The sequence below is a fragment of the Streptomyces sp. Ag109_O5-1 genome (assembly GCF_003814875.1).
Taxonomy (GTDB): domain Bacteria; phylum Actinomycetota; class Actinomycetes; order Streptomycetales; family Streptomycetaceae; genus Streptomyces; species Streptomyces sasae.
Window position 1 is genome coordinate 1,304,816 of the sequence record NZ_RKQF01000001.1, and the last position, 55,825, is coordinate 1,360,640.

The 55,825-nt window shown below is 72.2% G+C and carries 52 protein-coding genes, 3 tRNA genes and 1 pseudogene (2 of these 56 cut by a window edge); 32 read left to right on the forward strand and 24 right to left on the reverse strand.

What is annotated here, in order from left to right; all coding sequences use genetic code 11:
- Positions 1-710, forward strand: partial view of a trans-acting enoyl reductase family protein gene (locus EDD90_RS05955; protein WP_123972089.1) — the 3' portion only. The gene continues 466 nt to the left of window position 1, outside the view; the window shows 710 of its 1,176 coding nt (coding positions 467-1,176); the start codon falls outside the window, past its left edge; its stop codon occupies positions 708-710.
- Positions 711-714: 4 nt separating this feature from the next.
- Here the strand turns inward: EDD90_RS05955 and mmpA are convergent, their stop codons facing one another.
- From mmpA to EDD90_RS05970, 4 genes are read right to left on the reverse strand one after another with little or no spacing between them, the layout of a single operon-like run.
- On the reverse strand, positions 715-861 hold the full coding sequence (mmpA, locus tag EDD90_RS55140) for a morphogenic membrane protein MmpA (protein WP_185148954.1): 147 nt from the start codon (positions 859-861) through the stop codon (positions 715-717).
- Positions 862-921: 60 nt separating this feature from the next.
- Complete coding sequence (locus EDD90_RS05960; protein WP_123972090.1) at positions 922-1,611, reverse strand: endonuclease V; 690 nt, start codon at positions 1,609-1,611, stop codon at positions 922-924.
- A gap of 55 nt (positions 1,612-1,666) precedes the next feature.
- Positions 1,667-1,999, reverse strand: a complete 333-nt coding sequence (locus EDD90_RS05965) for a plasmid stabilization protein (RefSeq protein WP_123972091.1) — start codon at positions 1,997-1,999, stop codon at positions 1,667-1,669.
- Between the two features lie 46 nt (positions 2,000-2,045).
- A complete protein-coding gene (locus tag EDD90_RS05970) occupies positions 2,046-3,113 on the reverse strand; it encodes an oxidoreductase (protein WP_185148956.1) in 1,068 nt (355 codons plus the stop codon).
- 237 nt (positions 3,114-3,350) lie between these two features.
- On the opposite strand from EDD90_RS05970, the gene EDD90_RS05975 reads away from it, so the two are divergent.
- Positions 3,351-3,767, forward strand: coding sequence for an SsgA family sporulation/cell division regulator (locus tag EDD90_RS05975; protein WP_123972092.1), 417 nt, complete (start codon positions 3,351-3,353; stop codon positions 3,765-3,767).
- Between the two features lie 19 nt (positions 3,768-3,786).
- On the opposite strand, the gene EDD90_RS05980 is transcribed toward EDD90_RS05975, so the two are convergent.
- On the reverse strand, positions 3,787-4,629 hold the full coding sequence (locus tag EDD90_RS05980; protein ID WP_123972093.1) for an isocitrate lyase/phosphoenolpyruvate mutase family protein: 843 nt from the start codon (positions 4,627-4,629) through the stop codon (positions 3,787-3,789).
- A 333-nt stretch (positions 4,630-4,962) separates the two neighbouring features.
- Between EDD90_RS05980 and EDD90_RS05985 the strand changes: the two genes are divergently transcribed.
- The 4 genes from EDD90_RS05985 to EDD90_RS06000 all read left to right on the forward strand — a co-directional run bounded on the left by EDD90_RS05985 (position 4,963) and on the right by EDD90_RS06000 (position 9,713).
- Positions 4,963-6,600 carry an ABC-F family ATP-binding cassette domain-containing protein gene (locus EDD90_RS05985; protein WP_123972094.1) on the forward strand — a complete coding sequence of 546 codons (1,638 nt, stop codon included), beginning with the start codon at positions 4,963-4,965 and terminating at the stop codon, positions 6,598-6,600.
- 98 nt (positions 6,601-6,698) lie between these two features.
- Positions 6,699-7,475 carry a dimethylargininase gene (gene ddaH / locus EDD90_RS05990; protein ID WP_123972095.1) on the forward strand — a complete coding sequence of 259 codons (777 nt, stop codon included), beginning with the start codon at positions 6,699-6,701 and terminating at the stop codon, positions 7,473-7,475.
- A 227-nt stretch (positions 7,476-7,702) separates the two neighbouring features.
- A complete protein-coding gene (locus EDD90_RS05995) occupies positions 7,703-8,677 on the forward strand; it encodes an acyl-ACP desaturase (RefSeq protein ID WP_123972096.1) in 975 nt (324 codons plus the stop codon).
- Positions 8,678-8,867: 190 nt separating this feature from the next.
- On the forward strand, positions 8,868-9,713 hold the full coding sequence (locus EDD90_RS06000; RefSeq protein WP_123972097.1) for a hypothetical protein: 846 nt from the start codon (positions 8,868-8,870) through the stop codon (positions 9,711-9,713).
- Here the strand turns inward: EDD90_RS06000 and EDD90_RS06005 are convergent.
- Positions 9,710-10,333, reverse strand: coding sequence for a hypothetical protein (locus tag EDD90_RS06005; protein WP_123972098.1), 624 nt, complete (start codon positions 10,331-10,333; stop codon positions 9,710-9,712). The genes EDD90_RS06000 and EDD90_RS06005 overlap by 4 nt on opposite strands.
- Before the next feature lie 191 nt (positions 10,334-10,524).
- A tRNA-Trp gene (locus tag EDD90_RS06010) sits at positions 10,525-10,600 on the reverse strand.
- 90 nt (positions 10,601-10,690) lie between these two features.
- Between EDD90_RS06010 and EDD90_RS06015 the strand changes: the two genes are divergently transcribed.
- Positions 10,691-12,094, forward strand: coding sequence for a DUF2201 family putative metallopeptidase (locus EDD90_RS06015; protein ID WP_123972099.1), 1,404 nt, complete (start codon positions 10,691-10,693; stop codon positions 12,092-12,094).
- Positions 12,095-13,915, forward strand: coding sequence for an AAA family ATPase (locus tag EDD90_RS06020; protein WP_123972100.1), 1,821 nt, complete (start codon positions 12,095-12,097; stop codon positions 13,913-13,915).
- 3 nt (positions 13,916-13,918) lie between these two features.
- Here EDD90_RS06020 and EDD90_RS06025 read toward each other — a convergent pair whose 3' ends face one another.
- The 5 genes from EDD90_RS06025 to EDD90_RS06045 form a co-directional block, all read right to left on the reverse strand.
- Complete coding sequence (locus EDD90_RS06025; RefSeq protein ID WP_260327662.1) at positions 13,919-15,100, reverse strand: ribonuclease inhibitor; 1,182 nt, start codon at positions 15,098-15,100, stop codon at positions 13,919-13,921.
- Positions 15,097-16,425, reverse strand: a complete 1,329-nt coding sequence (locus EDD90_RS06030; protein WP_123972102.1) for an SDR family oxidoreductase — start codon at positions 16,423-16,425, stop codon at positions 15,097-15,099. The genes EDD90_RS06025 and EDD90_RS06030 overlap by 4 nt, the downstream gene beginning before the upstream one ends.
- A gap of 27 nt (positions 16,426-16,452) precedes the next feature.
- A tRNA-Asp gene (locus tag EDD90_RS06035) sits at positions 16,453-16,524 on the reverse strand.
- 11 nt (positions 16,525-16,535) lie between these two features.
- Positions 16,536-16,606 (reverse strand) — tRNA-Ala (locus tag EDD90_RS06040).
- 67 nt (positions 16,607-16,673) lie between these two features.
- Positions 16,674-16,967, reverse strand: coding sequence for a WhiB family transcriptional regulator (locus EDD90_RS06045; RefSeq protein ID WP_123972103.1), 294 nt, complete (start codon positions 16,965-16,967; stop codon positions 16,674-16,676).
- Between the two features lie 221 nt (positions 16,968-17,188).
- Between EDD90_RS06045 and EDD90_RS06050 the strand changes: the two genes are divergently transcribed.
- Positions 17,189-17,980: a VOC family protein gene (locus EDD90_RS06050; RefSeq protein WP_123972104.1), complete on the forward strand. Its 792-nt coding sequence runs from the start codon at positions 17,189-17,191 to the stop codon at positions 17,978-17,980.
- 12 nt (positions 17,981-17,992) lie between these two features.
- Here the strand turns inward: EDD90_RS06050 and EDD90_RS06055 are convergent, their stop codons facing one another.
- The 3 genes from EDD90_RS06055 to EDD90_RS06065 all read right to left on the reverse strand — a co-directional run bounded on the left by EDD90_RS06055 (position 17,993) and on the right by EDD90_RS06065 (position 20,794).
- A complete protein-coding gene (locus EDD90_RS06055; RefSeq protein WP_123972105.1) occupies positions 17,993-19,021 on the reverse strand; it encodes a LacI family DNA-binding transcriptional regulator in 1,029 nt (342 codons plus the stop codon).
- 135 nt (positions 19,022-19,156) lie between these two features.
- Positions 19,157-20,176 (reverse strand): non-homologous end-joining DNA ligase, encoded by a 1,020-nt coding sequence (gene ligD / locus EDD90_RS06060; RefSeq protein ID WP_123972106.1) that lies wholly within the window; start codon positions 20,174-20,176, stop codon positions 19,157-19,159.
- A 57-nt stretch (positions 20,177-20,233) separates the two neighbouring features.
- Positions 20,234-20,794 (reverse strand): hypothetical protein, encoded by a 561-nt coding sequence (locus EDD90_RS06065; RefSeq protein WP_123972107.1) that lies wholly within the window; start codon positions 20,792-20,794, stop codon positions 20,234-20,236.
- A 156-nt stretch (positions 20,795-20,950) separates the two neighbouring features.
- Here EDD90_RS06065 and EDD90_RS06070 point away from each other — a divergent pair, with 156 nt between their 5' ends.
- Together EDD90_RS06070 and EDD90_RS06075 are read left to right on the forward strand one after the other, a co-directional pair.
- Positions 20,951-22,015 (forward strand): ATP-dependent DNA ligase, encoded by a 1,065-nt coding sequence (locus EDD90_RS06070; protein ID WP_123972108.1) that lies wholly within the window; start codon positions 20,951-20,953, stop codon positions 22,013-22,015.
- Positions 22,016-22,089: 74 nt separating this feature from the next.
- Positions 22,090-23,064, forward strand: a complete 975-nt coding sequence (locus tag EDD90_RS06075; protein ID WP_260328687.1) for a DUF3048 domain-containing protein — start codon at positions 22,090-22,092, stop codon at positions 23,062-23,064.
- 8 nt (positions 23,065-23,072) lie between these two features.
- Here EDD90_RS06075 and EDD90_RS06080 read toward each other — a convergent pair whose 3' ends face one another.
- Positions 23,073-23,570, reverse strand: a complete 498-nt coding sequence (locus EDD90_RS06080) for a MarR family winged helix-turn-helix transcriptional regulator (protein WP_123972109.1) — start codon at positions 23,568-23,570, stop codon at positions 23,073-23,075.
- Between the two features lie 210 nt (positions 23,571-23,780).
- Here EDD90_RS06080 and EDD90_RS06085 point away from each other — a divergent pair, with 210 nt between their 5' ends.
- From EDD90_RS06085 to EDD90_RS06120, 8 genes are all read left to right on the forward strand, one after another.
- Positions 23,781-24,536 carry a CoA transferase subunit A gene (locus EDD90_RS06085; protein ID WP_123972110.1) on the forward strand — a complete coding sequence of 252 codons (756 nt, stop codon included), beginning with the start codon at positions 23,781-23,783 and terminating at the stop codon, positions 24,534-24,536.
- Positions 24,536-25,180 (forward strand): CoA transferase subunit B, encoded by a 645-nt coding sequence (locus tag EDD90_RS06090; protein ID WP_123972111.1) that lies wholly within the window; start codon positions 24,536-24,538, stop codon positions 25,178-25,180. The genes EDD90_RS06085 and EDD90_RS06090 overlap by 1 nt, the downstream gene beginning before the upstream one ends.
- Positions 25,177-26,379 carry a thiolase family protein gene (locus tag EDD90_RS06095; protein WP_123972112.1) on the forward strand — a complete coding sequence of 401 codons (1,203 nt, stop codon included), beginning with the start codon at positions 25,177-25,179 and terminating at the stop codon, positions 26,377-26,379. Before EDD90_RS06090 ends, EDD90_RS06095 begins: the two co-directional genes overlap by 4 nt.
- A gap of 115 nt (positions 26,380-26,494) precedes the next feature.
- The gene (pcaH, locus tag EDD90_RS06100; RefSeq protein ID WP_123972113.1) at positions 26,495-27,268 is read left to right on the forward strand and encodes a protocatechuate 3,4-dioxygenase subunit beta; all 774 of its coding nucleotides are present in this window, start codon (positions 26,495-26,497) and stop codon (positions 27,266-27,268) included.
- 6 nt (positions 27,269-27,274) lie between these two features.
- Complete coding sequence (pcaG, locus tag EDD90_RS06105) at positions 27,275-27,877, forward strand: protocatechuate 3,4-dioxygenase subunit alpha (RefSeq protein WP_123972114.1); 603 nt, start codon at positions 27,275-27,277, stop codon at positions 27,875-27,877.
- Between the two features lie 5 nt (positions 27,878-27,882).
- Positions 27,883-29,226, forward strand: a complete 1,344-nt coding sequence (pcaB, locus tag EDD90_RS06110; RefSeq protein WP_398928448.1) for a 3-carboxy-cis,cis-muconate cycloisomerase — start codon at positions 27,883-27,885, stop codon at positions 29,224-29,226.
- On the forward strand, positions 29,223-30,341 hold the full coding sequence (gene pcaD, locus EDD90_RS06115; protein WP_123972116.1) for a 3-oxoadipate enol-lactonase: 1,119 nt from the start codon (positions 29,223-29,225) through the stop codon (positions 30,339-30,341). The genes pcaB and pcaD overlap by 4 nt, the downstream gene beginning before the upstream one ends.
- 49 nt (positions 30,342-30,390) lie before the next feature.
- Positions 30,391-31,182, forward strand: a complete 792-nt coding sequence (locus EDD90_RS06120; protein ID WP_123972117.1) for an SDR family NAD(P)-dependent oxidoreductase — start codon at positions 30,391-30,393, stop codon at positions 31,180-31,182.
- A 51-nt stretch (positions 31,183-31,233) separates the two neighbouring features.
- Here EDD90_RS06120 and EDD90_RS06125 read toward each other — a convergent pair whose 3' ends face one another.
- Positions 31,234-33,915, reverse strand: coding sequence for an AAA family ATPase (locus EDD90_RS06125; protein ID WP_123972118.1), 2,682 nt, complete (start codon positions 33,913-33,915; stop codon positions 31,234-31,236).
- A 181-nt stretch (positions 33,916-34,096) separates the two neighbouring features.
- Between EDD90_RS06125 and EDD90_RS06130 the strand changes: the two genes are divergently transcribed.
- The 3 genes from EDD90_RS06130 to EDD90_RS06140 all read left to right on the forward strand — a co-directional run bounded on the left by EDD90_RS06130 (position 34,097) and on the right by EDD90_RS06140 (position 37,689).
- Positions 34,097-35,371 (forward strand): MFS transporter, encoded by a 1,275-nt coding sequence (locus EDD90_RS06130; protein WP_123972119.1) that lies wholly within the window; start codon positions 34,097-34,099, stop codon positions 35,369-35,371.
- 4 nt (positions 35,372-35,375) lie between these two features.
- Entirely contained in the window at positions 35,376-36,518 is a 1,143-nt protein-coding gene (locus tag EDD90_RS06135) for an anhydro-N-acetylmuramic acid kinase (protein WP_123972120.1), read from the forward strand.
- A gap of 100 nt (positions 36,519-36,618) precedes the next feature.
- Positions 36,619-37,689, forward strand: coding sequence for a DUF2510 domain-containing protein (locus EDD90_RS06140; RefSeq protein ID WP_123972121.1), 1,071 nt, complete (start codon positions 36,619-36,621; stop codon positions 37,687-37,689).
- 147 nt (positions 37,690-37,836) lie between these two features.
- Here EDD90_RS06140 and EDD90_RS06145 read toward each other — a convergent pair whose 3' ends face one another.
- On the reverse strand, positions 37,837-38,451 hold the full coding sequence (locus EDD90_RS06145) for a TetR/AcrR family transcriptional regulator (RefSeq protein ID WP_123972122.1): 615 nt from the start codon (positions 38,449-38,451) through the stop codon (positions 37,837-37,839).
- Positions 38,452-38,685: 234 nt separating this feature from the next.
- Here EDD90_RS06145 and EDD90_RS06150 point away from each other — a divergent pair, with 234 nt between their 5' ends.
- Both EDD90_RS06150 and EDD90_RS06155 read left to right on the forward strand, forming a co-directional pair.
- The gene (locus tag EDD90_RS06150) at positions 38,686-39,480 is read left to right on the forward strand and encodes a phosphatase PAP2 family protein (protein ID WP_123972123.1); all 795 of its coding nucleotides are present in this window, start codon (positions 38,686-38,688) and stop codon (positions 39,478-39,480) included.
- Positions 39,477-40,436, forward strand: coding sequence for a hypothetical protein (locus EDD90_RS06155; RefSeq protein WP_123972124.1), 960 nt, complete (start codon positions 39,477-39,479; stop codon positions 40,434-40,436). The genes EDD90_RS06150 and EDD90_RS06155 overlap by 4 nt, the downstream gene beginning before the upstream one ends.
- Before the next feature lie 222 nt (positions 40,437-40,658).
- Here the strand turns inward: EDD90_RS06155 and EDD90_RS06160 are convergent, their stop codons facing one another.
- The 4 genes from EDD90_RS06160 to EDD90_RS06175 form a co-directional block, all read right to left on the reverse strand.
- Positions 40,659-41,465 carry a phospholipid scramblase-related protein gene (locus tag EDD90_RS06160; protein WP_123972125.1) on the reverse strand — a complete coding sequence of 269 codons (807 nt, stop codon included), beginning with the start codon at positions 41,463-41,465 and terminating at the stop codon, positions 40,659-40,661.
- A gap of 65 nt (positions 41,466-41,530) precedes the next feature.
- Positions 41,531-43,579, reverse strand: a complete 2,049-nt coding sequence (locus EDD90_RS06165) for a phosphocholine-specific phospholipase C (protein ID WP_123972126.1) — start codon at positions 43,577-43,579, stop codon at positions 41,531-41,533.
- 213 nt (positions 43,580-43,792) lie between these two features.
- Positions 43,793-44,248: a hypothetical protein gene (locus tag EDD90_RS06170; RefSeq protein ID WP_123972127.1), complete on the reverse strand. Its 456-nt coding sequence runs from the start codon at positions 44,246-44,248 to the stop codon at positions 43,793-43,795.
- Between the two features lie 88 nt (positions 44,249-44,336).
- On the reverse strand, positions 44,337-45,272 hold the full coding sequence (locus EDD90_RS06175; protein ID WP_260327664.1) for a hypothetical protein: 936 nt from the start codon (positions 45,270-45,272) through the stop codon (positions 44,337-44,339).
- A 398-nt stretch (positions 45,273-45,670) separates the two neighbouring features.
- Here EDD90_RS06175 and EDD90_RS06180 point away from each other — a divergent pair, with 398 nt between their 5' ends.
- From EDD90_RS06180 to EDD90_RS06195, 4 genes are all read left to right on the forward strand, one after another.
- Positions 45,671-48,748, forward strand: coding sequence for a BTAD domain-containing putative transcriptional regulator (locus EDD90_RS06180; RefSeq protein ID WP_123972129.1), 3,078 nt, complete (start codon positions 45,671-45,673; stop codon positions 48,746-48,748).
- Positions 48,749-49,035: 287 nt separating this feature from the next.
- Entirely contained in the window at positions 49,036-49,701 is a 666-nt protein-coding gene (locus EDD90_RS06185) for a M15 family metallopeptidase (RefSeq protein WP_123972130.1), read from the forward strand.
- 82 nt (positions 49,702-49,783) lie between these two features.
- Positions 49,784-50,323, forward strand: coding sequence for an RNA polymerase sigma factor (locus EDD90_RS06190; RefSeq protein WP_123972131.1), 540 nt, complete (start codon positions 49,784-49,786; stop codon positions 50,321-50,323).
- A gap of 104 nt (positions 50,324-50,427) precedes the next feature.
- On the forward strand, positions 50,428-51,579 hold the full coding sequence (locus tag EDD90_RS06195) for a C40 family peptidase (protein WP_398928452.1): 1,152 nt from the start codon (positions 50,428-50,430) through the stop codon (positions 51,577-51,579).
- 51 nt (positions 51,580-51,630) lie between these two features.
- Here EDD90_RS06195 and EDD90_RS06200 read toward each other — a convergent pair whose 3' ends face one another.
- On the reverse strand, positions 51,631-52,209 hold the full coding sequence (locus EDD90_RS06200) for a PadR family transcriptional regulator (protein ID WP_123972133.1): 579 nt from the start codon (positions 52,207-52,209) through the stop codon (positions 51,631-51,633).
- Positions 52,210-52,265: 56 nt separating this feature from the next.
- Between EDD90_RS06200 and EDD90_RS06205 the strand changes: the two genes are divergently transcribed.
- The 3 genes from EDD90_RS06205 to EDD90_RS06215 all read left to right on the forward strand — a co-directional run bounded on the left by EDD90_RS06205 (position 52,266) and on the right by EDD90_RS06215 (position 54,790).
- Entirely contained in the window at positions 52,266-52,661 is a 396-nt protein-coding gene (locus tag EDD90_RS06205) for a nuclear transport factor 2 family protein (protein ID WP_123972134.1), read from the forward strand.
- A 101-nt stretch (positions 52,662-52,762) separates the two neighbouring features.
- Positions 52,763-53,500 carry a class I SAM-dependent methyltransferase gene (locus tag EDD90_RS06210; protein WP_123972135.1) on the forward strand — a complete coding sequence of 246 codons (738 nt, stop codon included), beginning with the start codon at positions 52,763-52,765 and terminating at the stop codon, positions 53,498-53,500.
- Between the two features lie 387 nt (positions 53,501-53,887).
- On the forward strand, positions 53,888-54,790 hold the full coding sequence (locus EDD90_RS06215) for a GNAT family N-acetyltransferase (RefSeq protein ID WP_123972136.1): 903 nt from the start codon (positions 53,888-53,890) through the stop codon (positions 54,788-54,790).
- A 124-nt stretch (positions 54,791-54,914) separates the two neighbouring features.
- Here the strand turns inward: EDD90_RS06215 and EDD90_RS06220 are convergent, their stop codons facing one another.
- Entirely contained in the window at positions 54,915-55,451 is a 537-nt protein-coding gene (locus EDD90_RS06220; RefSeq protein WP_185149698.1) for a hypothetical protein, read from the reverse strand.
- On the opposite strand from EDD90_RS06220, the pseudogene EDD90_RS06225 reads away from it, so the two are divergent.
- A pseudogene (locus EDD90_RS06225) lies at positions 55,435-55,825 on the forward strand (SDR family oxidoreductase); its annotated part runs 43 nt beyond the window's last position; the annotation flags it as partial. The gene EDD90_RS06220 and the pseudogene EDD90_RS06225 overlap by 17 nt on opposite strands.

Here is a 55,825-nt window from a genome sequence, read left to right on the forward strand (position 1 = left end):
CGGTCCGGCAGCTGCCGGAGGGCGTACCGCTGACCGTGGACGGCTTCGTGACCGCCGACGCGACCTTCTCCGGCGGCACCTTCGCCTCCGCGCTGGACCAGTTCGCGCGCCCCCGGCAGATGTTCGCCGCCGCCCGGGACCGCGCCCGGCACGAGCCCCGGCTGATGAGCCGGCGGGCGAGCGCTCCGACGGGCGCCCCGCGTTTCGCGCCCGAGGTCGGCGCCTGGGCGCTGCCGCTGCCCACGATCGACGCGCAGATCGTGCGCCGTTCGGCGAAGGCGCTGGACCACTACGGCCCCGACTTCCGCTACCGGCACTACGCGGCCGTCGACCGTCTGCCGGTCGCGCTCGGCGGGGTCGCGGCCGTCGCCGCGGTGGCCGCGGCCGCCCAGGTGCCGCCCGCCCGGCGCTGGCTGTCGGACCGTCTGAAGCCCGGGGACGGGCCGAGCGCGGAGAAGCGGGCCCGCAGCTGGTTCACGGTCCGGTTCGTCGGCGAGGGCGGCGGACGGCGCGTGTTCACGGAGGTCTCGGGCGGCGACCCCGGCTACGGCGAGACGGCGAAGATGTTCGCCGAGTCGGCGCTGTCGCTGGCCTTCGACGACCTGCCGCCGACGGCCGGCCAGGTCACCACGGCCCAGGCGATGGGCGACGCGCTGACCGAGCGGCTGCGCGCGGCCGGGATCGGGTTCCGGGTGGCGGCGATCCGCTGACCGCCTAGGACTGCCACTGGATCACGGTGTAGAGCATCCCGGCCACCCACCCGGACCCCACCACCACGGCGAGGACCAGCGCGGCCGTCACCGTGCGCTCGACGGGCTGGGCGGAGGCGGCAACGGACTCGGAGGCACGGTGTGTGGTCATGCGGCAAGCCTGCCGCCGGACTGTAACGGCGGCATCCGTACTCGTACTCAGAATCGCTACTCAGGCCTGAGCTTCACGCAGCGCGGCGCGGCACAGGGCGTCCGCGCGGCGGGTGGTCTCCGGCAGCCGGTACTTCGGGGTGAGCGCGAGGGTGTGGGCGCAGGCGTTGTCCAGGCTCACCCGGTGGCCGACGGAGACGAACACCGGCTTGACGCCGTGCCGGGTGCGCAGGGCGCGGCCGACCTCCTCGGCGCCGGCGAGCAGCGGTGCGTGGCTGCCGCGCGGGGCGTCCGGGTCGTCGTACGTGAAGGCGAAGGGGTTCTTCGCGACGCCGATCGTGGGCAGGCCGGTGAGGACTCCGAGGTGACTGGCGAGGCCGAAGCGACGCGGGTGGGCGAGGCCGTAGCCGTCGCAGACCACCAGGCCCGGCGGGCAGGGCAGGGCGTCCAGGGCGGCCCGTACGGTGGGGATCTCGCGGAAGGCGAGCAGTCCCGGCACGTACGGGAAGGAGACCCGACCGACGGCGGTCGCCTCGGCGACGACCTCCAGGCTCGCCGCGTCCAGCACGACGGCCGCCGCCGCGACCAGGTCCCGCTCGTCGTCGTAGGCCACGTCGACGCCCGTGACATGCCCGGTGCCGGGCGCCGGACCCGGCTCGTCAAGGATCACCCGCCCCCGCAGCTCGTCCTGCACGGCCAGGGCCTGTTCCTCGGTCGCGGGCCAGCCCGCGGGTACGCATACGGTCGTCATGGTGGCCCCGAGCGTACGGCTCGCCACGCGCGCGTGGCGCGGCCGAGTGACCGGGTCAGCTCTTCCTGTCGTCCAGGGCACGTTGCAGCTGGGCCTTGTTCATGTCCGAGCGGCCCTGGATGCCGCGCTGCCTGGCCTCCTCGTAGAGCTGGTCGTAGGTCGGGCCCTGAGCACCGCTGTGGGACCGTTTGCCGCCTCGCCGACCGGACGGCATGTCCTGGATCGACGTACGACTGGCGGTCTTCGACTCGCCGGAGCGGGCGCGTTCCTTGTTGACGGTCCGGGCGGCGATCTCCTCGGCGCGCGCCTCGCTCTCTCCCCGGTCGAGCGCGCTGTCCTTGATGTGCTCGTACTGGCGTTCCCGCTTGGGACTGGATCCGCGTGGCATGACCACCGCTCCCTTCGTGGGTGTGCGGCCGTCGGGTACCCGCGGGTCAGTGCTCCAGGCGTGCCGCCCGCCCCTGCTCGCCGGCCGCCCAGCAGCTGAGGTCGGGTGTGCAGGCCACGGTGTCGTACGAGCCGGTGTCGACGGTCCGCCAGGTACGGCCGCCGTCGGTGGTCAGGTCGGTGCCGGTGGGGCCGACGGCGAGGGCGGTGCTGCGGCTGTGCGGGAGCCAGGCGGCTCCGGAGCGGTAGGCGGGCGGCGGGGTCGTGGCGGGCTGCCAGCTGCGGCCGCCGTCGGGGGTGAGCGCGGCCGCCTGCGGCGAGGGCTGGTCGGCGCGGTAGTCGCCGCCGACCGCGAGGCCGTGGGTGCGGTCGCGGAAGGCGAGGGCGAAGACGCCCTTGGCGGGGTCGCCCGCCGGGATCGGTGTATCGGCGGCGGTCCAGGTGCGGCCGCGGTCGGTGGAGTGCAGCACGCGCGCGTGCGCGCCGCCGCCGGTGGCGAGCCAGGCGTCCTTCGGCCCCGAGGTGACCAGGCACTGGCCGCTCGCGGCGAAGCCCGCCTCGCCCTCCAGGGCGGGCGGCATGCCGGTGTCCGGCAGCACCCGCCAGGAGCGGCCGCCGTCACTCGTGGACAGGATGCGGAACTTCCCGTCGACCGGGTCGCTCATGGCGAGGCCGTGACGGCGGTCGAAGAAGGCCATGCAGTCGTAGAACGCGGCCGGGTCGGTGTTGCGGAAGGACTCGGTCCAGGTCGTCCCGCCGTCGTCGGTGCGGTAGACGCGGGACGCCTCGCCCTCGCCGATGGCCAGCACCACCGCGCGGCGCGCGTCGAACGCCTCGACGTCCCGGAACTGCAGTTCGCCCGCGCCCGGCGGGGAGACGTTCCGCCAGCTCGTCCCGCCGTCCGTGGTGCGCAGCACGGTACCGGCGGTACCGGCCAGCCAGGCGGTGTCGCGGTCGACGGCGGCCAGGCCGCGGAAGCGCACGTCCGGCGTGCCGGTGTCCTTGAGTGCCCAGTGCGGTGCCTGTGCCGCGGCCCGTGCGGAGCCGACGGTCAGCGCCCCCAGTGCCGCCCCGCACGCCACCCCCACGGCCACCACGCGGCTTGTACGTCCCATTCGTCCTGCCCGTCGCGTGCTCCCCAAGCGCCTCATGGCGCGCGAAGCTAGCCCACTCCCCCGGTGGCGTCCAGAGGGCCCACCGGTCCCACCAGAAGTAAGCCGATGGTGTGAATACCTCCGGTGACACACGTCACCCGCTCTTCATGTGCACGGATCGGCGACTTCCGTCGTCTCTTCCAGTACCAGGTCTCACACGCCAGGAAATTCGTACAGCCATCACGAGGGAGCAAGGCGTTGTCCACCGTCATAGAGCAGCCCGTAGAGGCCCGCCTGGTCGCGGCGTCGCCGCGCATGCCGAGCATTCCCGCCACCCTGTGCTACGACCGCGAGGACCCGTTCGCCGTCCGTATGACCTTCCCGGCCCCGGCCACCCTGGAGGGCGTCGACGTCTGCTGGACGTTCTCCCGGGAACTGCTGGAGGCCGGCCTGCACGCCCCGGAGGGCAAGGGGGACGTGCGGGTGCGGCCGTACGGCTACGACCGGACCGTGCTGGAGTTCCACGCCCCCGAGGGCACCGCCGTCATCCATGTGCTGACCGGTGAGATACGCCGGTTCCTGGAGGCGACCGGCGCTCTGGTGCCCGTCGGCCTCGAACACCTCCAGCTGGATCTGGATCACGACCTGACGGAGCTCATGCGCGACGCCTGCTAGGCGCCCGCCCCCGCGCCGCTCAGATGTTCCGGCGGCCGGCCATCAACTGGTTGAGCTCCCCGAATTCGAGGCCACCCGCCAGCGTGTCGTACGTCCCCGCACCCAGCAGCTCCTGTGCGGCGAGGCGGGTCGCGGCGTGGACGGCCTGGGCGACGGCCGAGCCGACGCTCACCCGGGCCACGCCCAGCGAGGCCAGCTCCGCGACCGGCGGTGCGCCGGGGCCGGCCATCACGTTCAGCGGCGCGTCGATCCCCTCGGCGAGGAGTTCGACGGTCTTCGGGTCGACGGCCCCGGGGACGAAGATCCCGTCGGCGCCCGCGGCGAGGAAGGCGGCGGCCCGCTCCAGCGTGAGGTCCACTCCCCCGGCACCCCTCAGGAAGGTGTCGATCCGGGCGTTGACGAAAACCGGCACCCCCGCGGCATCGGCGGCCTCACGGGCGGCGCTGATCCGGCCGGCCTGTTCGGCGACGGGACGCAGCGGTCCCGTTCCGGCCTCGTACAGGGCGTCCTCGATGTTCACCCCGACCGCGCCTGCCTCGATCACGGCGCGCATCGTGTCGCCGACGGCCGCCGGGTCCTTGCCGTAGCCCGTCTCGACGTCCGCGCTCACCGGTACCTCGACGACTTCGGCGATACGTGCGACGGCGGCGAGCGCCCGGTCGCGGTCCAGCCGGTCCCCGTCCGCCGAGCCGAGCGCCCAGGACAGTCCCGCGCTGGTGGTCGCGACGGCGGCGGCGCCCGCGTCCTCGACGATACGGGCGCTGGTGACGTCCCAGGCGTTCGGGAGGACCAGCGGGGTGCCGGGGATGTGCAGGGCGCGGAAGGCGAGGGCACGGTCGCGAAGGGTGTCGTGGTTCGTCATGGGGACGACTCAACCAGCCGGAGCGGGGCGGTGACTGGCAGGAATCCGACATGCATGTGGGGCTCCGGCCGGACCCCGCTTTTAATGCGTTGACGCCTCGCCGAACCCCCTCGTACGGTGTTCCACGTCCTGTTGTCGCCGATTGGAGAAGGACGTTGCTCGTCTGAGGTCCTGAGACACCGCGCCACACCCATGAGGTGTGTCCGTGGCGTACGACCTCGGCGTGTGAGCCGTCCCCCCGGCGCAGGATCTCTCCTGGCCCTTTCGGCTGCCTCGTGGTGTCTCGACACGCGTTTGCCCCCCCCGACACCGCAAGCAACCGCGAGGCGCCTTATGTCTTCTTCCGTCACCTGTACGTCCCTGTCCTTCGCCTGGCCCGACGGCTCCCCCGTCTTCGAGGGCCTCGACGTCGCCTTCGGCCCCGGTCGCACCGGCCTGGTCGGCGTCAACGGATCGGGGAAATCCACCCTGTTGAAAATCGTCGCCGGTGAACTCGTCCCCGCCGACGGCACCGTGAAGGTCGCCGGCGAGGTCGGTCACCTCCCGCAGAACGTCACCCTGGACACCGCGCTGCGCGTCGACGAGGCACTCGGTATCGCCGCCCGGCGGGCCGCGCTGCACGCCATCGAGGCGGGAGACGTGTCGGAGGCGCACTTCGAGACGGTCGGCGACGACTGGGACGTCGAGGAGCGCGCCCTGGTCACCCTCGGCGAACTCGGCCTCGGCCACATCGGTCTGGACCGGACCGTCGGCGAGGTCTCCGGCGGCGAGTCGGTACTGCTGCGGCTGGCCGCGCTGCTCCTGAGGCGGCCGGACGTGCTGCTGCTCGACGAACCCACCAACAACCTCGACCTGTACGCCCGCAGGCGGCTGTACGCGGCCGTCGAGTCCTGGCCGGGCGTGCTGATCGTGGTCAGCCACGACCGCGAACTCCTCGACCTGGTCGACCAGATCGCCGATCTGCGCGCCGGGGAGGTCACCTGGTACGGCGGCACCTTCTCGGCGTACGAGGAGGCCCTCGCCGTCGAACAGGAGGCGGCCGAGCGGATGGTGCGGGTCGCCGAGTCCGATGTCCGCAAGCAGAAGCGCGAACTGTCCGACGCCCAGGTCAAGCTGGCCCGGCGCAAGCGGTACGGGCAGAAGATGTTCGAGCAGAAGCGCGAGCCGAAGATCGTCATGGGGGCGCGCAGGCGTGCGGCACAGGAGTCCGCGGGCAAGCACCGCATCATGCACGAGGAGCGGCTCGCCGAGGCGAGGGAACGGCTGGACGAGGCGGTGGAGGCGGTCCGGGACGACGACGAGATCCGCGTGGAGCTGCCGTTCACGGCCGTGCCGCCGGGCCGGAACGTGCTCACGCTGGAGAACCTGGAACTGGCCCACGGTTCACACGTCAAGGGGATCGTCGATCTGCGCGGGCCGGAGCGGATCGCGCTGATCGGGCGCAACGGCTCGGGCAAGACGACGCTGCTGCGGACGATCGCCGGGGAGCTGGCGCCGGTCGCGGGGGCGGCTCACACGCACGTGCCGTTGCGTTTCCTGCCGCAGCGGCTGGACGTGCTCGACGGGGAGCTGTCCGTCGCCGAGAACGTGGCCCGGTTCGCGCCGGGCGCCACCAACAACCGGGTCCGGGCGCGGCTGGCCCGCTTCCTCTTCCGGGGCGCCCGCGCCGACCAGAAGGCGGCCACGCTCTCCGGCGGCGAACGCTTCCGGGCGGCCCTCGCCGCGCTGCTGCTGGCCGAGCCCGCCCCACAGCTGCTGATGCTGGACGAGCCGACGAACAACCTCGACATGGCCAGCGTGCGGCAGCTGACCTCGGCCCTGGAGTCGTACGAAGGTGCCCTGATCGTGGCCAGTCACGATCTGCCGTTCCTGGAGTCGATCGGGATCACCCGGTGGCTGCTGATGGCCGACGGGGAGCTGACCGGCACCACACCGGAGGAGGTGGCACGTCTCGGGGAGGGCACAGCCTGACAACGGGGGTTTTGTCGGCACCGGCCCGCCCTGCATGATGGCGGTCCGGGGCCCCCACAACGGGCGCCGGACCGCGCCCCCGACCCCGGAGACCTGTCGTGCCCAGCAAGAAGGCCCTCATCCGCCGCCCCAGCCCGCGCCTCGCCGAAGGCCTGGTGACGCACATCGAGCGGGAGAAGGTCGACGTCGAGCTCGCCCAGGAGCAGTGGGAGGCGTACGCGGAGAGCCTGCGCACGCACGGCTGGGAGACCATCGAGGTCGACCCCGAGGACGACTGCCCGGACTCGGTGTTCGTCGAGGACACGGTCGTCATGTACAAGAACGTGGCGCTGATCACCCGGCCCGGCGCCGAGGCTCGGCGTGCGGAGACCGCCGGGGTCGAGGAGGCGGTGGCCCGCCTCGGCTGCTCGGTGAACTGGATCTGGGAGCCCGGCACTCTGGACGGCGGTGACGTCCTGAAGGCCGGCGACACCATCTACGTCGGCCGGGGCGGGCGCACCAACGCGGCCGGGGTGCAGCAGCTGCGGGCCGCGTTCGAGCCGCTCGGCGCGCGCGTGGTCGCCGTACCGGTGAGCAAGGTGCTGCACCTGAAGTCGGCGGTCACCGCGCTTCCCGACGGAACGGTTCTGGGGCACATACCGAACGTGGACCGACCCTCGCTGTTCCCGGGCTTCCTGGCGGTGCCCGAGGACGCCGGCGCCCATGTGGTGCTGCTCGGCGGCGGCAAGCTGCTGATGTCCGCGAGCGCCCCGAAGACCGCGGAGCTGCTGGCCGATCTCGGCCACGAGGTGGTCACGGTGGACATCTCCGAGTTCGAGAAGCTCGAGGGATGTGTGACGTGCCTCTCGGTGCGGCTGCGGGAGCTCTACGTCTGACCGGGTGACCGGTTCACCCGGTCGGCCCCCGGACCTGCGGGTCCCATGACTGTTTGACATGTCCCGATTCGCCTTGCGCACGGTACCTGATCAGCAGTGTTTACAGCGCACTTAACCTACGGCTTCGTAACCTACGGATTCGTAGCCTACGATCACGTAGGTTCCGGCACCGCTCGCCGGCCTTCTCCCGTTCACAGCCCCCTGTTCGGCGTCCCCCTGGAGTTCTCGTGACGATCACTTCTCCCCATCTCGGCAGCTCGTCCGCCTGGACCGACGCCCGGCTGCTGTACGCCCTGGAGGAAGTGGTCGAGCAGGAGCTGAACCGCCACCTCAAGGTCGCCAAGGACTGGATGCCGCACGAGTACGTGCCCTGGACGGACGCCCGTAACTTCCCCGGCTTCTTCGAGGACGGCGAGGCCTGGGGCAAAGAGCAGTCCAAGGTCACCGAGATCGGCCGGATCGCCCTGGTGGTGAACCTCCTCACCGAGGACAACCTGCCCAGCTACCACCACGAGATCGCCTCGCTGTTCGGCCGCGACGGCGCCTGGGGCACCTGGGTGCACCGCTGGACCGCGGAAGAGGGCCGGCACGGCATCGTGATGCGCGACTACCTGCTCGCCTCCCGCGCGGTCGACCCGGACAAGCTCGAGGCGTTCCGGATGTCGCACATGAGCGAGGGCTTCGAGTCCGACAACCGGCACTCGATGCTGCACTCGGTCGCCTACGTCGCCTTCCAGGAGCTCGCGACCCGCATCTCGCACCGCAACACCGGCCACCAGTCCGGCGATCCGGTCTGCGACCGCATGCTGTCGCGCATCGCGACCGACGAGAACCTGCACATGGTCTTCTACCGGAACCTGCTCAAGGCGGCCTTCGAGCTCGCCCCCGACCTGACCATGCAGGCGGTGCGGGACGTCGTGGTCGACTTCCGCATGCCCGGTCACGGCATCCCCGGCTTCGAGCGGGCCGCCGCGCAGATGGCGATCGGCGAGGTCTACAATCTGCGCATCCACCACGACGACGTGCTGCAGCCGGTGCTGCGCCACCTGAAGGTCCTGGAGATCGACGGCCTCGGCCCGGAGGGTCTGCAGGCGCAGGAGGAACTCGGGCTGTTCATGGGCGGGCTCAACGCGGAGGCGTCGAAGTTCGACGAGAAACTGGCCGCGCGCAAGGCACGGATGGCGGCGCGCGCCGGCGCCTGACGGACCGCGCGACGGGGCGCTGCGAGTAACGCGCACGCTGTGGGGCGCTCTGAAACGCACCCTCGCGCGGGGCGTGCCGGGGCGCACTGCCCCGGCGGGGGCGCTCCGAGACCGGTTCCCTCAGCCGGGGCGTACCGGGGCGTGCGGATTTTCCGTGCGCCCTGTCGGTGGCCTGCGGCATCATGCGCGCATGCGTGCTGACAACACCTCCGACCGGGCGGTCGGCTTCCTGCTGGACCTGATCGACTCCGCGGACGCCGACCGGGTACGCGCGCGTGTCGGCCTGCCCCTCCCGGCGCCGGAGGACCTCCGAGAGGCCCGGCGCAGACTCCCCTGGAGCCTGCCGGCGTTGCCGTCCTCCGTGGTGCTGTGGATGCTCCAGGAGGACGACCCGGATCTCAACGCCGTCGTCTGGCGCCTCCTTCCCGACCGGGACACTGCGCTGCGGCGGGCCATCCTGGACGGGGTGCCGTTCGGCCCTGGCCGGCTGCTCGCGGTGGAGGTCGACCCGGTCCTGCGTGACGACTACGAGGCACCGCAGGTCCCGGACCGGGTCGCCCGCATCGGGCTGGTCCCGGCCCTGCGCGAGTCGGCCTCCATGGCCGCCGCGCGGGAGGCCACCTCCATGGTCTACCGGCGCGAGCACTGGCAGACCGTCGCCGAGGCGGACCGCGAGAACTCCCTGCCCGGTTACGTCCGTTGGGCCCTCTCGATCCGCCCGGACTGTCCGCCCTCGCTGCGCGCCCAGTTCGGCACCCACCGCAAGTTCGACTTCCGGGTCCGCCAGGCGGGAATCCTGGACGGCCCCGCCGAGTACGCCTTGGATCACGGCCCCGCCCTGGACGTGCTGAAGGTGCTGTCGATGGGACACGTGATGTTCCCGAGCCGGTCGGCCGAGGCGGAAGCCGCCCTGCGCCCCCTGGTCCGAGATCACCTGGGCGACCGCGAGGAGGCCTGGGCGGTGCTGGCCCAGCTGATCGGCACCTTCCACGGCACGGTGGGGGAACTGGTCGTGACAGCGGGGGCGATCGCCTAGGCGACCCGTTGCCGGGCGGCCCGCTGCTTGTACTGCTCCGGATAGCGCTCGGTGAACTTCACCGCCCAGACCAGCAGGGCGACGGGGACGACCCAGTTGAACCAGTCGCTCTGCCCCGGCAGCCTGATGGCCAGCCAGGTGGACAGGGCCATCAGCGCGAAGACCACGCCCCAGGCCACGGTCAGCACCTTGTTGACGTGTGCGAAGACGGGCGAGGCCCAGAACTCGCGCGGTACCGACTGGCGGGCGTACTGCGCGGTGAAGGGGTCGGAGAGCAGGGAGCCGAGGGCCACGACGGCCACCACCGTGTTGGAGACGACCTGGGCATACGTCTCCAGCCAGATCAGTTCATGGCGGTGCAGGGCGAGCGCGAGCACGCAGAGCACGGCGAAGAACACGATGCCGACCATGTCGAGGAGGAAGTACCGGCCCCGGAGCATGTCCCTGCCGGAGAGCACGACCGCGGCGATCAGCGCGGCCAGTGCCGCGTACTGCCAGGTGCTGGGGGCGGCGACGACACCGAAGATGATCCACGGGGCGAAGGAGAAGAAGACACCCCCGGTGCTGACGGGCTTCTCGGCCCGGGTCGTGGTGGCGGACCGCTGTTCCGTGTGTCCCATGGGAGCTCCTCCCATCGCCACGTCGCTCTTCTTCCAGCGTGCCCCGTGAACGAGCCGCCCGCATGCCTTCCGCCTGCGACACGGCTCCGGGGCTCCTGGAGTGGGAAGACGGACGTGTGCCGGGTTTCGACGCCGGCGGCCTGGGCCGGCAACCGCCATACCCCCGCGGCTCCGGGGCTGTCTCTCAGGGGGGCGGGGCGGCCGGATTCGAACCGGCGTGTTCTGGTTCTGGAGACCGGTGCGCCTGCCTCTGCGCTACGGCCCCGCCCTTGCGGCAGATCGTAATGCCTTGGCCCGTTGTCAGTGCCGGCTGGTACCAATGAAGCACTGGGGGAACCGCGCGGCGGGGGACTGCACATGGCGTACGGAGAGCGGGGGCGGCCACGCCCTCTGGTGGCCGATCTGTCCGATCGCAAGGCACTTGAGGCATACCGGCCGGCGGATCCGGCGGTGGTGGCCGAGGCGCGGCGGCTGAAGGAGGCCGCGCTGCTGGACTTCGGGCTGACCGAGTCCGCGGTGGCCTCGTGGCTGTACTCGAAGTGCCCGCACCAGATCCCGACGACGGCGGTGGACACGGCGGCCGTGGTGGCGTCGGGCGACGGCACCTGTCTGCTGCTGTACAACCCGGACTTTTTCGTCGCACTCGGCCTGGACGGCGTGAAGTTCGTGCTGTTCCACGAGGCCCGGCATCTGGTGCACCGCCATCTCCTGGCCGACGCCGAGCTGCGCGAGGACCCGGTGTTCATGCTGGCCGCCGAGGTCGCCATCAACCATGTGGCCCTGGTCCGCCTCGGCCGCGAGGCGCTGCCCCTGCTGGACGGCCGGCCGACGGGCGTCGATCCGCGCCGGGTGCACGACGCCTACCGGCAGGACCTGACCGCGCACGGCCTGGAGCCACTCGCCTTCGAGGTGTTCATCGAGACGGACATGCGGATCTACGGCGAGCTGAAGCGCATGTGCGATCCGCCGGTGCCACCGCCGCTGTGCCCGCATCTGGTGGCCGGCCTGGTCCCCGCCGACCAGGAGACGGTCGACGCGGTGACCTCGTCCGCACTGCTCAACTCCCTGCTGGCGGCCCGGCGCGGACACGCGGGCGCCGAGCGTGAGCTGCTCGACCTCATGAGCCGTACGGAGGAGGGTTCGGCGCGGGCCGCGAAGCTCTGGGGAAACCTGGGCGCGGGGGTGCTGCGCGGCGAGACCACCCGCACCCGGACCGTCGACTGGTGGCAGCGCTGGCTGGTCGACGTGCTGGGTTCCCGGCTGCGCGACGGCGAGCGCCTGGTGTACCCGAAGAAGCGCGGCGCCCTGCTCGCCGCCCTGGGACAGGACCCGATGCTCGCGCGGCACGGCCCGGTGCGGGACAAGGTGCTCGTCATCGCCTACGACACCTCGGGGTCGATGCCGGACCAGGTGATCGACTGGCTCACCCGGCTGGTCGGCCGGATCGACGGGGTGGAGGCGCACTGGCTGTCCTTCGACGCCGTGGTGATGCCGTTCCGGCCCGGCGAGAGGGTGTACGGCGGTGGTGGCACCAGCTTCCAGGTGGTCGCGGACTACGTGGAGGGCCGTACCGAGGTGGCGGGCCGGCGCTGCGAGGTGACCCCGGACGCGGTCGTCGTCCTGACCGACGGCTACGCACCGCCGATCACACCGGCCGAGCCGGAGAAGTGGATCTGGCTGATAACGGACGGCGGCAACGACTGGCCCGATACGCACACACCCGCGATGGACTGCCATCGCGTCACCACAGGATCGCGGTAGATGACCACAGAGGCAGAGACCACAACCACCGAGGGCGGGAAACCGGCGGAGGCGTCCCGGCTGGAGTCCTTCATCGACGCGATGATCGACATGGGGCAGACGGGGCAGATCTTCGGCGAGCACGGCATCGGAAAGACGGCGACGTTCTTCTCGCACATCGCCCGCGCCCACCCGGACACCACACTGGTGTACGTGCCGGCGGCGAACCTGACCCCGGACGACCTGCTGGTCAACGCGCCGGTCAGGGACCCGCGCACGGGTGAACTGGTGCTGCGCCAGCTGGTGATGAGCCGGCTCAGGCCGGGCCGGCCGTTCGTGCTGCTCATCGACGACTCACTGCAGGCGGGCGACACGATCCAGTCGCAGCTGATGCAGATCGCCTGCAACTGGTCGCTGGGCGAGCACGATCTGCGCGCCCTGGGCTGCGTCGGCGTGTTCCTCACCGACAACGAGTCACTGACGGAGACCTCGGCGCGCCGTGGGGATCTGGCGCTCCTAGACCGCATGGTGACGATGCGGATCACGGCGAACGACACCTCCTGGCGCCGGCATCTCGCGGCCAGGTACCGCCCGTGGGACCTGCGTCCGGTGTTCTCCCTGTGGGCGTCGCTCTCCCCCGCCCTGCGCGAACTGCTCTCCCCGCGCACCATCGACCACGTCCTGGCCAACGCGCGCGAGGGCTTGCCGTTGCGCTGGGGCCTGCCTCTGGTCGACGGCCAGCGGCTGCGGCTCGCCGAACCGGGCCCGGACGGCAGACCGGGCCAGAACCGCACGGCCGAGATTCTCGACCGGATCGCCGCGAGCATCGGTGTGGCCAATCCGGCGACGATCGCGGACCCGGTGCGGCAGGTGGTGCGGGCGGCCCTGCGCAACCGCTGGACGGTGCTGCTCCAGGGACCGCCGGGCTGCGGCAAGACGGAGCTGGTGCGGGAGACCCTGCGCGAAGGCCTCGGCCGGGACCCGCTCTACTTCTCCCTGCCGGTGACGAACGTCGAGGACCTGTGCGCGCCGGTCCCCTCCCCGGACGGCACCCTGGACAACCTGCTGGCCGCGCCCTTCACGGGTCCGGAGCCCAAGGCGATCGTCTGGGACGAGTACAACCGGCCCAAGGACAAGGCCGCGTTCGCCAAGCTGATGGAGGTCACCCAGGAGTGGTCGCTGGCGGGGCGGCGGATCGAGCACCTGAGGGCGCAGATAGCCGTGCAGAACCCGCCGTACCACCTGGGCCGCAAGCTGCTGGTGTCGCGGAACAACATCGCCCAGGCGACCCGTTTCACGGCCTCGCTCACGGTCGATCCCGAGGACATCCCGGCCAACGAGTGGCTGCTCGCGAAGTACGGCCGGGACGCCGAGACGGTCCTGGAGTGGTGGAAGCACGACATCGACGACGAGGGACGCGCCTGGATCACCAAGCGGACCCTGGAGCGGCTGATCAAGCTGCACCGCAAGGGGCTGCCGCTGGAGATGGGCACGGTCTACCTCGGCGACGGCGAGTACGCGCCGGTGCCGCTGACCGCCCTGATCGACCGCTTCAAGGGGCGCCCCGTCACCGGTCTGCGCGAGCTGGCCCGGGACGTCGACGCCTGGGAGACCCGGCTGCGCCGGGCGGCCGCGCTGTCCGACGAGGGCGGTGACGACAGCGACGTGGTCCACCAGATCCTCGCCAACGCCGAGCTGTCCCAGCTGAAGAGGCATCGGGCGGTGGTGATCCGGCTGGTGTCGCTGCTCCCCGCCAAGCTGCGCGCGACCTACCTGGTGGGGGCCTCGGAGCGGCAGCAGCGGTACTGGTCGGAGGTGTTCATGGAGACCCGCAGGCGCTGACCGTCAGGGCTCCTGCGGTGCCGTCCGGTGAACACTGCGTACGGCGGCCACATCGGCCGGGACCGCCGGTGCCGGGATGTGGGCGCTGAGATCGGCCAGGCGGCGCTTGACGCTGGCGGCGATGCCGGTGCCGAGGCGGTAACGGGTAGCGGTTGCGGCGTCGGCCGCGTGGTCGAGGAGGCGGTGGGCCTCGCGGCTGCGCATGCCGGTGTGGGTCAGGACGAGATGAGCGAGGCGGTGTTCGGCACCGGCGAGGGCCCGGCCGATGGCGTCGGCCGCGGCCAGGTCCACCCGGTTGTCGGGCGCCGCGAGCACGGCCGCCGCGCGGACCCTCCCGAGGTCGAGCAGGGTGACGCCCGCCGAGGCCGCCGCTGTCACCAGGCGGGCGGCGGCCGACGGCCCGATGCCGTTGCTGGCGACGGACAGCCGGGCGAGGTGCCCGTACGGCGCCCGGTCCAGCGCGTCGGCCAGCAACAGCGCGCCCTCGTCACCCAACCGCGCGGCGGACACGTACAGTTCATCGACCGCTCCCTGGGCGACCACGGCCGCCAGCGCCCGCGCACCGGCCTCGCCCAGCGGGTTGCCGCCGGCGAAGAGCCGCTCGATACGGCGCCCGTTGCCGGCCGCCGCCAGCAGCGCGTCGGCCAGGACAGCCGCTCCGGCCGGGTCCAGCCCGGTCTGGACGAGGTCGAGGGTGCGCAGGGAGCGGGCGGATTCGATCAGTTCGGCGGCCGCCCGGCCGCCCCCGCCGCCCAGCGGGTTGCGCTTGAGCCAGACGCCGGTGACGACCTGCGGTGAGGCGCGCAACTGGTCGGCGATCCGGCAGGCGCCGCCCGCCGTGATGCCGTTGCAGCCGAGGTAGAGCGTCTCCACCTCGGCGCCGGAACCGGCCACGGCTTCGGCGCCCTCGTCACCCAGCGCGTCCGTGCCGAGCAGCAGGTGCCGTACCGGAGCGGGGCCTTCGGCCAGCGCCTCGGCGATCAGGGCGGCGCCCGCCGCGCCGACGCCCTGCTTGCACAGGTCGAGCCGGCCGTCGGGCAGGGCGGTGCCGGCGGTGAAGTCCAGCCGCTCCCCGGCCGGGCGTCCGGCCCGCAACCAGTCCAGCAGCGGGGCGAGTTCGGCGGCCGGGCGCGGGGCGACGCGCGGTACCCCGGCGAAGGTCTCCCACGGTCGGTCCGCGCTCACCACGCCGCCTCCCGGTAGTCCTTCAGGAACACCCCGGACACCGGGTCGCCCGCCTCGCCGCGCACGATCGGGTCGTAGACGCGGGCCGCCCCGTCAACGATGTCCAGGGGCGTGCGGAAGCCGGCACCGGCCATCCGGGCCTTCTTCGGGGCCGGGTTCTCGTCGGTGATCCAGCCGGTGTCGACGGCGCACATGTGGACGCCCTGCTCGGCGAGTTCGGCCGCGCTGGTGCGGGTGAGCATGTTGAGGGCGGCCTTGGCCATGTTGGTGTGCGGATGGCCTGCCATCTTGTTGCGGACGGCGAACCGGCCCTCGACTGCGGTCACGTTGACGACATAGCGGCGGGGGTGCGGGGAGGCGAGCAGCAGCGGCAGCAGCCGGTCGCACAGCAGGGCCGGGGCGAGGGCGTTGACGAGCTGGGTCTCCAGGACCTCGGCGGGGTCGAGCTCGCCGAGCCGGGCCGACCAGGAGTTCTCGGGCGAGGGGTCGGGCAGCAGCCCGGCCTCGTCGGCCTCCCGCAGCGCGACGGGCAGGGACGCGGCTCCGCTCTCCAGCATGCGCATCGGCGTGAATCCGGGGGCCTGCCGGGTGCCCGGAGGCAGTGCGTCGCGTTCACCGGAGGCCAGCAGGGCGTAGGACTCGGGCGGCCGGCGTACGGTCTGGGCCGCGTTGTTGACGAGGATGTCCAGAGGCTCGCCCTCCTGCCGCAACTCCTCGCAGAGTCCCAGCACTTGGCGCGGGTCGCGCAGGTCGACGGCGAGGACGGTGAGGCGGTCCAGCCACTTGGCGCTGCCCGGCGCGGCCTCGAAGCGGCGCCGGGTGTCATGCGGGAAACGCGAGGTGAGCAGGACTTCGGCGCCGTCGCGCAGCATCATCAGCGCCAGCTGGAAGCCGATCTTCACTCTGCCGCCGGTGAGCAGCACGCGGCGGCCGCCGAGGTCGGTGCTCAGGGCCCGGCGGGCGGTGTTGTCGGTGGCGCAGTCGGGACAGAGTCGGTGGTAGAAGGTGTCGACCTGCCGATAGGGCGACTTGCAGACGTAGCAGGTGCGCGGCTTGTGGAAGACGCCTCCGGCACCGGGCACGGCGAGGGGCGCGTCCTCGCGGCGGTCCAGGGCGCCGGTCGCGGTCGCGGCCATCGCGGCGGCGTCGGCCGTGGACACCTCGCTGCTGCGCGTCCGGCGGCGGCGCAGTCGTCCGTCGCGGGCGAAGGAGGCGGCGACCTGCTCGGCGCGCAGCCGCACCGGGTCGTCGACAGGCAGTGCCCGCAGCTTCCCCACGACTTCATGGAAGGCGGCCAGTTCCGCCTCGGTGATCGCCACGCTCATCCGTCCCGCCCCGTGTCCGCCGTACCGCGGTCCCGGCCGGATTCGAACCGGCGTATCCACCTTGACAGGGTGGCGAGTCTGCCTCTGCTCTACGGGACCTCGTCACACGGCCCGGACGACCGGATTCGAACCGGTGTGTCCGCCTTGCCAAGGCGTGCGCCTGCCTCTGCGCTACGTCCGGCCGCGCGCCCGGATCCTAACCTGGTGAGGGCGTGCGGTCGTACACGTTTTCCCGGGACGGATGTGGTTCAGCGGGACGCGCGCCGGAGTTCTAGGCGTTCCTTCTCGGACAGGCCGCCCCAGACGCCGAAGCGTTCGTCGTTGTCCATCGCGTACTCCAGGCAGGCCGAACGCATCTCGCACATACCGCAGATGCGCTTCGCCTCGCGTACCGAGCTGCCGGGCTCGGGAAAGAAGAAGTCCGCCCCGGTCTGCGCGCACAGCGCCTGCGCCTGCCAGGCCGGGACGGGCGTGCGGGGCGGGGTGATGGTGTCGAAGTACATGGCCAGGATCGTGCCGTGCGGCGAAAAACGTTCGCTCAACGCCTGCTCAACGCGGCGGCGGCACACCACGGCAGTCTCGATGATGCGCGTCCGCGCCCCGCCTGCGCACGGCGGCGCGCGCAACGGATTCAAAACACGGCGGGTGCGTCCAGTAACCCACGGTAACCGGTGCGGGTGCGCGTGGTACGGCAGCGATTGTCGGCGGGCGGTGGAAGACTCGGCGGAGCAGAGAACGCGACCCCCTTCCGAGGAGGGCGAAGATGCTCACCACCCGTTTCGTCAACGGCGCACCCAACTGGATCGACCTCGGCACCCCCGAGATCGACGGCGCCACCTCCTTCTACAACGGTCTCTTCGGCTGGCAGTTCCAGTCGGCGGGGCCCGACGCCGGCGGTTACGGATTCTTCCAACTGGACGGCAAAACCGTCGCCGGTGGTATGCAGACCACCCCCGAGCAGGGTCCGCCGTCCTGGAGCGTGTACTTCCAGAGCGAGGACGCGCAGGCCACCGCCAAGCTCGCCGAGCAGGCGCACGGCAGCGTCCTCGCCCAGCCGATGGACGTGATGGGCCAGGGCCGTCTGGCGATCCTCGCCGACCAGGCGGGCGTGCCCTTCGGTATCTGGCAGCCCGCGCTGACCAAGGGCGTCGACGTGGCGGGCGATCCGGGTTCGCTGTGCTGGGTCGAGCTGTACACCCCGGACATCGCGTTGGCCGCCGCTTTCTACCACAAGGTGCTCGGCCTGGAGACCTCCGGAGTCCCCTTCCCCGGTGGCACCTACACCTGTGTCAACCCGGCGGACGGCGGCGACGAGTCGATGTTCGGCGGGATGGTCCCGCTGGCCGAGGACCCGGCCGAGGCACAGGCGGGCGCGTACTGGCTGCCGTACTTCGAGGTCGAGGACCCGGACGCGGTGGTCGAGAAGGCCCAGCAGACGGGCGGCAGGGTGCGGATGCCGGCCACGACGCTGGAAGGCGTGGGCCGCATGGCCAAGCTGGCCGACCCGTACGGCGCCCGCTTCGCGGTGATCAGAGGCGAGCCGCAGCAGAGTTGAGCCGGGCAGGGGTCAGGCGGAAGCGCGTCGTACCAGTGTCGTGGGCAGGATGAGACTGGATGGCGCGCCCGTCGCCGGCTTGCCGCGGGTCAGGGCGCGCAGCAGCAGTCGTGCCATCAACCGGCCCATCTCCTCTATGTCCTGACGGACCGTCGTCAGTGACGGCGCGCTCTGCTCGGTGACCGGCAGCACGTCGTCGAAGCCGATCACGGCCACGTCCTCGGGCACCCGGCGGCCGCGCTCGCGCAGGACGCGCAGGGCGCCGAGCGCGGTGAGGTCGTTGGCGGCGAAGACGGCGTCCACGTCCGGGCAGCGGTCGAGGAGTTCGCCCATCGCGCGTTCGCCGCCGCCCACGGTGAAGTCGCTCAGGACGACCAGGCGCGGATCGGGCTCCCCCATGACGTCCCGGTAGCCCTGGAGGCGGTCGGCCGCCGACGTCTGGTCGAGGGGTCCGGTGATGTGCGCGATCCGCCTCCGGCCGAGGCCCACGAGATGCCGTACGGCGTCCTGGGCGCCGCCCCGGTTGTCGCAGTCGACGTAGACGGCGCTGTTCGAGCCGTCGCTCCAGCCGGGCCGTCCGCCGAACACGGTGGGGACTCCGGCGCCCTCGATCAGACCGGGCAGCGGGTCGTCGAGGTGCAGGGAGAAGACGAGTGCGCCGTCGACATGGCCGCCGGCGAGATAGCGGGCCACGCGCGTATGGTCGTCCCGTCCCTCGGTGAGCAGCAGTACGAGTTGGTTGTCGTGGGCGGTCAACTCCTTGCTGATGCCGCGTAGTTGGAGGGCGAAGAAGGGGTCGGTGAAGATCCGGGTCTCGGGTTCGGCGATGACCACGGCGACGGCGTCGTGCCGTTTGGTCACCAGGCTGCGGGCCGCCTGGTTGGGGACGTAGCCGAGTTCCTCGACGGCCTGCCGGACCCGCTCGACGAGGGGTTCGCGCACCCCGTCCCCGCCGTTGACCACCCGTGACACGGTGGCCCGGGACACCCCGGCGCGTGCGGCCACGGCCTCCAGCGTGGGGCGCGACACTGCCTCGGACACTTCGGCCCTCCTCATCGGCGGCTGGCGATCAGGATAGCTCCGGTCGAACGGGGTGATGGGAGCGCTCACGCATGTAGGGGGCCGCGGACCGCGGAGCCATGGTCCGCTCACCCGCCCAACGGCGAAGTCCCGCCGTCAGGAGGACTGTTCGGGCTTGGCCCGGCTGGGCTGGACGCGTTTCGGCTCGCCCGGCATCTTGGGGTACTCGGGCGGATACGGCAGGTCCCCGAGACCGTGTTCCTGCTCGTCACGGCGGGCGAGCTCCAGGAGCGCGTCGAGGGAGTGGGCATGGCCGTCCATGTCGGCGTGCACATCGCCGACTTCGGCGAACCGGGCGGGCATCGTGACCAGGTCGAAGTCCTCCGGCCGCACGTCGTCGACCTCCTCCCAGCGCAGCGGCGCGGAGACGGGGGCGTTCGGGCGGGGCCGCAGGGAGTAGGCGGAGGCGATGGTGCGGTCGCGCGCCGTCTGGTTGTAGTCGACGAAGATGCGCTCACCGCGTTCCTCCTTCCACCACTTGATCGTCACCCGGTCGGGCATCCGCCGCTCCAGTTCGCGGCCCACCGCGATGGCGGCGCGCCTGACCTGGGTGAAGGTCCAGCGGGGTTCGATGGGCACGAAGACATGCAGACCGCGGCCGCCGGAGGTCTTGGGCCAGCCGCGCAGCCCGCCGAACTCTTCAAGGACGGCGCGCAGTTCGTGGGCGGCACGGACGGCGTCGCCGAAGTCGGTGCCGGGCTGGGGATCGAGGTCGATGCGGAGTTCGTCGGGCCGGTCGACGTCATCGCGGCGCACCGGCCAGGGGTGGAAGGTGAGCGTGCCGTACTGGGCGGCCCACACCACCGCGGCCTCCTCGGTGGGGCACATCTCGTCGGCGGTGCGGCCGCTGGGGAAGGTGATGTGGGCGGTCGGGATCCAGTCGGGCATGCCCTTGGGGGCGCGCTTCTGGTAGAACCACTCGCCGTCGACGCCGTCCGGGTAGCGCTGGAGGGTGGTGGGCCGGTCGCGCAGGGCGCGCAGGATGCCGGGGGCGACGGCCGCGTAGTAGCGGGCGACGTCCAGCTTGGTGAAACCGCGCTCCGGGAAGAAGACCTTGTCTGGGCTGGACAGCCGTACGGTGCGGCCGGCCACCTCCAGTTCCACCGCGTTGCCCATGCGGCCACGGTAGGCGCACGGCCCCCACCCCGCATATCGGCCTGCGGCCGCCGCTTCTCAGCTCCGGGGCACGGCCCAGGTGACGGCGGGCCGGCCTTCGACGTCGTAGACGATCCGGTCGGGACGGCTCCCCCTGGCCAGGCCGAACGTGAGCTTCCCGCGCAGGCAGTCGCCCGGTCCCACGGCCGCACCCGAGACGGGATAGGCCGGGGCCGGTACGCCGTATCCGCTGAGCCCCAGCGGCTTGACCCGGGTGCCGTCCGCGAGGCGGAGCGTCCAGGGGGACTGGGCGACGATGACATTGGTGCTGTCGGCGTCGGCGCACGTCCTGACCTCCAGTACGGCCCACTCGGGGTCGGGGAAGTCGGCGAGGCCGTCGGGGAGGTGCACGCCCTTCACGGGCTGGGTGTAGGTGAGGGCCGCGGTCGTGGCGGCGATGTAACTGCCGTCGCCGTCGATGTCCTTCCAGTGCCGGCCGGACCCGAGCGTGAGCGCCTTGGCGGCGGTCGTGGACGTGGGCGCGGGACTGGACGCCTCGCCGTCGACGGCACCGCCGCCGGTACAGGCCGTGGCGCCGACCAGCAGCAGGGCAGCGGCGACGGTCGTGCGGATGCGCATGGATGTTCCCCCGTGGTGCGTTCGTGGTCGAGGAGCATCATCCGAGCCGGGCGGGCGCTGTGCGGCCCCTGTGTCCAGGTTGTGATCAACAGGCGTCCCCGGGACGGCGGCTTCCGCGACGGGCGGGCGCCCGGGACCGCTCGTAGAGTCGGACGCATGGAGCTGCCGGTGATGCCGCCCGTGAAGCCGATGCTCGCCAAGTCGGTGGCGACGATCCCGCCGGACATGCAGTACGAGGCGAAGTGGGACGGCTTCCGCGCGATCGTGTTCCGGGACGGCGCCGAGGTGGAGCTCGGCAGCCGCACCGGGAAGCCGCTGACCAGGTACTTTCCCGAGCTGGTGGCGGCTCTGAAGCAGCGGGTGCCAAAACGGTGCGTGCTGGACGGGGAGATCGTGATCGCCCGGGAGGGCCGGCTGGACTTCGACGCGCTGACCGAGCGGATCCATCCGGCGGACTCCCGGGTGCGCACGCTGGCCGAGCGGACCCCTGCTTCCTTCGTCGCCTTCGACCTGCTCGCACTGGACGACGAGTCGCTCCTCGACGTCCCGCTCACCGACCGCCGCGCCCTGCTCACCAGGGCCCTGACCGGAGTGACCCCACCCGTGCACCTGGCACCCGCGACCACCGATGTCGAGGTGGCCCGGCAGTGGTTCGAGGAGTACGAGGGGGCGGGCCTCGACGGGGTCATCGCGAAGCCGCTCACCCTGCGCTATCGACAGAACGAGCGCGCCATGTTCAAGGTCAAGCACGAGCGGACGGCCGATGTCGTGGTGGCGGGCTACCGCTTCCACAAGAGCGGCCCGGTGGTGGGCTCACTGCTGCTGGGCCTGTACGACGACCGGGGCGCCCTCCAGCACGTCGGAGTGTCGGCCGCGTTCCCGATGAAGCGGCGGGCGGAGCTGATCGAGGAACTGGAGCCGCTGCGCATGGCCGACGCCTCCGGGCATCCCTGGGCGGCCTGGACGGAGGAGACCGCCCATGAGTCGGCCAGGCTCCCCGGGGCGCCGAGCCGCTGGTCGGGCAAGAAGGACCTGTCCTGGGTGCCGCTGCGGCCGGAGCGGGTGGCCGAGGTGGCCTACGACCACATGGAGAACGGGGCGCGGTTCCGGCACACGGCCCGCTTCCGCCGCTGGCGCCCGGACCGCACGCCGGAGAGCTGTACCTACGCGCAACTGGAGGAACCGGTGCGCTACGACCTCACGCGGATCCTGGGGTCGTAGTCCCTCCCTATGGCCACCGATGAACCGATGAGCACACAATCTCAAAGGGGCGAACGGGGGTGGCAACCGTGGGCATACGGTACAGGGCGCCGACGCGCCGGACCGCGCTGACAGCGGCGCTGGCCGCGGCCCTGATGACGGTCTCCCTCACCGCGGGCTGCACCCGGCACGGCACGTCGGACGACGGCCGCGCACCGCACGGCACCCCGAGCCCGAGCGGGCAGAGCACCGCCGGTACCGGCTCGGTACTGGCCGTGAAGATCGACAACGTCGGCGCGGCCCGCCCCCAGACCGGGCTGGACGCGGCGGACGTGGTGTACGCGGAGCAGGTGGAGGGCGGGCTCAGCCGGCTGATGGCGGTGTACGCCACCAAGCTCCCCGAGGCCGTCGGACCGGTCCGCAGCGCCCGCGAGTCCGACCTGGAACTGCTGCGCCAGTTCGACCGGCCGACGCTCGCGTTCTCCGGCGCCCAGAGCAGACTGCTGCCACTGATCGACAAGGCTCCGCTGCGGCCAAAGACCCCTGACGAGGCGCCCGGCGCCTTCTACCGGGGCAGCGGCAGACCGGCCCCGCACAACCTGTATCTGCGCCCGGCAAGGCTGGTGGACGGGGCGCCCGGCAAGGCCGCGCTCACCACCGGCTTCCGCTACGGCCCGGCCCCGGCCGGCGGCACCGTCACCGCCTCGCGCACCGTGCGCTACCCGGCGGCCCGCTTCACCTTCACCTGGTCCGCCGACCGGCACGGCTGGCTGGTGTCGATGGACGGCACCCCGGCCCGGACGACGGACGGTGACCGGCCGGCGCCCGCCACGGTCGTGGTGCAGCACGTGCGGGTGACCACGTCGAAGTATCACGACGTGCTCGGCAACCACACGCCGTTCACGCAGACGGTGGGCTCGGGGAAGGCCGAAGTGCTGCGGGACGGGCGGTCGTTCGAGGCCACGTGGGCACGGCGGGCGGCCACGGAGGGTACGACATTCACCGGCGCCGGCGGCAGCCCGGTGAACTTCGCCGACGGGCAGGTGTGGGTGGTGTTCGCGCAGGCCTAGGCGCCCGGCTAGGCCTGCGCGAGCGGGGCCTGCGGGGCCTGCGGGGCCTGCGGGACGAGGGGCTCCGTCGGATTGCGCAGCCCCTCCGCCGCGTCCGACACCCGGCGGATCAGCTCGAAGAACTGGGCCTGTTCCCCGGCCGAGAGCGGGGCCAGGAAGACCTGGTTCATCCGGGCGGTCCGCACGGCGAGCTTGCGATGGGTGCGCAGCCCGTCGTCGGTGAGGCGCAGCAGGAAGCGACGGCCGTCCTGCGGATCGCGCACCTTGTCGAGCAGCCCGCGCCTGCCGAGCCGGCTGATCACCTCGGCGATGGTCGACCGGTCCAGCCCCACCCGCTCCCCCACCGTGCGCTGGTCCAGCCCCGGCTCGGCGACGAGCGCGTTCAGGACGGCGAACTGCGGCGAGGTGATCTCCTCCGAGACCATCGTGTTCCACAGCAGGTAGTGGGCCTGCTGAAGCCGCCGGGCCAGGTGCCCGGGGTGGGTGGTGAGATCCACCGCGGCCATACGCACTCCCATGGTCCGAATTCGTTGGTGTACTGAACGATACCCGCAGACGACCAGCCTGTCTGTGCACTCGTCTACCATCGCCGCAGCTCTTGACGTGTGGCGACGCCAGTGGCAGCGTGAAGGATATCTCGCTGAAATACTCAGTGCCCTGATTAATTGGACGCCGAGAGCGTCACCCGGGCGCCAGGAAGAGATGGGGCTGCACACATGGACAAGGTGGTCGCCACGGCCGGGGAGGCGGTGGCCGATGTACCGGACGGCGCGTCGCTGGCGGTGGGTGGTTTCGGGCTGAGCGGTGTCCCGAACGCGCTGATCGGGGCGTTGTACGAGCGGGGTGTCGGCGGTCTGTCGGTGGTCTCCAACAACTGCGGGGCGATGGAGACCGGTCTTGCGGTGCTGCTCGCGGCGGGCCGGATCACCCGGGTGACGGGCTCGTACATCGGTGGCAACAAGGAGTTCGCCCGCCAGTACCTGGGGGGCGAGCTGGAGCTGGAGCTGATCCCGCAGGGCACGCTGGCGGAGCGGCTGCGGGCCGGGGGTGCGGGGATCCCGGCGTTCTACACCCCGGCCGGGGTGGGCACGCAGGTCGCCGAGGGCGGGCTGCCGTGGCGTTACGACGGCCAGGGCGGGGTCGCGCTGGCGTCGCCCGCGAAGGAGGTGCGGGAGTTCGACGGCACCGAGTACGTCCTTGAGCGCGGCATCCGCACCGACTTCGCGCTGGTGCGTGCGGCCCGGGGCGACCGGCACGGGAACCTGGTGTTCAGCAAGTCCACCCGCAATTTCAACCCGCTCGCGGCGATGGCCGGCAAGGTCACGATCGCCGAGGTCGAGGAACTGGTGGAACCTGGAGAGATCGACCCGGACGCGGTGCACCTGCCGGGCATCTTCGTGCAGCGGGTGGTGGCGCTGACCCCGGAGCAGGCGGCGGACAAGAAGATCGAGCAGCGGACGGTGAGCAGCTGATGGCCTGGACGCGCCAGGAGATGGCCGCACGGGCGGCCCGCGAACTTCAGGACGGGCAGTACGTCAACCTCGGGATCGGGCTGCCGACCCTGATCCCGAACTACCTGCCGGAGGGCGTGGAGGTGATCCTGGAGTCGGAGAACGGCATCCTGGGCACCGGCCCCTACCCCACCGAGGACGCCGTCGACCCGGACCTGATCAACGCCGGCAAGGAGACCGTCACGGTCCTGCCGGGCGCCTCGTTCTTCGACTCGGCGCTGTCGTTCTCGATGATCCGCGGCGGGCACATCGACGTCGCCGTGCTCGGGGCGATGCAGGTCTCCGCGGGTGGTGACCTGGCGAACTGGGCGATTCCCGGGAAGCTGGTCACCGGGATCGGCGGGGCGATGGACCTCGTCCATGGCGCCCGCACCGTCATCGTGGTCATGACGCACACCGCGAAGGACGGCGCGCCGAAGATCCTCGAGCAGTGTGCGCTGCCGCTGACCGGCAAGGCCTGCGTCGACCGGATCATCACCGACCTCGGCGTGATCGACGTGACCGACGACGGCCTGGTGCTGGTCGAGACCGCGCCCGGGGTCGGCGTGGAGGAGATCGTCGCCAAGACCGACGCGAAGCTCGCTGTCCCGGAGGATCTGCTGTGAACACGGTGTACATCGTCGACGCGGTACGGACGCCGATCGGCCGTTACAACGGCGGTCTCGCTTCAGTGCGCCCGGACGACCTGGCCGCCCACGCCATCCGCGAACTCCTCGCCCGCACCCCCGATTTGGACCCGGCCCGGATCGAGGACGTCTACTTCGGCAACGCCAACGGCGCCGGCGAGGAGAACCGCAACGTCGGCCGGATGGCCGCGCTGCTGGCGGGCCTGCCGACGTCCGTGCCGGGCGTCACGGTCAACCGGCTGTGCGCCTCCGGCCTTGAGGCGGTCATCCAGGCGGCCCGCGTGATCGCGGTCGGGGATGCCTCCATCGCCGTGGCCGGCGGGGTGGAGTCGATGACCCGGGCACCGTATGTCCTGCCCAAGAGCGACCGGCCGTTCCCCGCCGGCAATGCCGAGCTGTACTCGACCACGCTGGGCTGGCGGATGGTCAACCCGAAGATGGACCCGCAGTGGACCATCCCGCTGGGCGAGTCGGCGGAACGCATCGCCGACAAGCACAAGATCAGCCGCGAGCAGCAGGACGAGTTCGCCCTCGCCTCCCACCAGAAAGCCTCTGAAGCTCAGCAACAGGGCTTGTTCGACGCCGAGTTGGCGCCGGTGTCGATTCCGCAGCGCAAGGGTGAGGCGGTCGCCTTCGGCGCGGACGAGTGCGTACGGCCGGATGCCTCTCTCGCCGCGATGGCCAGGCTCAAGCCGTCCTTCCGTACCGAGGGCGGGACGGTGACCGCGGGGAACGCGTCGCCGCTCAACGACGGTGCGGCGGCCTTGCTGCTGACCGACGAGGAGGGGCTGAAGGCGATCGGGCGGGAACCCCTGGCCCGGGTCTCCGCGACCGGTGTGCACGCGCTGGACCCCGACTACTTCGGGCTCGCTCCCGTAGAGGCCGTCAACCGCGCGCTGGCCAAGGCGGGCAAGACCTTCGACGACCTCGACGTCCTCGAACTCAACGAGGCGTTCGCGGCGCAGGTGCTCGGATGTGTCGCCGAGTGGCCCGAGTTCGACCCGTCGATTCTCAATCCGCAGGGTGGAGCCATCGCGTTGGGGCATCCGCTGGGTGCGTCGGGGGCTCGGCTGGCGGGGACGGTGGCTCATCAGCTGGCGCGGCGTGGAAGCGGTACCGGTGTCGCCACGCTGTGCATCGGCGTCGGGCAAGGGCTCGCGCTCGTTCTTGAACGGTAGACGGCCGGTTCAGCACCTGCGGGTGCGTCGTGGCTGGTCGCGCCCACGCGGCGGAGCCGCGTATCGCTAGAGCCCCACGCCCCTGAAAACAGGGGCGCTTCACCTAGGACTTCTTATGACTCTCACCCAAGCTGACATCGACCTCGAAATCGCCGCCGAGCACGCCGCCTATGAAAAGCGTGTCGCCGAAGGTGCCCCCGTCGAGCACCATCCCCGGCGGGACTACGTCCCCTACCGTTCCTCCGTCCTCCGGCACCCCAAGCAGCCCCTGGTCGCCATCGACACCAGCAAGGACCCCGAGCTGGTGGAGCTGCACTCCCCCGCTTTCGGGGAACGGGACATCACCGGGATAGACAATGATCTGACCCGGCAGCACCACGGTGAACCGATCGGTGAGCGGATCACCGTCTCCGGGCGGCTCCTCGACCGGGCCGGCCGGCCGGTCCGGGGCCAGCTCATAGAGATCTGGCAGGCCAACTCGGCCGGCCGCTACGCCCACCAGCGTGAGCAGCACGACGCCCCGCTGGACCCGAACTTCACGGGTGTGGGCCGTACGATCACCGACGCCGACGGCGGCTACCGGTTCACCACCATCCAGCCGGGCCCCTACCCCTGGCGCAACCATCTCAACGCCTGGCGTCCGGCGCACATCCACTTCTCGATGTTCGGTTCGGCGTTCACGCAACGGCTGGTGACGCAGATGTACTTCCCGAGCGACCCGCTGTTCCCGTACGACCCGATCATCCAGTCGGTGACGGACGACGCGGCCCGGCAGCGGCTGGTCGCGACCTACGACCACAGCCTGTCCGTACCCGAGTTCTCGATGGGCTACCACTGGGACATCGTGCTGGACGGCCCGCACGCCACCTGGCTCGAAGAAGGACGCTGACCTGCCATGACGAAGATCGACACGAGCAGCCCGGAGAGCGTGCTGCCCACCCCCTCGCACACGGTCGGTCCCTTCTACGGGTACGCGCTGCCGTTCCGCGGCGGCGAGGAGATCGCGCCCCTGGGGCACCCGGCCACGGTCACGGTCCACGGGTACATCCTGGACGGCGAGGGCAACCCGCTGCCCGACGCGTTCGTGGAGCTGTGGGGCGCCGATCCCGACGGGAACGTCTCCACGACCGACGGTTCGATCCGGCGCGACCCGGCGACCGGCGACTACCTCGGCCGCAACGGCGTGGAGTTCACCGGCTGGGGCCGGATCCAGACGGACACCGACGGACACTGGTACGCGCGGACGCTGCGGCCCGGCGCCCGCGGCGGCAGCGCGCCGTACCTCAGTGTGTGCGTATTCGCGCGCGGCCTGCTGGTGCACCTGTTCACCCGGATCTACCTGCCGGGCGACGACGCCGCGCTCGCCGCCGACCCGCTGCTCACCCGGGTGGGCGAGCGACGCGACACGCTGATCGCCGCCGACGAGGGCCGGGGGACCTACCGTTTCGACATCCGCCTTCAGGGCGAAGGCGAGACGGTCTTCCTGGAGTTCCAGTGACAGCAGTGGAGTACGGCGGCGGTGAGGCCGGACTGCTCGCCCCCGGGTGGTCCGGTTCCCCCGCCGCGTCCGCGACGAGCGACGGCGCCTATCTGCGGGCGCTGCTCGACGCGGAGGCGGCCCTCACCCGCGCCCAGGCGGCGGTCGGGCTGGTCCCCGCCGAGGCCGCGGCGGCCGTGGCCGAGGCGGCCGACCCCGGCCGCCTCGACATCGGCGCCCTCGCGGAGCGCGCCCGCGCCGGCGGCAACCCGGTCATCCCGCTGGTCGCCGATCTGACGAAGGCGGTCGGCGCGGAGTACGGGCCGTACGTCCACCGGGGTGCGACCAGCCAGGACATCATGGACACGGCGACGATGCTGGTCGCCGCCCGCACACTGGACCTCGTGCTCGCCGACCTCGGATGTACCGAGCGGGCGCTGGCCCGGCTGGCCGCCGAGCACCGCGACACGCCGGTGCCCGGACGCACGCTCACCCAGCACGCCGTACCGACCACGTTCGGGCTGAAGGCGGCCGGCTGGCGTTCGCTGGTCCTGGACGCCCGGGACCGCACGGCACGGGTACGCGACTCGCTGCCCGTCCAACTCGCGGGCGCGGCAGGAACGCTGGCTGCCTTCGGGGCGTACGGCGCCACGGACCCCGCCGCGCTGCCCGAGGCCTACGCCCGCGAACTCGGCCTCGCCGCCCCGCTCCTGCCCTGGCACACCCTGCGCACGCCGATCGCCGATCTCGCCGGGTGCCTCGCCTTCACGGCCGGGGCCCTTGGCAAGATCGCAGTGGACGTGCTGACCCTGTCCCGTACCGAGATCGGTGAGCTCTCCGAGGGCAGCGGGGGCGGTTCGTCGGCCATGCCGCACAAGGCGAACCCCGTGCGCTCCACGCTCGTCGCGGCCGCCGCCCGGCGGGCCCCGCAGCTCGCGGCCGTCCTGTACGGCTCGCTGGTGGCGGAGGACGAGCGGCCGGCCGGGGCCTGGCACGCCGAGTGGGAGCCGCTGCGCGACCTGCTGCGGACCGTCGGAGGCGCGGCCCGGGACACGGCGGAACTGGCGGAGGGGCTCCAGGTGCACCCGGAGGTGATGCGACACCACCTCGGCCTCACCAACGGGTTGATCGTGTCGGAACGGCTGTCCGCCGAGCTGGCTCCCGTGCTCGGCCGGGCCCGTGCGAAGGAGCTGCTCACCGGGCTCGCCCGCCGCACCCACAGCGAGCACCGCACCCTGCGCGAACTCCTCGCCGAGGAGCCCGAGTTGAAAGATGCCGGCCAGGACGTCGACCTCGACGACCTCACCGACCCCGCCCGCTACACCGGCTCCGCCGGTGCCCTCACCGACCGTGCACTGGAGCGACGTTGACCGAGAACCTCCTCAACCACCGTGCCGAGGGTCCGACTTCCACTCCCCCGCTGCTGCTCGGGCCCTCGCTCGGCACCTCGTACGCGCTGTGGGACGCCGTCGCGCCCGAACTGTCCATCGCGCACCGGGTGGTGCGCTGGAACCTGCCGGGGCACGGCGGTTCGGCACCCGATCTGATCAAGGCGGGCGCGACCGTCGGTGACCTCGCCGACCTGGTGCTCGCGCTCGCCGACTCGCTGGGCATCGACCGGTTCGCGTACGCGGGTGTCTCACTGGGCGGGGCCGTGGGGCTGCACCTCGCCGTCCACCACCCGGACCGGCTCGACAGCCTGGCCGTGATCTGCTCCTCGGCCCACTTCAACGGCTCCAGGCCCTGGGTGGAGCGGGCCGAACGGGTACGCCGGGAGGGCGTGGAGTGGCTGGCGGAGAACGCGGGCAGCCGCTGGTTCACGCCCGGCTTCACCGTGCCCCGGCTGGTAGAGGACCAGCGGACGGCAGACCCGGAGGCGTACGCCGCCTGCTGTGACGCGCTGGCCGCCTTCGACCTGCGCGACCGGCTCGGCGAGATCGCCGTACGCACCCTGCTGATCGCGGGCCGTCAGGACCCCGCGACCCCGCCCCCGCATCTGCGGGAGATCGCGGACGCGGTGCCGGCGTCCACGCTGGTCGAGCTGCCGGGCGCCTCTCACCTGGCGCCCGCGCAGTGCCCGGAAGCCGTCCTCACCGCGCTCCGCTCCCACCTGGACGGTGGCGCCAAGCGAGGCATGGCGGTCCGCCGCGAAGTGCTGGGCGACGCCCACGTCGACCGGGCGCAGGCCCGCCAGACGCCTTTCACGGCCCGCTTCCAGGACTTCATCTCGCGCTACGCCTGGGGCGAGATCTGGACCGACCCCACGCTCTCCCGCCGCGAGCGCAGCATGATCACCCTCACCGCGCTGGTCGCCCACGGCCACTACGAGGAGCTGGCCATGCATGTGCGGGCGGCCCGGCGCAACGGGCTCACCCCGGAGGAGATCGGCGCGGTACTGCTGCAGACGGCCGTGTACTGCGGGGTCCCGGCAGCGAACTCGGCGTTCGCGGCGGCCCAGCGGGTGCTGGCGGAAGACGAAGGGTGACCCCACCGGGGACAGGCACAGAAGAGGGCACTGTGCCTACGGTGGGGGCATGTCGACCATCCTGATCACCGGCGCGACCTCCGGGCTCGGCCGGTACGTCGCCTTCGAACTGGTCCGCTCCGGCCATGTCGTCCTCGCACACGGCCGCGACCCCGGCCGCACCGAACAACTGGTGGCGGAGTTGCGCACCGAGGGCGACGCCGAGGGCTTCGTCGCGGACCTGGCCTCGCTGGCACAGGTCCGCGAACTGGGCGCGCATGTCGCCGACGCGCATCCCGACCTGGACGTACTGATCAACAACGCGGGCATCGGCGCCGGTACGCCCGGCTCCGGCCGCGAACTGAGCACCGACGGCCACGAACTCCGCCTCGCCGTCAACTACTTGGCCCCGGTGGCCCTGACCCGCGCCCTGCTCCCGGTACTGCGCACCAACGCCCCGGGCCGGATCGTCAACGTGGGCTCGGCGGGCCAGGAACCCCTCGACCTCGCCGACCCCGAGTTCACGCGGGGCTACCAGGGCTTCGCGGCATACTGCCGGGCGAAGTTCGCCCTGGCGGCCCACACGTTCGCTCTCGCGGAGGAGTTGGCGGGCACGGGCGTCGCGGTGAACGTCCTGCACCCCGCGACCTTCATGGACACGGCGATGGTGCGGGAGGGCGGGGTGGCTCCCTGGAGCACGGTGGCGGACGGCGCACCGGGCGTCCTGGCCCTGGCGACACAGGACTTGGGAACGGGCGGCTATTTCGACGGCACGAGCAAGGCGCGAGCGCACGAGGCGACGTACGACAAGGACGTACAGAAACGCCTGTCAGCGGTAACTGATCAACTCCTGGCGCTCTAGCGCACCTTCTTTCAGGGGCGCTGGGGTTACCCGCGCCCCGCAACGCACCCGTCAGCGCAACCCCCTACCCGTATCCAGCACCTCCCGAGCCTGAGCAACCAACCCGTCCGCCCCGCAGGACCGAGCCAGCGAAAGCCCCCTGTTCAGCTCGGCCACCGACCGCGCAGCGATCCCGTACTCCACCCGAGCCGCCGCATGCTCGTACTGGCAGGGCGAGGACTCCAGATAGGCCACCGCCTGCGAGGCCAGCCGTACCTGCCGCTGCCCGGTCTCCAGCGCGGCCGCGCACCTCAGCGCCTCGCCGATCGCCGTGTCCGTGCCGAACCGCTCCGCCTGCCGCCGCGCGTCCGCCGCCAGTTGCGCGGCCCGTGCCGGGTCCTCGCCCGCGAGGGCCCGGGCGAGGTCGAGCGCCCAGGGCACGACCACGGGGTTGAAGTGACCGCGCGCGGCGGCGGCCTTCTCCGCCGCCTCCAGCTCGTTGACGGCCTCCTTCGTACGGCCGACGGCGAGCAGCAGCCGGCCGCGCACGGACCGCGGGTCGGGCATCACGATCGTGGAGGGGTACGGCGGTGCGAAGCCGTACTGCTCGGCCGTCTCCCAGGCCTGCTGGACATGGCCGCGGGCGAGCAGCGTGTCGACGAGGTTGCAGGTCGCGGTCCAGTACAGGGGCAGCCGCCGGCCGACCCGCTCGGCGATCCGCAAGGACTCCCGCAGGGAGATCTCCGCGTCCCGCAGCCGGCCGCGCCTGCGGTGGCCGAGACCGACGTAGGCATGGGCGAGGGCGAGGTGGCCGCCGCTCCAGCCGGCGGACTCGTAGGCGCGCAGGGCCTCGTTGTAGAGGCTCTCCGCGCGGTCGAGGCGGTCGGTGTAGACGTAGGAGTTGGCGAGCATCAGCAGGAGTTCGATGCCCCACTCGCTGTCGGTCCAGCCGAGTCCGGGTGCGAGCCGGCCGTTGACGAGGGCGCGGTCGCAGAGTTCGACGACCTCCTCGGCGCTCTCGCCCTGGATGAGCAGGTCGAAGCCGCGCAGCATGAGCAGGGCGCGCTCGGAGTTGTCCCGGCCGGTGCAGGTGGCGGCGAGCGCGGCGAGCCGTTCGGAGCGGCGCGGGGAGACGGCCTCGCCCGCGATGCCCTCCCACATGAACTGGACGGCCTGGAGCCGGAGTTTCGCGGGCCCTTCCTCGTGCCGGGCGGCCTCCGCCTCGACCGTGCGGACGGCTTCCTCCAGCTGGTCGTTGTGGAGGAGGGCCTGGGAGAGGCGGAAGACGGCGTCGACGCGTTCGGCGCCGCCGAGGCCGGGCATGCCGAGCGCGCTCTGCAGATGGTCGATGGTGACGGCGGGCTTGGTGAGCAGGGTGGCGCAGCCCAGTTCGTAGAGCACGCGCGCGTGGACGTCGGGTACGGGCGGTTCGCGCAAGGCGCGTTCGAGGCAGCGGCGGGCCGCGTCGGGGGCGCCGACGGCGAGGTGTTCCTTGGCCGCGTCGCGCAGTTGCTGGACGAGTTCCTCGTCGTCGTCCGGGTGCACCTTCAGCAGATGTCGGGAAGCCTCGGCGATGCCCCGGCCGTCGTCGATGACGATCTGCGCGGCGATGCCGTGCATGGCGGTGCACATCGCGGGCGGGATGGAGTTGTAGACGGCGGTGGCGATCAGCGGGTGGACGAATTCCAGGTCACCTGTGTGGGCGTGGGAGGCGGCCGGGTCGGGTTCGGTGAGGATGCGGGCGGTGCGCAGCAGTTCGGCGCACCGCTCGGCGTCGTCGACGGTCATGGTGGCGAGCTGGGCGACGAGGTCGACGGAGATGCCGGTGCCGAGGATGGCGGCGGCCCAGGCGAACCGGGTGGCGTCGATGCCGAGGCCTTCGAGGCGGGTGACGAGTCCGCCGCCGCGGGCCGACCGGTTGAGGGCGCGCAGTTCGCCGGCCCGGGCCTCGACGGGTTCGACCTCGCTGTCCTGGACCTTGGCGAGGAGTTCGACGGTCTCGTAGGGGTTGCCGCCGGTGACGGCCCAGACCTCGCGGCAGAACGGGGCGTCGGCGTGTGCGCCGAGGGTGGCGCGGGTGAGTCCGGCGGTGGCGTCCGGGGTGAGGGCGCCGAGGCTGTGGACGGGGTTGCCGGCCGCGGCGGCCACGGCGTCGAGGTAGCGGGCGCTGTCGCCGCTGACCTCGCCGGGCCGGCGGGCGACCAGGACCAGGACGGGCAGGTCGTCGAGGCGCTCGACGAAGGCGGCGAGCCAGGCGAGGGTCTCCTGGTCGGCCCAGTGCGCGTCGTCGATCAGCAGCACCAACGGCCAGTCGCGCTTGGCGAGCCGGCGGACGGCGACGACCAGGCCGTCGCAGACGCCCTGCGGGTCGGCCTGGCGGTCTCCGGGGTCGGTGATGCCGAGGGCGGGGCCGGCGATGTCGTACCAGTCGCCTAGGTATTCGCGGGCCTCCTCGGGCAGCAGGGAGACCAGGGCGGGCTGGAGGAGCTGGCGTACCACGTTGAAGGGGACGCTGCGCAGGGTCTCGCCGCCGCGGGTGGACCAGACGGTGCAGCCGCGGCGCTCGGCGATACGGCGGGTCTCGGCCAGCAGGGCGGTCTTGCCGAGCCCGGCCTCCCCGCGCAGGACCAGCAGGTTTCCGGAGGTGGACCGGTCGGCGCAGAGGACGTCGAGCGCCTGGGTGATGGTGGCGATCTCCGCGTCGCGCTCCCAGAGGGGAGCAGAGGCGCCCGCCGGGGGCTGTTCCTCCGTCATCCCGTTACCTCCCCAAGTCGCCCGAACGACGTACAGACCACGAGCCTAGCCGTCCTGTTGGCTGTCCGGAGGCCGGTCAGGGCACCTGTTGCCATGACGGGTGAAAGTGGGTGCGGCGGGGCGACGCGGGACGGCCCCGACCTGCCGCCGTGGAGTGAACGGACCGTCAACGGGCAGGAAAATGAACCTGATTTTCGAAGATCGCGCAGCCAAAGAGCGGAACCGGTCGTTCCGGGCGCTGGCGGCGGGGTCGATCGGCAATTTCATCGAGTGGTACGAGTTCGGTGTCTACGGCTACCTGGCGACGGTCGTCGCCGAGCGGTTCTTCACCCCGGCGGGCGGAAGTGCGGCCGAGGGGCTGGTGCGCACCTACGCCTCGTTCGGGCTGGCGTTCTTCTTCCGTCCGCTGGGCGCGGCCCTGTTCGGCCGGCTGGCCGACCGGCTCGGGCGGCGGCCGGTGCTGGTCCTGGTGGTCGCGCTGATGACGGCCGCCACCACACTGATCGGCCTGCTGCCGACCTACGCGCAGGCCGGTGCGCTCGCGCCCTGGCTGCTGACGTTCCTGAGGGTGATTCAGGGGCTGTCGGCGGGCGGCGAGTTCGGCGGGGCGGTGGCGATGCTGACCGAGCTCGCACCGCCGGGGCGACGGGGACTGTACGGGGCGTGGCAGTCGTTCACCGTGGCGCTGGGGCTGCTGGGCGGGGCGGGCATGGCCGTGGGCCTTTCGGGTGTCATGACTGCACATCAGTTCGCGGACTGGGGCTGGCGGTTGCCGTTCCTGCTGGCTCTGCCCCTGGGCGCGCTGGCGCTGTGGCTGCGGGTCGGGCTGGACGAGACTCCGGAGTTCCGGGAACGCGGTGTGCGGGCCGAGCGGGTGTCGGTGTGGGCGATCGCGCTGGCCGCCGGACGGGTGATGGGCTGGTCGGCGGCCGGGTACACCTTCCTGGTGGTGCTGCCGTCGTACCTGCAGACCTCGCTGCACACCGGTTTCCGGGAGGCGCTGCTGGCGACCGTGCTGGCGAACGTGGGTTTCGCGGCGGCGATCCTGCCGGCGGGAGTGCTGAGCGACCGGGTGGGGCGCCGGCCGGTGATGCTGACGGGTGCCGGTCTCGTGGTCGTGCTGGCCGTGCCGCTGCTCAACCTCCTCCAGGACAGCGGGGTTTCGACCGGAGTGAAGGATGCGGCCCTGTGCGGGGCGGGCGCGGTGGTGGGGCTGCTGGCCGGGCCGGGGCCGGCGATGCTGGCGGAGATGTTCCCGGCGCGGGCGCGCTGCACCGGCCTCGGACTCGCCTACGCCCTGTCCAATGCCGTGTTCTCGGGCTGTGCGGGGCTCATCATCACGGAGGCGGTGAAGCGCACCGGGAATCTGGACGTTCCCGGCTACTACGCGGCGGCGACCTGCGCGGTCAGCGTGCTCGCGCTGCTCGGGCCGGCGCCGCGGTGGAAGGCGGGTTGAACAAGTGCTGGTGATCGGTCTGATGTCCGGGACGTCGCACGACGCGGTGGACGCGGCGGCCGCCGAGTTGCGCCTGGCCGGCGACACGCTGCTGCTGAAGCCGCTGGGGATGGTGAGCACGCCGTACGACGAGGAGCTGCGGGAGTCCCTCGCGACGGCGCTGCCGCCGGCTGCCGTGCCACTGGCGCGGGTGTGTCTGCTGGACAACCGGATCGGGCAGGCGTTCGCGTCGGCGGCCGTCCGGGCCGACCGTGAACTGTGCGGCAGGCGGGCCGAGTTGGTGGCCTCGCACGGGCAGACGGTCTACCACTGGGCGGAGCGCGGCCGGGTGTACGGCACTCTGCAACTGGGGCAGCCGGCGTGGATCGCGGAGGCGACCGGGCTGCCGGTGGTCGCCGACTTCCGGCCGAGGGACGTGGCCGCCGGGGGCCAGGGCGCTCCCCTGGTGAGTCTGCTCGACCTGCTGTGGCTGCGGGGGCGGCCGGGTACCCCGGTGGCGCTGAACATCGGCGGGATCGCCAACCTCACCGCTCCGGACGGCACGGCCTTCGACACCGGGCCGGGGTGTGCGCTGATGGACGCCGCGGCCCGGGAGTTCACGGGCGGGCGGGCGGCGTACGACGTGGACGGGGCGCTGGCGGCACGCGGCCGCCCGGACGCGGCGCTGCTCGAAGAGCTGCTGGCGGAGCCGTACTACGCGCTGTCCGCGCCCAAGACGACCGGCAAGGAGCTGTTCCACGCCGGGTACTGGCGAGCGCCCGAAGGCCTGTCCGCCGAGGACGCGCTGGCGACTCTCACCCTGCTCACGGCCCGGACGGTGGCGGACGCGGTGCGGGGCGCGGGGGCGACGGAGGTGATCGTGTCGGGCGGCGGCACCCGGAACCCGGTGCTGATGACGGTGCTCCGGACCGAGTTGCCGGGAATCCCGGTCCGTGTCTCCGACGATCTCGGTTTGCCCGCGGCGGCGAAGGAGGCGTACGCCTTCGCGGTCCTCGGCTTTCTCACCGCGCACGGCCTCGCGGGGACCGTCCCGGCCGCCACCGGCGCCCGGCATCCGAGCGTGCTGGGCTCGCTGACCCCGGGCCGGGACGGGCTGCGGCTTCCCCCTCCGGCCGCGGGTCCGCCGACGCGGATGCGGATCGAATGAGCCTCAGATGCCTTCACCCGATGAACCGTGCCGATGCTCTCATCCGAAAGTTGCCGGATCCTCTCATCCGACTTTCACCGATGCCTCATACGGTGGGGGCATGACGCAGGTGACTCCTCCCGGGTGGTACCCCGACCCCGGGCAGACAAGTGACGGACCGGCCACCGAGCGCTGGTGGGACGGCAAGGCCTGGACCGAGCAGACCCGCCCCGCCGGGTCGGCCGCCGACTGGGGTCCCCCGCCGCAGCCGTCGGCCGACGGGGCCTACCCGGCCTACCCGGCGTACCAGGCCCAGCCGGGGTATCCGGGATACCCGGAGTACCTCGCATCGCCACCGGCCGGCCGACGCGGGCTGCGCACCGGGATAGCCGTCGGTGTCGCCGCGGCGGTGCTGGCCGCCATCGGGGTGGGCGTGTACGCACTCACCGGCAACGGCAGTGACAACGGCGGCCAGGCCGCGCAGCAGGGCTCGGGCGGCCAGGGCGGTTTCGGCCAGGGCGGTCAGGAGGGGCAGAACGGCGGACAGGGCTTCCCGTTCGGCGGGTCGGGCGGCAGCTCGGGCTCCGGCGGGAGTTCGGGCTCGGGCGGCTCCGGGGGCGGTGCGTCGCCGGAGCCGAACCAGTCCGAGGCGCCGAAGATCAAGGGCGGCGGCACGGTGTCGGACGCCGTCAGCGCCATCAGCATGCCGGTGCCGGACGGCTGGACCGGGCAGGCGACCACCCTCGGCGCCGCGGTCACCTCCGACAACTCCTACAAGTGCCCGGGCAACACCTCGCAGACCTGCACCGCCGGTGGCGCCTACTCGGCGCCCGCGCTGGCGCTGGGCACCTCGGGCAGCACGGCCGAGGAGGTCGCCAAGGCGGACATCGCGGCGAACGCGAAGGAGTCGTACGGCGGCACGACCTACGGCGCGATCACCTCGCACGAGGTGCTGGCCTCCAAGGCGGTCACCGTGGCCGGGCAGAAGGGCTATCTGGTCCGCTGGAAGGCGGTGACCAGCAAGGGCGCCGACGGCTATGTCGAGTCGCTGGCCTTCCCCTCGCCCGCGAACGCCCAGCAGATCGTGGTGGTCCGGTTCGGCGTGGACGTCGGTCAGAAGGAGTCGGTCATCGACACGATCACCGCCGGCATCAAGGTGTCCTCCGGCAGCGGCAACGGACAGGACACCTGACCGCCCGCCGATACTGTTCGGCCGGGTGGAGCGCCCCTCCGCTCAAAGGGGAGCCCCACCCGGCCGGGGGGTGCGCGCCGCCCCCGTCCCCACGGTGCGGCGCGAGCAGGTCACCGTCCAGTCATCCCACGGACGGCGGCCTGGGTCTCAGGTGAGTCCGAGTGCGGGCAGCACGACGGCCTCCACGAAGCGGACGAGATAGCCGGCGTCCGCGTACTCGCCGGTGAGTACCGGCCGTACCCGCAGGACGCCGAACATCATGGCGGGCACGTAGTCCAGCGCGGCATGGCCCTCGGGCACCTCGCCGCGCTCGACCCCGCGGCGCAGGATGTCCTGGAGCGCGGCGATCTCGGGTTCGACGAGCGCCTCGCGCAGCGCCTTCGCCAGTTCCTCGTCCGAGGTGACCGCCTGCCCCAGCGCCTGGAGCGTCTTGGTGTCCTTGTGCGACCAGTCACCCGCGGCCCGCGCGACCTCGCGCAGGTCCTCGGCGAGGGACCCGGTGTCGATACCGACGAAGCGTACCCGGCGGTTGGCGCGCAGCGCGGCCGCGACGAACTGCGGCTTGGTCTTCCACTGCCGGTAGAGCGTGGACTTGCTGCACCGGGTGCTGGCGGCGACCCCGTCCATGGTCACGGAGTCATAGCCGCACTCACGGATCTGTTCGAGCACGGCGTCGAAGAACTCCCGCTCACGCTCCGGCGTGATCTTGGAGCGGCGCGAGGCGGCGACCGTCTCCGGTCCGTCTGCGGCCTGCGACGTCATGTGCCCTTCTCCTCACTCGCACATCACTTGCGGATCACTTCCGCACCGCCCGCCGTTCGGCCGGGGCGGAAACCTACAACCAGTGTGGCCTACGTCTATCGATACGCCACTGTACCGGTACTCGGCCGTATCGGTACAGTGGCGTATCGGTACTCTTCCGTATCGATGAGTATCGGCGAGTCCGGGCCACCGTCCGGACCCGGCACAGCACCACCGTCAGTGAGGGGGCCTGGGATGAGATCCCAGTCCGAGCCGGCAGAAGCGGAGCCGGGCGCCATAGCCCGGCCGCCGCTCGTCCGTGAGCTCCTGCTCGTCGCGGGGCTCTTCCTCGTCTACAAGTTCGGGCGGCAGCTCGCCACCGGCCACACCGCCGAGGCCATGCACAACGCCCACCGGATCTGGGACCTGGAAAGGACGCTGCATCTGCCCTCGGAGGTCTCCGTGCAGTCCGCACTGCTGCACGGCGACACCCTCGTCCATCTGGCCAACACCTACTACGCCACGGTTCATTTCCCGGCCACGCTGGCCTTCCTGGTCTGGCTGTACCTGCGGCGGCCCGCGCACTACGTCTGGGCCCGCCGGGTCCTCGCCGTGGTCACGGCCGCCGCCCTGGTGCTGCCCTTCACGTTCCCGCTGGCACCGCCGCGGATGCTGGCCGCGACCGGCCTGATCGACACCGCGCACGTGTACGGCCCGTCCGTCTACGGCCCGCCGTCCAGCGACCACCTCTCCAACCAGTTCGCGGCGATGCCCTCACTGCACTTCGGCTGGGCCCTGATGGTGGCGATCGGCCTGATCGTCGCCACCCGGGCCCGCTGGCGCTGGCTCTGGCTGCTGCATCCCGCGATCACCCTCCTCGTGATCGTCGGCACCGCCAACCACTACTGGCTGGACGCGATCATCGCCACCGCGATGCTGGGCACCGCCCTCGCCCTGATCCACCCGCCGCACCGCACGACCACCACGGCCGGACGCGGCACCCGGGGTCTCACCGTGGAAGAGCCCGCACTGGTGGGGGCGGCCCGATGAGCGCCGCCGCCCTGGTCGCCGTCCTGCTCTCCCTGGTCTCGGCCGCCGCCTACGCGGCCGCCGCTGTCGCACAGGAGCGCCTCGCCTCGAAGAACTCCGGCGCGGGCCTGCTCCGCCTGCTCGGCAGCGGCGCCTGGTGGGCGGCGGTCGGCCTGAACGCCGGCGCGGCCCTGCTGCACGTCGTCGCCCTCAAGTACGGCCCCCTCACCCTCGTACAGCCGCTGGGCGCCCTCACCCTGGTCGCGGCCGTACCGATGGGCGCGCGGGTGGCCGGCCGCCGGGTCAGCGCGACGGAGTGGCGTGGCACGGCCCTCACCCTGCTCGGCCTCGGCGCCCTCCTGATCACGGCCTCGGGCCCGGCGCCCCACAAGATCCTGAGCCTCCCCGAGGCCCTCGCGGTCGCCGGTACGACGGCCGTTCTGATCGGCACCCTCTCCCGTCCCGGCGCCCGGCCGGGCCTGCGCCACGCCACCGCGTCCGGCTTCGCCTCGGGCGTCGCGTCCGCCCTCACCCAGACGGTGACGGTGGCGGCGACGGAGCGTTCGGGCCCGGCCCTCAGCACCGAGGTGATCGTGGTGGCGCTGCTGGTCGCCGCGTTCGCGGTCGGCGGCCTGCTGCTCTCCCAGACGGCCTACCGAGGCGGCCTGGGCGCCCCCCTGGCGGTGGTCACCCTCTCCAACCCGGTGGCGGCTGCGGTGATCGGCCTGACACTGCTGGGCCAGGGACTGCACGGCGGCGCGGCCGGAATCCTGCTCGCGCTGGCGGGCGCCGGCCTGGCGTCGTGGGGCGTGGTCCTGCTGACCCGGGTGACCCCGGCGGCACGACCCATCGAACTCGCCCCGGACGAGGAACACCCGGTGGCGGCGGTACTGGCCCTGGAGGAGGCGAGGATAGCGGCACAGCAGGCGCTGCTCCCCCAGCAGAAGCAAGAACCCGGCCACCTCACGGCACACTGAGAAGCGCCCCGAAAGGGGCGCGGGGCTGTATTGAATATGCGGCTACCGCCGCGTGGGCGCGACCAGCCCCCACGCACCTGCAGCCGCGCGACAACCGATCCCGCCCCCACAAGGCGTTGATCGACACCCGGCACCGGCGAACACCCCGAAACGCCGGCGGCCGGCCCCCGCGGCCTCGCCGCGAACGCCGGCCGCCGAGGCCGTACCCCCGTAGGGGACTACTCAGCCCAGCCCCCGCGAATCCTGCTTCAGCGCCGTGTCGACGGTCAGCGCCGTCGCCACCACCAGACTCCGCAGCGGCTCCGGCAACTGGTGGTGAATCTGCAGGACGTAGTTGTCGGCGGTCGTGAACATCGTCTTCGCGAGCCCCTCCCACGTCTTCGTGATGCGGGCCACCTCGTTGTCCGCGTGGTCGACGACCGCGAAGTTCCACGCCCGCCAGTTCTCCGCCTTGATCGCACCGACCTTCTGGCCGCCCGCGTTCATCGCGAAGTTGATCTTCCCGATCATGTTCTGCTGGACGATCTCACCGACCGGCGAACCGTCCGGACGCGTCACGACCACCCGGGACTTGAAGACCTTCGCGGGCCGGGTCAGCACCAGCTGCGGCTGCCCGTGGGCGTCCCTGATCTCCAGCTTGTGCGTCATGAACTGGTCGAGACTGGAGACGAACCGCGCGATCTTCTTCAGCGCGCTCTGATCGACCTCGACCACCGAGCCGAGCTCCCGGCCGTTCTGGTCCATGACCTTGTACTCGTTGGTCAGCTCGATCAGCTTGGCCTTCTGGTTCACCACCAGCACCGGCTCGGTGAACAGGGTGCCGCCGCCGGCACCCCCGCCCGCGACCCCGGCCTGCTGCTGCACCTGCCGCTGCACGCGGGGGTCTGCGGCCGGGGCGGCCTGCCCCGGCACCGCGCCCTGCTGATTCGTGTGGTCGGTCCACTGGGCGCCGTCCCAGTACCGGAGCGTCTGGGGCGCACCGTGCGGATCGGGGTACCAGCCTTCAGGAGTGTTCGATTGCGTCGTCACCGGGGCACACTACCCCGATGTGACCGGCACCTGATCAGCCCGCACGATGCGCCCTCACCGCCCCGTCAGTCGGTGCTGATCGCCGGGTCGCTGACGCCCGGACGGCCGTTCTCGACATGTCCGGCGAACCGCCGCACAAAGGACTTGTCGGCGTCGGAGGTGACGGTCACGTCGTACCAACGACGGCTGTGCGCGAGGTCGACGGTGTGCTTCACGGTCGCCCCGGCCCGCACGGTGACCGTGCACGGCTTGCCGCCGTACCCGTTCGCCAGCGTCAGCTTCACCGTGCCGGAGCCCTTGTTGGCGAGGGTGAGCTCGATGTCGTCGCCGACGGGGCGCGCCGTGACCTCGGGGCCCGCCACCTTGCCGGGACCCTGGAAGGTGCGCAGGAAGCCGTTCGGGCCGTGCACGGTCAGGTCGTACGAGCCGTTCGAGTACGCCGTGTTCCAGGTGTCGGAGACGGACTTGCCGGCCTCGGTGGTGTAGCTCCAGGGGCCGTCGGTGCGGTTGTTGGAGGTGACCAGGAAGGCTGCGCCGGCGTGCGCACCCGACGCGAAGGCGAGCGTGAACCTACCGGTCGCCGCGTCCAGCGAACCGTCCACCACCGGGGCGTACTTGAGCGGCCGGGTGGGCCGCGAGCCGCGCTCCTGCCTGGGCAGGACCGGGTTGGCCGGCGGGGTGGGCACGTAGTCGGGGTGGCGGTTCTTGTCCGGCGGCTGGTAGCCGTCCGTGGCGGGCAGCGCCACCGGCTTGGTGTCCTTGCGGGAGAAGTCGAACGCGGCCGTCAGGTCACCGCTGACGGCGCGCCGCCAGGGCGAGATGTTCGGCTCGTGGACGCCGAAGCGGTTCTCCATGAACCGGATGATCGAGGTGTGGTCGAGCGTCTCGGAGCAGACGTAACCGCCCTTGCTCCACGGGGAGACGACGATCATCGGGACGCGCTGGCCGAGGCCGTAGGCACCGGCCGCGTGGCTCGCGTCGCCCTTGAAGAGGTCCAGGCTCGGATCGACCGTGGACTTGCCCTGTGCGGCGGAGGCCGGCGGGAACGGCGGGATCAGGTGGTCGAAGAAGCCGTCATTCTCGTCGTACGTGATGAACACGGCCGTCTTCGCCCACACCTCGGGGTCGGCGGTGAGCGCGTCGAGGACCTGCGAGACGTACCAGGCGCCGTAGTTGGCGGGCCAGTTGGGGTGCTCGGTGAAGGCCTCGGGGGCGACGACCCAGGAGATCTGCGGCAGCTTGCCGGCCTTGACGTCGGCCTTCAGCTGGTCGAAGAAGCCCTCGCCCTTGGTGGCGTCGGTGCCGGTGCGGGCCTTGTCGTACAGCGGGTCGCCGGGCTTGGCGTTCTGGTACTGCTTGAAGTAGAGCAGCGAGTTGTCGCCGTAGTTGCCGCGGTAGGCGTCCTGGATCCAGCCCCAGCCGCCGGCCGCGTCCAGGCCGTCGCCGACGTCCTGGTAGATCTTCCAGGAGACGCCCGCCTTCTCCAGGCGCTCCGGGTAGGTCGTCCAGCTGTAGCCGGCCTCGTCGTTGCCGAGGACCGGGCCGCCGCCCTGGCCGTCGTTGCCCGTGTAACCCGTCCACATGTAGTAGCGGTTCGGGTCGGTGGAGCCCATGAACGAGCAGTGGTAGGCGTCGCAGACGGTGAAGGCGTCGGCGAGCGCGTAATGGAACGGGATGTCGTCCCGGTTCAGGTACGCCATGGTCGTGGAGCCCTTGGCCGGCACCCACTTGTCGTACTTGCCGCCGTTGACGGCGTTGTGCGTGTCGCTCCAGCCGTGCGGGAGGTCCTGGATGAAGGCGAGGCCCAGGTCGTCGGCGTCCGGGTGGAAGGGCAGGATGTCCTTCGTACCGTTCGACTGGTTCCACACGGACTTGTTGTTCTGGGTGACCGGACGCGGGTCGCCGAAGCCGCGGACACCTCTGAGGGTACCGAAATAGTGGTCGAACGAACGGTTCTCCTGCATCAGGACGACTATGTGCTCGACATCCTCGATCGACCCCGTGCGGTGGTTCGCGGGGAGCGCGGCGGCGCGCTCGATGCTGCTGGAGAGCGCCGTGAACGCCGTGGTGGCGCCCGCGAGTTGAAGGAATCGGCGCCGGTTTACTTCGGTCATGGGTGAACGACCTCTCATCCTGACGTACGGATGGCCGGAACAGGGCGGACAGTGCGCGGGAGCGAGTGTTCCAAGGGCACCGAACGTCAGGGAAGGGTCTGGTGGCGCGGATGTGAATCTCGGAGGTACGCGAGGTAGGCGGTCGGTAAGGAGGCGGGCGGACCCGGTCACGGACGAGGGGACGACCTCGGCCGTGACCGGTCGGCCGGGGTGTCAGCTGATGAAGGAGCCCGCGGCGCAGGCGCTCTCCGTCACCCACTGGTGGGACAGGATGTTGTCGTTCATGGAGTGGCCGTCCGTGAAGTGGTCACGGGTGAGGTCGTCCACGTAGAGCTCGCCCGGCTTGAGGCAGCCGTAGCCGCCCGAGTAGTTGGCGTAGTAGTAGAAGGCCACGACGTCCTTGCCGCCGACGTAGCCGCTGTTCATCACGGAGGAGGCGACGTTGCCGACGCCCTGGAAACCGCCGGAGCCGTCGGCCCAGTTGGCGTCGTTGCCCGCGGTGACGCCGAGCAGGCCGCCCGCGCAGTCCCAGTCCTTCCAGGCCCGCACATTGCCGTCGCGGCCCGGCCACTGCGCGTTGCAGCCGGCGGATGCCTGGGCGTTCACCGGCAGGGCGAAACCGACGGCCGCGAGGGCCAGCGTGGTGAGGGCGAGGGTCATTTTGCGCATGATGAATTCCCGTTCTGCCTCGTCGGAGGCGGTCGGTGTGGGAGAGGGCCGCGGCGAGCGCCGCGGAGTCATGGGGTTCCGGCAGGTGTCAGGTGCGGGCGGGCACGATCCGCTCGGCGCGCTCCAGCGCCTTCAGGCGCACCTGCCGGTAGGCGTCCAGCCGGGCGCCGTACTCGCCGTCCAGCTGGGCCAGATAGTGGGCCTCGCGGTCCTGGCCCACGGACCTGAGGGAGACCTCGCGGGCGCAGGTGGCGTCGGCGACCGCGATCCGGGTCTCGGCGGCGAAGCTCCGGACCTCCCCGGCCCGGGTCTGGTTCGCCGGGTGCTCCCGGGTGGCCTGCCGCGCGGCGCCGGGGTCCGGGTAGGGGTGGCCGGCCCGCTTCATGCAGGCCGACCACGCGTGCACGGCGGCGGTGAACCGCTGGTCGTGCAGCAGCTTGCCGACGTAGAGCGGGCGCAGGTTGCTCGCCGTGGTGTCGAGCCGGAACCAGGTCTGCGGGTCGCCGTACAGCTGCCGCTCCGCCTCGGCGTCGCAGCCGCCGGTCTGCTTGCTGACCTTGCCCCCGCCGGGGACGTCGGTGCGCAGCAGCTCGGCCTGCCGGCCGCCGTCGAGCGCGGTGTCGTACGCGGCCTTCCGGGTCGCCGTGAGGCCCGTGCGGTAGGCGCTGTTGGGGTTGTGCAGCCGGGCGCGGTCCTCCTTCGCGGTGATCCTGCTGCCGTATCCGTAGGTACGGGCCCAGCGCACGTCGTCCTGGACGTAGCCGAGCGGCCTGCTCTCGGCCAGGCTCAGCGGGCGGTCCGTCCAGTAGCGGAACCCGCGGCGGGCCATGCACCGGGCGACCAGGGTCTGTTCGGCGTCCGAGATCCGCAGGTCCTCCGCGTAGGTGAGGTCCCGGACCCGGTGCGCGGCGGTAGGGGCCGAGCCGTCGCCGGACGCCCGGGAGCAGCCGGCGAGGGCGAGCGCGGCCACGGCGGCGACAGCGCTCAGCCGCGCGGTCTTTCGACGGAAGGCGGTGCGCTTCATCGGGCGACTCCCTGGGCGACGGCGAACGGCTCGGTGCTTACGGCCCGTTGACGCCATCGGAGGGGCGTTCGTATGACACCCGGTCGCGGGCAACTTCGGACGCGACGGATTTCGCGGCGGATCCGGGTACGCGGTCATACGAGAGCCGGCGGCCGGCCGTCTCCCGCACAGGGGCCGCTATGGCCACCCACAGAAACCAGCCAACTGCGACAGGAGGGAGAACGGCTCCCCAGGCACCGGCGGGCCCCGGCTCCGTTCGGTACGGCGGGCGTCGCGGCGGTTGTGTCGGGCCGGTCGGCCGGACGGGTTCCGGACATGACGGCCCGGCTCTCGGCCTGCCCTGACGGTGGCCGCCGATATCGTTGTCGGCATCCGCTGGGAGCGGCGATCGGGGATCGATGTTCGAAGTACGCCTGCTCGGCCCGGTGGAGGTCTGGGAGGGAGGCCGGCGGGCCCCGCTCGGCGGCTCCAGACCCCTCGCCGTCCTCGCCTCGCTCGTGGTGCACCTGGGTGAGATCGTCTCCACCGAACGCCTGGTGGACCTCGTCTGGGACGAGGAGGCCCCGGCCACCGCGGGCGCCCTGGTCGCCACCCATGTCTCCGCCGTACGACGGGCACTGGCCCGGGTCGGCACGACCGAGCTGATCCGGACCCGGGCCCCGGGATACCTCGCCGACCTCGCCCCGGACCGGGTCGACGCCCGCCGCTTCGAGGAACTCCTCGCGGCCGGGAGGTCCTTGGGGCGTACGGAGGAGGCCGCGTCGGTGCTGGCCGAGGCGCTCGGGCTGTGGCGGGGCCGGGAGGCCATGGAGGGGCTCGGCCAGTCGTTCGCGCGGATCGAGGCGGCCCGTCTCGCGGAGCTGCGGCTGGTGGCGGAGGAGGAGTCCTTCGGGCTGGCCCTGGAGCTGGACCGGGCCGACGACACGATCGCGCCGCTGCTGGCCCATGTGGCCGCGCATCCGCTGCGGGAGCGGCCGCGCGGCCAGCTGATGACCGCCCTGTTCCGCACCGGCCGGGTCTCCGACGCGCTGCGCGTCTACCAGGAGGGCCGCGCGGTGCTCCGCGACGAGCTGGGCATCGACCCGGGGCCGGAGCTGCGGGCGGTGCACCAGGCCGTGCTGACCCATGACACGGGTGTGCTGGGAACCGGGCAGCCCGCCCGGCCGGTGCCCGTGCCGACCGCACGGCCCGTACCGGTACCCGCCCCGAGGAACGGGGCTCCCCCGCCCGCACCCTCCCATCTGCCGCCGGACATCGCCGACTTCGTGGGCCGTGCCGGGCAGGTCAAGTGGGCCACCGAGCTGCTGCGCGGCGTCGGCGACACCGGCCGGACCGCACCCCCGATCGGGGTGATCTCCGGGCGCTCCGGCATGGGCAAGACGGCCCTCGCCGTGCACGTCGGCCATCGCACCGCCGAACTCTTCCCGGACGGGCGTCTGTTCGTGGACCTCAGGGCCGCCGACACCACGCCGCTGGAGCCGGCCGACGCGCTCGCCCGGCTGCTGCGCGCGATGGGCGTCGCCCCGGACACGCTGCCCTCCGGGGTCGAGGAGCTGACCGGCCTGTACCGCACCCACATCGGACATCGCCGGGTCCTGATCGTCCTGGACAACGCGGCCGGTGAGGCACACGTCCGGCCTCTGCTGCCGCCCGGCCCCGGTTCGGCGGTGCTGGTGACCAGCCGCCGCCGACTGGTGGCCCTCGAAGGCGCCGCCCATCTGGACCTCGCCGTACCGGACGAGGCCGAGGCCCTCGAACTGCTGCGCCGGGTGGCCGGCGAGGGGCGGACGGGAGCGGAGCCCGAGCAGGCCGCCGAGATCGTCGCCCTGTGCGGGCGGCTGCCGCTCGCGGTGCGCATCGCCGGTGCCCGGCTCGCCGCCCGCCCGCACTGGGCGCCGGGCCGGCTCGCCGGACGGTTGCGCGACGAACGCCGCCGGCTCAACGAACTCAGCGCCGGGGACCTGGAGTTGCGCACCAGCCTGGAGCTCGGCTACGCCGACCTCGACCCGCAGGAGCGCCGGGCACTGCGCCGTCTCGCCCTGCTGGACCTGCCCGACTTCGCGGCCTGGGTCGCCGCTCCCCTGCTCGGCATAGGGACCGAGGAGGCCGAGGAGGCCGTCGAGCGGCTGGTGGACTGCCACTTCATCGATGTGCTCGGCGTGGACGGCACCGGCGTGGCCCGCTACCGCATCCACGACCTCGCCCGGGAACACGCCCGCGAACGCTGTCTTGCCGAGGAGAGCGCCGAGGAACGCGCTGCGGCCGTGCTGCGTCTGGTCGGCTGCTGGCTGGACCTCGCCCGGAAGGCCGCCGCCCGCGGCCCCGGCGGCGCGGCCCGGCACTTCCCCGAACCGGCCGCCGTGCGCCCGCTGGACCCGGAGACCGAGGAGGCGCTGCTCGCCCGGCCGGCGGCCTGGTTCGCCGCCGAACAGGCCGGGCTGCTGGCCGCCGTGACACACTGCGCCGACCACGGCATGACCCGGGCCGCCCGGGATCTCGCCGGGGCGCTGATAGCGAGTTCGGCCGCGCTGTACAACCAGTTCGACGCCTGGTCCCACTCGCACACGGCGGCCATGGCGGCGGTGCGGCGCAGCGGGGACGTCGAGGGCGAGGCCTGGCTGTTCACCGGCCTCGGCCAACTCCGCTACGAACAGGACCGGTTCGAGGAGTCGTACGCCTACTTCGCGGACGCGCTGCGGCTTTTCGGGGAGCAGGTTCCGGACGGGGCGGCGCAGGCGCTGGCCGGGATGGGCACCGCCCGCCGTGAACAGGCCCGCTATGCCGAGGCGTTGGAGCTGCTGGAGGCCGCTCTGGAGCGGTACGGCGACGACGGCGAGGCCGGCGCCCGGGCGCGGGTGCTGTACGGCATCGGGTATGTGCACCGCGAGCAGGGGCGCGGGGCCGCGGCCCGGGAGGCCCTGGCCCGGGGCCTCGATCTGTACCGTGCCGCCGGCGACCGGCACGGCGAGGGGCTCACCCTGCGCTCCCTCGCCCTGTGCGACCGGGCCGAGGGCCGGTACGCCGAGGCCGAACAGCAGTTGCACGAGGCGCTGCGCCTCTTCACCGCCCTGCATGACACCTTCGGCGCGATGTACACCGAACAGTCGCTGGCCAAAGTGGAGTTGCGCACGGGTCGGACCGAGGAGGCGGGACGGCGGCTGGTGCGGTGTCTGGAGGTGGCCCGGGAGCGGCAGGACCGGTTCGGGGAGGCGCTGGTGCTGCGCACGCTCGGGGAGCTGAGGCTGGCGGCCGGGGACACCGACGCGGCCCGGGCACCGCTGGAGCACGCGGCCGCCCTCTGGGCCGAGTTGGGGCTGCCCTTGTGGCGGGCCCGCACGATGTGGGACCTGGCCGCGGTGTGGACGGCGGACGGCGACACCCAGACCGCGCGAGCGGCCCGGTCGGAGGCGCTGGAGGTCTTCCGGTCGGTGGGCGGGCGCGAGGCGTGGGAGCGGACGGACGAGGAGCCGCCGTAATCGAGCGGGCGGACCGCGAGTGGTCGAGGACGGACGGGCAAACCGAGAGCGGTCGTGGACCGGCAAGCAGACCGCGAGCCGCCGTGACCGGGCGGAAGGACCGCGAGCCGCCGTGACCGGACCAGCAGACCGCAAGTCGCCGTGGGCAGGTGGGCAGACCGCCAGCCGCCCTGGGCAGCCGGGCGAACCGCAAGTCGTCGTGACCGGGCGGGTCTGCAGAAGCCCTGGTGGGGCGCTTGCAGGGAACCTGCAGCGCAGTTGCAGGGGGGCCGGGCACTGTTGTCTGCGTGACGGACATCATCACGCTCTCCGACTCCCGGGTCGCCGCGGTCGCCGAGCAGGAGTGCGGCGAACCGCTGGTCGATCTGCGCGGGACGCCCGGACTGCGGGTGGACACCCGCCAGGCCGACGCCGACGGCAGCTACGCCCATCTGCGCTCGGGTGCGCTGCGCCGGCTCCTGGAGGCGCAGTCGCTGCTGCCCGACGGACTCCGGTTCCTGGTGGTCGAGGGATACCGGCCGCCCGATCTGCAGCGCCGTTATTTCGAGCAGTACGCGGCGATCATGCGGGCGGCCCACCCCGGCGCCGGACCGGACCGCATCCGTGAGCTGGCCAGCGCCTACATCTCCCCGCCGGAGGTGGCGCCCCATGTCAGCGGCGGGGCCGTGGACCTGACCCTGTGCACCGCGGACGGCACCGAGCTGCCGCTGGGCACGGCGGTCAACGCCACCCCGGAGGAGAGCGACGGTGCCTGCCGTACCGGGGCACCGGGCATCGGCGTCGAGGCCCGCGCCAACCGGGAGTTGATGGACCGGGCGCTGACCACGGCCGGCTTCGTCAACTACCCGACCGAGTGGTGGCACTGGTCCTACGGCGACCGGTACTGGGCCCTGCTGAGCGGGGCGCCGGCCGCCCGCTACGGGCCCGCCGCCGCACCTGTCCGGACCGTCTGACCAGCGGACCGGATCCTTCTCACCCCACGGATCCCTCATACAACGGATCCCTCACACCACGGACGACCAGCGGGGGACGACCATGGAAAGCCACGGCGGCACATGTACGCAGGATCCGCGCGAGGCGGCCCGGGACCACATCAGCCCGGGAGACTTCGACGCCGCTTTCACCGCCGACATGCCCAGACTGCGCAGACGGCTGCTCGCCCTGACCGGCAATCCGCATGACGCGGACGACCTGCTGCAGGAGACGTATCTGCGGCTGTCCCGGCGGGCCCGCGCCCGGAATCTGACGCACCAGCAGCATCCGTACGCCTACACCTGCACGGTCGCGCTGAACCTGCTGCGCGACTCCTGGCTGCACCCATCCCGCCGGGAGCGGACCACCGACCGGCTGCCCGAGGCGGGCTGGGACGGCGGGCTCGGCTCGTACGAGGCCTCGGCCACCGCCCTCGCGCTGCTGAGCGTGCTCTCGCCGAAGGAGGCGGCCGCGGTGATCCTCGTCGACCTGGAGGGGCTCACCCACGACACGGCCGGGGAACGGCTCGGCGCCCATCGCGGCACCGTGCAGCGCAACCGGATGCGGGCGCTGGCCAAGATGCGGGCGGCACTGGCCGGTTGAGTTCCGGGTGCCGCGTCCCGACGGGGGTGGGACGCGGCACCCGGTCGGTCATCGGACCCCCGCCACACATGGCTACATGTCAACGAAGGATGTGCACCTTGAGAATCACCACACCTGCCAGGGCTGTCGCCGTCGCCGCGGCTCTCGCCACGGTCCCGCTCCTGTCCGCCACCGCGCATGCCACCACCGCCCGGGCCGTCACCACCCCGGCCGCCGCCCAGGACGCCGCCTGCGGTGTGCTGGCCTCCGGCGCCTCGGCGACCGCGGAGGCGGCCGTGAACGCGGCCTGCTCCCAGATCGGCGTCTGGTACAGCTGGGGCGGCGGCCACGGCGCCACGCCCGGTGCCACGTACGGCTACTACGACGGCTCCGACCCCGACAGCCTGCACGACAACGAGCGCAAGGGCTTCGACTGCTCGGGCCTGATGCGGTACGCGTACTACCGGGCGACCGGCCGCGACCTGCTCAACGGCACGGCCGACGACCAGTACCACAGCCCGCAGGCCTCGGCCCGCTTCTCGGCGGGCCAGGGCACCGCTCCCCTGGTCCCGGGTGACCTGATGTTCTGGGGCAGCGGGTACATCCACCATGTCGCCATGTACCTGGGCGCGGGGCAGATGGTCGAGGCCTACGAGTCCGGCACCCACATCAGGGTGACGCCGGTGCGCACGGGCGGCGACTACGCGGGCGCGATCCGCATCAACCCGACCGGCACACCGGTGCCGCCGCCGGCGAACGGCGGTTCGACGTTCGAGACCTGGGGCACCGGGGTGCACACACACTCCACGCCGAGCGTGCACGCCTCGGTCGTCGACACCTTCGCCGGTCCCACCCAGGTCTCCGTCCAGTGCCAGGAGCACGCGGAGGAGGTGACCGCCGAGGGCTACACCAACGACATCTGGGCCAAGCTCGCCGACGGTTCCTGGATGACCAACATCTACATCAAGGGCCCGGCCGAACTGCCCGGCATCCCGGACTGCGGCGGCGACAACCCGCCGCCGCCGAGCGGGGGCAGCACGGCGTTCCAGACCTGGGGCACGGGCGTGCGCACGCACAGCGAGCCCAATGTGAACGCCGGTGTCGTCGACTACTTCGCCCAGCCGACGACGGTCAACGTGGTCTGCCAGACCCACGCCCAGACGGTCACGGCCGAGGGCTACACCAACGACGCCTGGTCCAAGCTGACCAACGGCGCGTGGATGACGAACATCTACATCAAGGGCCCGGCCTGGCTGCCGGGGGTCGCCACCTGCTGATCCGGACCCGGCCGCGGGGCGCCCGACGATTCGGGCGCCTCGCGCGCTTGCCTATTCACTTTGTTGACTGTTCGTAGCGGCTCGCTGCTCCAGTCTGCGCAGGGCCAGGTCCCCCCACTGGAGGTTCTCCCGCTCGAAGGACATCCCGCGCAGCAGGGTGAGATACGGGCCGATGCGGTCCGCCTCGGCGAAGTACGCCTCCTCGGAGCGGCCGGCGAGAAGGCGCTGCCTGATCCGTTCGTAGCGGGCGAGTTTGGCGGCGGCCCACTCCATGCGTTCGGCGACGGCCGTCCGGACCGCCTCGATGTCACCGGCGTCCGCGCACTGCACCTTGACCAGCAGCTCGTCGCGGACCACCGCAGGCCGGCCAGGGGGCTCGGCCGTATGAGCGCGTACCGCCTCACGGCCGGCGTCGGTCAGCGAGAACAGCCGCTTGTTGGGCCTGCGTTCCTGCTCGACCACGCGGGCGGCGACCAGTCCGTCCGCCTCCATGCGGTCCAGTTCGCGGTAGAGCTGCTGGGGCGTCGCCGTCCAGAAGTTGGCGACCGTCGCGTCGAATCCCTTCGCGAGGTCGTACCCGGAGGCCTCTCCCTCCAGGAGGGCGGCCATCACCGCATTCCGCAGAGCCATGGGGACACGCTAGCATGCGAAATTACTCAACTTTTTGAATAGGTGAGGTGGACCCCATGCACCCCTTCCGCAAGGCCGTCGAGAGCGACGACATGGACGCCGTGGCCGCCCTGCTGGCCGACGACGTCGTCTTCACCAGCCCGGTCGCGTTCAAGCCGTATCCGGGCAAGGCGATCACCGCCGCGATCCTGCGCGCAGTGTCCCGGGTGTTCGAGGACTTCGTCTACGTCCGGGAGATCGCGAACCCCGACGGCCGGGACCATGCCTTCGTCTTCACGGCGACCGTGGCCGGCAGGAAGCTCCAGGGCTGCGACTTCCTGCACTTCGACGAGAACGGGAAGATCGACGAGTTCACGGTGATGGTGCGCCCTCTGTCGGCCGCCCAGGCGCTGTCCGAGGCGATGGGCGCCCAGTTCGAGCGGATCGCCCAGGAGGCCGCCGCCGCGCAGTGACCGGCCGGGCCGTCGTCCTCCGGTTCCCATGATCGCCCGATCGGGGGACTGCCCGGTCGAGGGACTGGTGGGAGCCGGGCACGGCCACGAGACTCTGGGCCATGACCGCTTCCGACCGGCCGCAGGCGCTCGCCTGGGACACCCCCGCGGCCGCGGCCGCCTACCGCAACCGTGACATGAGGCTGGCCCGGCAGCTGATCTTCCCTGCGGTCCTGGACCGCGTAGGCGTTCCCCGGGGGCCCGGCGCGACCGTCCTCGACGTGGGCTGCGGCACCGGTGCCCTGGCCCTGGAGTTGGCCCAGGCGCGCGGCTGGTCGGTGCAGGGTGTCGATCCCTCGGCGCACATACTGGACATCGCCCGCGCCGACCGCGCCGATCCGCGCGTCGACTACCGCCTCTTCGACGGCCGTTCGCTGGCCTGGATCCCGGACGGCAGCATCGACGCGGCCGTCTGCTGCCTGGTCTACTGCACCGACCCCGACGACACCCGGCTGGCCGCGCTGACCGCCGAGATCCACCGGGTGCTCCGGCCGAGCGCCCCCTATGTCCTCGCCGACCTCAACCCGGACGCCGTGGGAGAGCGGTTCGCCACGCTCCGGTTCGGCGACGAGGGCGCGTCGTACTCCGAAGGCGACCCCGTGCCCACGGTGCTGCGCCAGCTCGACGGCACTTCCGTCACCACCGCCTGCTACTACCGTCCGCTGTCCGCGTACCGCGCGCTGCTCACCGGGGCGGGATTCCCCGCGCCTGCCACGGACACCCCGGCCCTGCCGGACTCCGACCGCCCCGCCGGGTCCGGCCTCGCCCCCTACCTGATCATCGACACCACCCGCCGCTGACCGCACGTCGGTCCAGTACGTCGGGCTCCTGCCCGACGACAAAGCCGGCCGGCAGTCGGCAGGTCGAAGTCGCCCCGGGGCCATGTCGGCATCGCCGAACCGCCGTTGTGCGCCAGGGTGGTTTCCTCCTCGCTCAGTATGCGGGGCGCGGCGGCGGGAGAACGGCCGCCCCGCGGCGCGGCGCGGCCCGACGTCCGCGCGCGGCCGAGCACCGCACCAGCGGGCCGGGACAGCCTGAGCTGACCTCCTTCCCAACTGCACGACGAACGGCAGGAGTCGGCCCAACACGGTTCGCCCCGGCCAGCAACTGCGCGCGGCCGCGGCCTGATCACGACTGCTCTTCCCGCAACGGCTACCCGGATGCGCGTCAGTTCGGGATCATGCAGCATGCGCCCGGATGCCTGGTACCTCACCGAAGACATCGACGATTTCCTCGCCCACGCCGGAGACTTCCTCCGCTCGCGCCCCGTCCTGCACAACACACCGCTGACCACGATGGAGAAGTGGCGGACCCAGCCGGGCGCGTTCACTCCCGGAACCGTTCTCTTCGGCCGACTGGAATCGGACGGCGGCACCCAGGCGATCTTCTACCGCCCGCCGAGCCACCGGCTGACCCTCACCCCGCTCTCCCCCGCCCAGGCCGACACCCTCGCCGCCTGGCTCACCGGCCTCGGCCACACCCTCGCCGGCGTCACCGCGGACCACGACACCGCCACCGCGTTCGCCGAGGCCTGGCAGCGGCACACCGGCGCGACGCCCACACTCCGCGTCCGGATGCACCTCTACCGTCTGGACACCCTCACCCCGCCGGAGCCGCACCCGGACGGACATGGCCGCCGCGTGGGCGAGCACGACCACGAGCACCTCATGCGCTGGTGCCGTGAACTCGCCGCGGACCTCGGCGAGACCGTCACCATCGACGCCGGTACCTGGGCCGGCACCCGGTTCGCCGAGAAGAGCTACACCTTCTGGGAGACCCCGGACGGCACCCCCGTCTCCATGGCCGGCGTGAACCCGATGATCGCCGGCATGGTCCGGGTGGACCCGGTCTACACCCCGGCCCGTCTCCGCGGCCGTGGCTATGCCGCCGCCGTGACCGCGGAGGTGAGCCGCGCCGCGCTGGCCGGGGGCGCCACGGAGGTCGTGCTGTACACGGACGCGGGCAACCGCACCAGCAACGCCCTCTACCAGCGCCTCGGATACCGCCGGGTCACCGACTGGGCCCCGTACGACTTCGCCTCACGGGCGCCTGCGGCCGGCGCCTCGCCCTCACCAAGGACGACGGTCTGACCACCCGGATCCCGCCGAGCGCGACGACCGCCTGATCTCCCTGCCACGAGCGCGCAACCGATCAGGCCGGCCGGGGCCGAACCGCTCACCGACAGCGGTGGTCCCCGGCCGGCTCCGCCGTCGGTCAGACGGCGTCCGCTGTTTCCGGGAGCGCGGGACGTGCAGGAGCCCGGTCGATGATCCAGATGGTGCGGTTGCGGTCGGCCAGGACGGCCGACACCGCGAGCAGGAGGGCACCGCCTGCTGCGGTGAGGGTCACCAGGAGGGCGCCGTCGGCACCGTGGGTCTGGGCGAGGCCGCCGGAGGCGGCCTGCCCGGCGGCGGTGCCGAGGGGGCCGCCCGCGCACAGGACGGTCATGGCGACGGCGGCGCGTTCGGCGGGGGCGAGCCGTTCGGTGAGGGCGTACAGGCTGATCATGTAGGGCGCGACGGTGAAGCCCGCCAGGGCGACGGCCGCGGGGACGGACACGAGCCGGGTGCCGCCGGCCAGGACGAGCATGCCCGCGAAGAGTGCCGCGGCGAAGACGACGTAGCGGGCCCGCAGGGTGAACCGCCCCGGCATCGGCAGTGCGCAGGCCGCGCCGGCCAGCGCACTGGCGATGCCGAACCCCGCGTACATGAGGCCCGCGGCACCGGGTTCGTCCTCGCTCCTGGACACCACGCCGGAGCTGTTCGACCGGCACATCGCGGTCAACCTGCGGGCGCCGTTCTTCTCGTCTTCTCGATGCAGGCCGCGGTGGCCGCCATGAACGGCCGCGAGGCACCCGGCACCACCGCCAAGGCCGGACTGGCGGGACTGACCGTCAACTCCGCGCACGCCCACCGCTGGGACCGCATCCGGATCAACGTCCTGAACATCGGCTGGACGGACACCGAGGGCGAGGACGCGACCCAGCGCCCCTTTCACGGCGCGGGCGACGACTGGCGCGAGAAGGCCGCCGCGGCCCAGCCGATGGACAAACTCGGCCAGGTCGACGAGATCGCGGACTTCGTCGTCTTCCTGCTCTCCGACCGCAGCGGTGTGGTGACCGGCTC

Excerpts from the sequence above, each read along its gene's own strand:
- EDD90_RS06170 (WP_123972127.1), bottom strand. The coding sequence starts at position 44,248 with ATGCGCAAAATGACCCTCGCCCTCACCACGCTGGCCCTCGCGGCCGTC.
- EDD90_RS06030 (WP_123972102.1), bottom strand. The coding sequence starts at position 16,425 with ATGAGCGTGGCGATCACCGAGGCGGAACTGGCCGCCTTCCATGAAGTC.
- EDD90_RS06070 (WP_123972108.1), top strand. The coding sequence starts at position 20,951 with ATGGAGCTGCCGGTGATGCCGCCCGTGAAGCCGATGCTCGCCAAGTCG.
- EDD90_RS06155 (WP_123972124.1), top strand. The coding sequence starts at position 39,477 with ATGAGCGCCGCCGCCCTGGTCGCCGTCCTGCTCTCCCTGGTCTCGGCC.
- EDD90_RS06065 (WP_123972107.1), bottom strand. The coding sequence starts at position 20,794 with ATGCGCATCCGCACGACCGTCGCCGCTGCCCTGCTGCTGGTCGGCGCC.
- EDD90_RS06140 (WP_123972121.1), top strand. The coding sequence starts at position 36,619 with ATGACGCAGGTGACTCCTCCCGGGTGGTACCCCGACCCCGGGCAGACA.
- EDD90_RS06085 (WP_123972110.1), top strand. The coding sequence starts at position 23,781 with ATGGACAAGGTGGTCGCCACGGCCGGGGAGGCGGTGGCCGATGTACCG.
- EDD90_RS06020 (WP_123972100.1), top strand. The coding sequence starts at position 12,095 with ATGACCACAGAGGCAGAGACCACAACCACCGAGGGCGGGAAACCGGCG.
- mmpA (WP_185148954.1), bottom strand. The coding sequence starts at position 861 with ATGACCACACACCGTGCCTCCGAGTCCGTTGCCGCCTCCGCCCAGCCC.
- EDD90_RS06000 (WP_123972097.1), top strand. The coding sequence starts at position 8,868 with ATGCGTGCTGACAACACCTCCGACCGGGCGGTCGGCTTCCTGCTGGAC.
- EDD90_RS06050 (WP_123972104.1), top strand. The coding sequence starts at position 17,189 with ATGCTCACCACCCGTTTCGTCAACGGCGCACCCAACTGGATCGACCTC.
- pcaG (WP_123972114.1), top strand. The coding sequence starts at position 27,275 with ATGACGAAGATCGACACGAGCAGCCCGGAGAGCGTGCTGCCCACCCCC.
- EDD90_RS06200 (WP_123972133.1), bottom strand. The coding sequence starts at position 52,209 with ATGGCTCTGCGGAATGCGGTGATGGCCGCCCTCCTGGAGGGAGAGGCC.
- pcaH (WP_123972113.1), top strand. The coding sequence starts at position 26,495 with ATGACTCTCACCCAAGCTGACATCGACCTCGAAATCGCCGCCGAGCAC.
- EDD90_RS05960 (WP_123972090.1), bottom strand. The coding sequence starts at position 1,611 with ATGACGACCGTATGCGTACCCGCGGGCTGGCCCGCGACCGAGGAACAG.
- EDD90_RS06005 (WP_123972098.1), bottom strand. The coding sequence starts at position 10,333 with ATGGGACACACGGAACAGCGGTCCGCCACCACGACCCGGGCCGAGAAG.
- EDD90_RS06180 (WP_123972129.1), top strand. The coding sequence starts at position 45,671 with ATGTTCGAAGTACGCCTGCTCGGCCCGGTGGAGGTCTGGGAGGGAGGC.
- EDD90_RS06215 (WP_123972136.1), top strand. The coding sequence starts at position 53,888 with ATGCGCCCGGATGCCTGGTACCTCACCGAAGACATCGACGATTTCCTC.
- EDD90_RS06120 (WP_123972117.1), top strand. The coding sequence starts at position 30,391 with ATGTCGACCATCCTGATCACCGGCGCGACCTCCGGGCTCGGCCGGTAC.
- ligD (WP_123972106.1), bottom strand. The coding sequence starts at position 20,176 with ATGGGCAACGCGGTGGAACTGGAGGTGGCCGGCCGCACCGTACGGCTG.
- EDD90_RS06015 (WP_123972099.1), top strand. The coding sequence starts at position 10,691 with ATGGCGTACGGAGAGCGGGGGCGGCCACGCCCTCTGGTGGCCGATCTG.
- EDD90_RS06175 (WP_260327664.1), bottom strand. The coding sequence starts at position 45,272 with ATGAAGCGCACCGCCTTCCGTCGAAAGACCGCGCGGCTGAGCGCTGTC.
- EDD90_RS06205 (WP_123972134.1), top strand. The coding sequence starts at position 52,266 with ATGCACCCCTTCCGCAAGGCCGTCGAGAGCGACGACATGGACGCCGTG.
- EDD90_RS06210 (WP_123972135.1), top strand. The coding sequence starts at position 52,763 with ATGACCGCTTCCGACCGGCCGCAGGCGCTCGCCTGGGACACCCCCGCG.
- EDD90_RS06090 (WP_123972111.1), top strand. The coding sequence starts at position 24,536 with ATGGCCTGGACGCGCCAGGAGATGGCCGCACGGGCGGCCCGCGAACTT.
- EDD90_RS06165 (WP_123972126.1), bottom strand. The coding sequence starts at position 43,579 with ATGACCGAAGTAAACCGGCGCCGATTCCTTCAACTCGCGGGCGCCACC.
- EDD90_RS06130 (WP_123972119.1), top strand. The coding sequence starts at position 34,097 with ATGAACCTGATTTTCGAAGATCGCGCAGCCAAAGAGCGGAACCGGTCG.
- EDD90_RS05980 (WP_123972093.1), bottom strand. The coding sequence starts at position 4,629 with ATGACGAACCACGACACCCTTCGCGACCGTGCCCTCGCCTTCCGCGCC.
- EDD90_RS05970 (WP_185148956.1), bottom strand. The coding sequence starts at position 3,113 with ATGGGACGTACAAGCCGCGTGGTGGCCGTGGGGGTGGCGTGCGGGGCG.
- EDD90_RS06080 (WP_123972109.1), bottom strand. The coding sequence starts at position 23,570 with ATGGCCGCGGTGGATCTCACCACCCACCCCGGGCACCTGGCCCGGCGG.
- EDD90_RS06190 (WP_123972131.1), top strand. The coding sequence starts at position 49,784 with ATGGAAAGCCACGGCGGCACATGTACGCAGGATCCGCGCGAGGCGGCC.
- EDD90_RS05985 (WP_123972094.1), top strand. The coding sequence starts at position 4,963 with ATGTCTTCTTCCGTCACCTGTACGTCCCTGTCCTTCGCCTGGCCCGAC.
- EDD90_RS06125 (WP_123972118.1), bottom strand. The coding sequence starts at position 33,915 with ATGACGGAGGAACAGCCCCCGGCGGGCGCCTCTGCTCCCCTCTGGGAG.
- EDD90_RS06145 (WP_123972122.1), bottom strand. The coding sequence starts at position 38,451 with ATGACGTCGCAGGCCGCAGACGGACCGGAGACGGTCGCCGCCTCGCGC.
- EDD90_RS05965 (WP_123972091.1), bottom strand. The coding sequence starts at position 1,999 with ATGCCACGCGGATCCAGTCCCAAGCGGGAACGCCAGTACGAGCACATC.
- EDD90_RS06150 (WP_123972123.1), top strand. The coding sequence starts at position 38,686 with ATGAGATCCCAGTCCGAGCCGGCAGAAGCGGAGCCGGGCGCCATAGCC.